This window comes from Thauera sp. (genome assembly GCF_034003485.1).
In the GTDB taxonomy this organism is placed as follows: Bacteria; Pseudomonadota; Gammaproteobacteria; order Burkholderiales; family Rhodocyclaceae; genus Thauera.
Map to the genome: position 1 here is coordinate 1 of NZ_JAVEYL010000010.1, position 56,178 is coordinate 56,178.

53 protein-coding genes and 1 other RNA gene (1 of these 54 only partly in view) are annotated in these 56,178 nt (G+C 68.1%); 30 read left to right on the forward strand and 24 right to left on the reverse strand.

Annotated features, from left to right (window positions below):
- From RBT54_RS07135 to RBT54_RS07175, 9 genes are all read right to left on the reverse strand, one after another.
- On the reverse strand, nt 1-1,296 hold a 1,296-nt coding region (locus tag RBT54_RS07135; RefSeq protein WP_320365593.1), incomplete at its 3' end, for a retention module-containing protein.
- A gap of 159 nt (nt 1,297-1,455) precedes the next feature.
- On the reverse strand, nt 1,456-1,806 hold the full coding sequence (locus RBT54_RS07140; protein WP_320365595.1) for a hypothetical protein: 351 nt from the start codon (nt 1,804-1,806) through the stop codon (nt 1,456-1,458).
- A complete protein-coding gene (locus RBT54_RS07145) occupies nt 1,803-2,420 on the reverse strand; it encodes a response regulator transcription factor (protein ID WP_320365597.1) in 618 nt (205 codons plus the stop codon). Before RBT54_RS07145 ends, RBT54_RS07140 begins: the two co-directional genes overlap by 4 nt.
- Nucleotides 2,417-3,757: an HlyD family type I secretion periplasmic adaptor subunit gene (locus RBT54_RS07150; RefSeq protein ID WP_320365599.1), complete on the reverse strand. Its 1,341-nt coding sequence runs from the start codon at nt 3,755-3,757 to the stop codon at nt 2,417-2,419. Before RBT54_RS07150 ends, RBT54_RS07145 begins: the two co-directional genes overlap by 4 nt.
- Nucleotides 3,758-3,786: 29 nt before the next feature.
- Nucleotides 3,787-5,970, reverse strand: a complete 2,184-nt coding sequence (locus RBT54_RS07155; protein ID WP_413788429.1) for a type I secretion system permease/ATPase — start codon at nt 5,968-5,970, stop codon at nt 3,787-3,789.
- 154 nt (nt 5,971-6,124) lie between these two features.
- Nucleotides 6,125-6,745: a DUF3299 domain-containing protein gene (locus tag RBT54_RS07160; protein ID WP_320365601.1), complete on the reverse strand. Its 621-nt coding sequence runs from the start codon at nt 6,743-6,745 to the stop codon at nt 6,125-6,127.
- A 41-nt stretch (nt 6,746-6,786) separates the two neighbouring features.
- Nucleotides 6,787-8,103: an ABC transporter permease gene (locus tag RBT54_RS07165; protein ID WP_320365603.1), complete on the reverse strand. Its 1,317-nt coding sequence runs from the start codon at nt 8,101-8,103 to the stop codon at nt 6,787-6,789.
- Entirely contained in the window at nt 8,100-8,813 is a 714-nt protein-coding gene (locus RBT54_RS07170) for an ABC transporter ATP-binding protein (RefSeq protein WP_320365605.1), read from the reverse strand. Before RBT54_RS07170 ends, RBT54_RS07165 begins: the two co-directional genes overlap by 4 nt.
- Before the next feature lie 32 nt (nt 8,814-8,845).
- Nucleotides 8,846-9,448 (reverse strand): DUF2796 domain-containing protein, encoded by a 603-nt coding sequence (locus RBT54_RS07175; RefSeq protein WP_320365607.1) that lies wholly within the window; start codon nt 9,446-9,448, stop codon nt 8,846-8,848.
- A 170-nt stretch (nt 9,449-9,618) separates the two neighbouring features.
- Between RBT54_RS07175 and RBT54_RS07180 the strand changes: the two genes are divergently transcribed.
- The 5 genes from RBT54_RS07180 (at nt 9,619) to RBT54_RS07200 (ending at nt 13,160) form a co-directional block, all read left to right on the forward strand.
- Nucleotides 9,619-10,083 (forward strand): Fur family transcriptional regulator, encoded by a 465-nt coding sequence (locus RBT54_RS07180; RefSeq protein ID WP_320365609.1) that lies wholly within the window; start codon nt 9,619-9,621, stop codon nt 10,081-10,083.
- Nucleotides 10,080-10,277 (forward strand): hypothetical protein, encoded by a 198-nt coding sequence (locus tag RBT54_RS07185; protein WP_320365611.1) that lies wholly within the window; start codon nt 10,080-10,082, stop codon nt 10,275-10,277. Before RBT54_RS07180 ends, RBT54_RS07185 begins: the two co-directional genes overlap by 4 nt.
- A 1-nt stretch (nt 10,278) precedes the next feature.
- A complete protein-coding gene (locus tag RBT54_RS07190; protein ID WP_320365613.1) occupies nt 10,279-11,139 on the forward strand; it encodes an ABC transporter ATP-binding protein in 861 nt (286 codons plus the stop codon).
- A gap of 160 nt (nt 11,140-11,299) precedes the next feature.
- Nucleotides 11,300-12,124 carry a metal ABC transporter permease gene (locus tag RBT54_RS07195; RefSeq protein WP_413788430.1) on the forward strand — a complete coding sequence of 275 codons (825 nt, stop codon included), beginning with the start codon at nt 11,300-11,302 and terminating at the stop codon, nt 12,122-12,124.
- A gap of 76 nt (nt 12,125-12,200) precedes the next feature.
- Complete coding sequence (locus tag RBT54_RS07200; RefSeq protein WP_320365617.1) at nt 12,201-13,160, forward strand: metal ABC transporter solute-binding protein, Zn/Mn family; 960 nt, start codon at nt 12,201-12,203, stop codon at nt 13,158-13,160.
- Between the two features lie 47 nt (nt 13,161-13,207).
- On the opposite strand, the gene RBT54_RS07205 is transcribed toward RBT54_RS07200, so the two are convergent.
- Nucleotides 13,208-14,014: a sulfite exporter TauE/SafE family protein gene (locus tag RBT54_RS07205; protein WP_320365618.1), complete on the reverse strand. Its 807-nt coding sequence runs from the start codon at nt 14,012-14,014 to the stop codon at nt 13,208-13,210.
- Nucleotides 14,015-14,273: 259 nt separating this feature from the next.
- On the opposite strand from RBT54_RS07205, the gene RBT54_RS07210 reads away from it, so the two are divergent.
- Genes RBT54_RS07210 through RBT54_RS07225 form a run of 4 tightly spaced genes read left to right on the forward strand, consistent with a single transcriptional unit; the run spans nt 14,274 to nt 17,652 of the window.
- On the forward strand, nt 14,274-14,669 hold the full coding sequence (locus tag RBT54_RS07210; RefSeq protein ID WP_320365620.1) for a PA2779 family protein: 396 nt from the start codon (nt 14,274-14,276) through the stop codon (nt 14,667-14,669).
- 6 nt (nt 14,670-14,675) lie between these two features.
- Nucleotides 14,676-15,692, forward strand: a complete 1,017-nt coding sequence (locus tag RBT54_RS07215; RefSeq protein ID WP_320365621.1) for a PA2778 family cysteine peptidase — start codon at nt 14,676-14,678, stop codon at nt 15,690-15,692.
- Nucleotides 15,693-15,703: 11 nt separating this feature from the next.
- Complete coding sequence (locus RBT54_RS07220; RefSeq protein WP_320365623.1) at nt 15,704-16,909, forward strand: DUF4118 domain-containing protein; 1,206 nt, start codon at nt 15,704-15,706, stop codon at nt 16,907-16,909.
- Nucleotides 16,906-17,652 (forward strand): response regulator, encoded by a 747-nt coding sequence (locus RBT54_RS07225; RefSeq protein ID WP_320365625.1) that lies wholly within the window; start codon nt 16,906-16,908, stop codon nt 17,650-17,652. The genes RBT54_RS07220 and RBT54_RS07225 overlap by 4 nt, the downstream gene beginning before the upstream one ends.
- Here RBT54_RS07225 and RBT54_RS07230 read toward each other — a convergent pair.
- The 5 genes from RBT54_RS07230 to ilvD form a co-directional block, all read right to left on the reverse strand.
- Entirely contained in the window at nt 17,609-19,066 is a 1,458-nt protein-coding gene (locus tag RBT54_RS07230; protein ID WP_320365627.1) for a TrkH family potassium uptake protein, read from the reverse strand. The genes RBT54_RS07225 and RBT54_RS07230 overlap by 44 nt on opposite strands.
- A 173-nt stretch (nt 19,067-19,239) precedes the next feature.
- Nucleotides 19,240-19,423, reverse strand: a non-coding RNA gene (gene ssrS / locus RBT54_RS07235) — 6S RNA.
- 33 nt (nt 19,424-19,456) lie between these two features.
- Nucleotides 19,457-19,759 carry a cell division protein ZapA gene (locus tag RBT54_RS07240; protein ID WP_320365629.1) on the reverse strand — a complete coding sequence of 101 codons (303 nt, stop codon included), beginning with the start codon at nt 19,757-19,759 and terminating at the stop codon, nt 19,457-19,459.
- Nucleotides 19,760-19,763: 4 nt separating this feature from the next.
- Nucleotides 19,764-19,958 (reverse strand): hypothetical protein, encoded by a 195-nt coding sequence (locus RBT54_RS07245; protein WP_320365631.1) that lies wholly within the window; start codon nt 19,956-19,958, stop codon nt 19,764-19,766.
- A 64-nt stretch (nt 19,959-20,022) separates the two neighbouring features.
- A complete protein-coding gene (ilvD, locus tag RBT54_RS07250; protein WP_320365633.1) occupies nt 20,023-21,873 on the reverse strand; it encodes a dihydroxy-acid dehydratase in 1,851 nt (616 codons plus the stop codon).
- 98 nt (nt 21,874-21,971) lie between these two features.
- On the opposite strand from ilvD, the gene RBT54_RS07255 reads away from it, so the two are divergent.
- Together RBT54_RS07255 and lgt are read left to right on the forward strand one after the other, a co-directional pair.
- A complete protein-coding gene (locus RBT54_RS07255) occupies nt 21,972-22,664 on the forward strand; it encodes a YceH family protein (protein WP_320365635.1) in 693 nt (230 codons plus the stop codon).
- Nucleotides 22,665-22,700: 36 nt separating this feature from the next.
- Nucleotides 22,701-23,495 carry a prolipoprotein diacylglyceryl transferase gene (lgt, locus tag RBT54_RS07260; protein WP_320365637.1) on the forward strand — a complete coding sequence of 265 codons (795 nt, stop codon included), beginning with the start codon at nt 22,701-22,703 and terminating at the stop codon, nt 23,493-23,495.
- Between the two features lie 13 nt (nt 23,496-23,508).
- Here the strand turns inward: lgt and RBT54_RS07265 are convergent, their stop codons facing one another.
- Nucleotides 23,509-23,898, reverse strand: coding sequence for a two-component system response regulator (locus tag RBT54_RS07265; RefSeq protein ID WP_320365640.1), 390 nt, complete (start codon nt 23,896-23,898; stop codon nt 23,509-23,511).
- A gap of 199 nt (nt 23,899-24,097) precedes the next feature.
- Between RBT54_RS07265 and RBT54_RS07270 the strand changes: the two genes are divergently transcribed.
- The 10 genes from RBT54_RS07270 (at nt 24,098) to RBT54_RS07315 (ending at nt 32,821) form a co-directional block, all read left to right on the forward strand.
- Nucleotides 24,098-25,480 (forward strand): malonyl-CoA decarboxylase, encoded by a 1,383-nt coding sequence (locus RBT54_RS07270; protein WP_320365643.1) that lies wholly within the window; start codon nt 24,098-24,100, stop codon nt 25,478-25,480.
- A 35-nt stretch (nt 25,481-25,515) separates the two neighbouring features.
- Nucleotides 25,516-27,966: an EAL domain-containing protein gene (locus RBT54_RS07275; RefSeq protein WP_320365645.1), complete on the forward strand. Its 2,451-nt coding sequence runs from the start codon at nt 25,516-25,518 to the stop codon at nt 27,964-27,966.
- Nucleotides 27,963-29,150 carry a hypothetical protein gene (locus RBT54_RS07280; RefSeq protein WP_320365647.1) on the forward strand — a complete coding sequence of 396 codons (1,188 nt, stop codon included), beginning with the start codon at nt 27,963-27,965 and terminating at the stop codon, nt 29,148-29,150. The genes RBT54_RS07275 and RBT54_RS07280 overlap by 4 nt, the downstream gene beginning before the upstream one ends.
- Nucleotides 29,137-29,613: a hypothetical protein gene (locus RBT54_RS07285; protein ID WP_320365649.1), complete on the forward strand. Its 477-nt coding sequence runs from the start codon at nt 29,137-29,139 to the stop codon at nt 29,611-29,613. The genes RBT54_RS07280 and RBT54_RS07285 overlap by 14 nt, the downstream gene beginning before the upstream one ends.
- An 80-nt stretch (nt 29,614-29,693) precedes the next feature.
- A complete protein-coding gene (locus tag RBT54_RS07290) occupies nt 29,694-29,900 on the forward strand; it encodes a hemin uptake protein HemP (protein ID WP_320365652.1) in 207 nt (68 codons plus the stop codon).
- 47 nt (nt 29,901-29,947) lie between these two features.
- Nucleotides 29,948-30,187: a (2Fe-2S)-binding protein gene (locus RBT54_RS07295; protein ID WP_320365654.1), complete on the forward strand. Its 240-nt coding sequence runs from the start codon at nt 29,948-29,950 to the stop codon at nt 30,185-30,187.
- Nucleotides 30,184-30,663 carry a bacterioferritin gene (gene bfr / locus RBT54_RS07300; protein ID WP_320365656.1) on the forward strand — a complete coding sequence of 160 codons (480 nt, stop codon included), beginning with the start codon at nt 30,184-30,186 and terminating at the stop codon, nt 30,661-30,663. Before RBT54_RS07295 ends, bfr begins: the two co-directional genes overlap by 4 nt.
- Nucleotides 30,664-30,921: 258 nt before the next feature.
- Nucleotides 30,922-31,623 carry an energy transducer TonB gene (locus RBT54_RS07305; RefSeq protein WP_320365848.1) on the forward strand — a complete coding sequence of 234 codons (702 nt, stop codon included), beginning with the start codon at nt 30,922-30,924 and terminating at the stop codon, nt 31,621-31,623.
- Nucleotides 31,624-31,625: 2 nt separating this feature from the next.
- On the forward strand, nt 31,626-32,399 hold the full coding sequence (locus tag RBT54_RS07310; protein ID WP_320365658.1) for a MotA/TolQ/ExbB proton channel family protein: 774 nt from the start codon (nt 31,626-31,628) through the stop codon (nt 32,397-32,399).
- Nucleotides 32,399-32,821, forward strand: a complete 423-nt coding sequence (locus tag RBT54_RS07315; protein ID WP_320365660.1) for a biopolymer transporter ExbD — start codon at nt 32,399-32,401, stop codon at nt 32,819-32,821. Before RBT54_RS07310 ends, RBT54_RS07315 begins: the two co-directional genes overlap by 1 nt.
- 100 nt (nt 32,822-32,921) lie before the next feature.
- On the opposite strand, the gene RBT54_RS07320 is transcribed toward RBT54_RS07315, so the two are convergent.
- The gene (locus RBT54_RS07320) at nt 32,922-33,380 is read right to left on the reverse strand and encodes a Fur family transcriptional regulator (RefSeq protein ID WP_320365849.1); all 459 of its coding nucleotides are present in this window, start codon (nt 33,378-33,380) and stop codon (nt 32,922-32,924) included.
- Nucleotides 33,381-33,517: 137 nt separating this feature from the next.
- Nucleotides 33,518-34,516: a cytochrome-c peroxidase gene (locus RBT54_RS07325; protein ID WP_320365662.1), complete on the reverse strand. Its 999-nt coding sequence runs from the start codon at nt 34,514-34,516 to the stop codon at nt 33,518-33,520.
- A gap of 307 nt (nt 34,517-34,823) precedes the next feature.
- Between RBT54_RS07325 and RBT54_RS07330 the strand changes: the two genes are divergently transcribed.
- The 7 genes from RBT54_RS07330 to RBT54_RS07360 all read left to right on the forward strand — a co-directional run bounded on the left by RBT54_RS07330 (nt 34,824) and on the right by RBT54_RS07360 (nt 45,540).
- Complete coding sequence (locus RBT54_RS07330) at nt 34,824-36,116, forward strand: efflux RND transporter periplasmic adaptor subunit (protein WP_320365664.1); 1,293 nt, start codon at nt 34,824-34,826, stop codon at nt 36,114-36,116.
- Nucleotides 36,113-38,164 carry a MacB family efflux pump subunit gene (locus tag RBT54_RS07335; RefSeq protein WP_320365666.1) on the forward strand — a complete coding sequence of 684 codons (2,052 nt, stop codon included), beginning with the start codon at nt 36,113-36,115 and terminating at the stop codon, nt 38,162-38,164. The genes RBT54_RS07330 and RBT54_RS07335 overlap by 4 nt, the downstream gene beginning before the upstream one ends.
- Before the next feature lie 8 nt (nt 38,165-38,172).
- Complete coding sequence (locus tag RBT54_RS07340; RefSeq protein WP_320365668.1) at nt 38,173-39,561, forward strand: efflux transporter outer membrane subunit; 1,389 nt, start codon at nt 38,173-38,175, stop codon at nt 39,559-39,561.
- A 139-nt stretch (nt 39,562-39,700) separates the two neighbouring features.
- Nucleotides 39,701-41,875 (forward strand): TonB-dependent siderophore receptor, encoded by a 2,175-nt coding sequence (locus RBT54_RS07345; protein ID WP_320365671.1) that lies wholly within the window; start codon nt 39,701-39,703, stop codon nt 41,873-41,875.
- A 59-nt stretch (nt 41,876-41,934) separates the two neighbouring features.
- Complete coding sequence (locus RBT54_RS07350; protein WP_320365673.1) at nt 41,935-43,116, forward strand: DUF1513 domain-containing protein; 1,182 nt, start codon at nt 41,935-41,937, stop codon at nt 43,114-43,116.
- Nucleotides 43,117-43,309: 193 nt separating this feature from the next.
- Nucleotides 43,310-45,271: a ferrous iron transport protein B gene (gene feoB / locus RBT54_RS07355; RefSeq protein ID WP_320365675.1), complete on the forward strand. Its 1,962-nt coding sequence runs from the start codon at nt 43,310-43,312 to the stop codon at nt 45,269-45,271.
- 14 nt (nt 45,272-45,285) lie between these two features.
- Complete coding sequence (locus tag RBT54_RS07360; protein WP_320365677.1) at nt 45,286-45,540, forward strand: ferrous iron transport protein A; 255 nt, start codon at nt 45,286-45,288, stop codon at nt 45,538-45,540.
- 116 nt (nt 45,541-45,656) lie between these two features.
- Here RBT54_RS07360 and RBT54_RS07365 read toward each other — a convergent pair whose 3' ends face one another.
- Nucleotides 45,657-46,370: a response regulator transcription factor gene (locus RBT54_RS07365; protein WP_320365679.1), complete on the reverse strand. Its 714-nt coding sequence runs from the start codon at nt 46,368-46,370 to the stop codon at nt 45,657-45,659.
- 45 nt (nt 46,371-46,415) lie between these two features.
- Nucleotides 46,416-47,981: an ATP-binding protein gene (locus RBT54_RS07370; RefSeq protein ID WP_320365681.1), complete on the reverse strand. Its 1,566-nt coding sequence runs from the start codon at nt 47,979-47,981 to the stop codon at nt 46,416-46,418.
- 274 nt (nt 47,982-48,255) lie between these two features.
- On the opposite strand from RBT54_RS07370, the gene RBT54_RS07375 reads away from it, so the two are divergent.
- Entirely contained in the window at nt 48,256-49,896 is a 1,641-nt protein-coding gene (locus RBT54_RS07375) for an acyl-CoA synthetase (RefSeq protein WP_320365683.1), read from the forward strand.
- 105 nt (nt 49,897-50,001) lie between these two features.
- Complete coding sequence (locus tag RBT54_RS07380) at nt 50,002-51,420, forward strand: xanthine/uracil/vitamin C permease (RefSeq protein WP_320365685.1); 1,419 nt, start codon at nt 50,002-50,004, stop codon at nt 51,418-51,420.
- Nucleotides 51,421-51,498: 78 nt separating this feature from the next.
- Here the strand turns inward: RBT54_RS07380 and RBT54_RS07385 are convergent, their stop codons facing one another.
- The 4 genes from RBT54_RS07385 to RBT54_RS07400 form a co-directional block, all read right to left on the reverse strand.
- Entirely contained in the window at nt 51,499-51,825 is a 327-nt protein-coding gene (locus RBT54_RS07385; protein ID WP_320365686.1) for an AzlD domain-containing protein, read from the reverse strand.
- On the reverse strand, nt 51,822-52,526 hold the full coding sequence (locus tag RBT54_RS07390; protein ID WP_320365687.1) for an AzlC family ABC transporter permease: 705 nt from the start codon (nt 52,524-52,526) through the stop codon (nt 51,822-51,824). Before RBT54_RS07390 ends, RBT54_RS07385 begins: the two co-directional genes overlap by 4 nt.
- Nucleotides 52,527-52,592: 66 nt before the next feature.
- The gene (locus RBT54_RS07395; RefSeq protein ID WP_320365688.1) at nt 52,593-53,168 is read right to left on the reverse strand and encodes a TMEM165/GDT1 family protein; all 576 of its coding nucleotides are present in this window, start codon (nt 53,166-53,168) and stop codon (nt 52,593-52,595) included.
- Between the two features lie 78 nt (nt 53,169-53,246).
- Nucleotides 53,247-56,178: the 3' portion of an efflux RND transporter permease subunit gene (locus RBT54_RS07400; protein WP_320365690.1), read on the reverse strand. 146 nt of this gene lie beyond the right edge of the window; 2,932 of the gene's 3,078 nt are visible here — the last part of the coding sequence; its start codon lies off the right edge, out of view — the gene reads right to left on this strand; it ends in the stop codon at nt 53,247-53,249.

Here is a 56,178-nt window from a genome sequence, read left to right on the forward strand (position 1 = left end):
GTCGGCAACTGCCTCGGCATCTGCCTCGGCATCCGCATCCGCATCGGCATCCGCATCGGCCTCGGCATCGGCATCCGCATCCGCATCGGCGTCGGCATCGGCATCCGCGTCGGCATCCGCATCGGCATCTGCATCTGCATCTGCATCTGCATCTGCATCTGCATCTGCGTCGGCGTCGGCGTCGGCGTCGGCATCCGCATCGGCATCCGCATCTGCGTCGGCATCGGCGTCGGCATCGGCGTCGGCGTCGGCATCGGCATCGGCATCGGCGTCGGCGTCGGCGTCGGCGTCGGCGTCGGCATCGGCATCGGCGTCGGCATCCGCGTCGGCATCGGCATCGGCATCCGCATCGGCATCGCCGTCCGCGTCCGCATCGGCGTCCGCGTCCGCATCGGCGTCCGCATCGGCATCCGCATCTGCATCGGCGTCCGCGTCGGCGTCCGCGTCGGCGTCCGCGTCGGCGTCCGCGTCGGCGTCCGCGTCGGCGTCCGCGTCGGCGTCCGCGTCGGCGTCCGCGTCGGCGTCCGCGTCGGCGTCCGCGTCGGCGTCCGCATCGGCGTCCGCATCGGCGTCCGCATCGGCGTCCGCATCGGCGTCGGCGTCGGCATCTGCATCGGCGTCCGCGTCCGCGTCGGCATCGGCGTCGGCATCCGCATCGGCGTCGGCATCTGCGTCGGCATCCGCGTCGGCATCGGCATCCGCGTCAGCGTCGGCGTCGGCATCTGCGTCGGCGTCGGCATCGGCATCGGCGTCCGCATCCGCATCGCCGTCCGCGTCGGCGTCGGCATCAGCGTCGGAATCGGCATCTGCGTCGGTGTCATCAGCCGTCAGACCGTCCCCTGAGAAATCGCCAGGAGCAGTGGGCGAAGTCTCGAACGCGATCGCGTCCGACGTGGTTTCTTCACTGATACGAAGCAGGCGGACGAAGTTGCTGCCTTCGCCACCGCCGCCACCCGCGAGACCCGCGGCCGGGGCTTCGAGGACGTCGTCCAGGTTTTCACCCTCGTTGAGGGCCTGGATGACTTGCTCGATCGCGCCTTGCGCAACTTGGGCGTCCGTCTGATCGGGACGAGCGGCCTCGGACAGGTCCTGGGTGAGCTTGATCGCCTGCTCCGGGCCAATCTCGAGGCTTTCGCCACCGGTCATGAGCAGCTCTGCCCGCCCACCGGCAGGGGTGACGAGCGACTCGCCCTCGAACAGGGCGTCACCCGCCTTGAGTGATCGAAGATTGCCCTCGGCGTCACGTGCAAGCACGTCGCCAGTGATGGAGACAACCGTCGCGATGATGTCAGGCATTTTCTTGCTCCCGATTCAGGCTGCGCTTCAATGGCGCGCGCCGAGCCGCCCGCAGACGCGGGCTTCACATGTTATGGAGGGAGGCTACGCCTGCAGCGTCGGCGTTTGAATTGGACCTAGGTACAACCGGCGTGACGCAGATCACGGCGCCGGGGACATTCAGATCAGGCCTTCGTCGCGCTCGTCGTCAAGAAGACCGAGGTTGTGCATGCCGGCGCGGGCCTTGCGGCGCGCGAGGAGTTTTTCCTGCGCGGCGGGCGGCAGGTCGGTGAACATGATCACCGAGCGCGCGAGCAGCAGATCGATCAGGTCTTCGAGCACGCGGATGAAGCCGAGGTCCGACTGGCTGAGAAGGCTGTCGGCACCGACCAGGCCCACACCAAAGCGCCTGACCTCCTCGGCGTCGGCGCTGACCTCGATCCAGGCGCTCTTTTCTTCGGCCAGTGCCTCAGGCGCTTCGTGGCTGATGGCGACAATCTGTCCGTCGGCGTTCTGCTTGGCAAACATCATTTGCCTCCCCCGTGCTGCGGGGCGTCGTCGTCAGCCAGCAGCAGGGCGAGTTGCAGCCGGTCGCGCACGTCGAGCTTCTCGAAGATCGAGCCCAGGTGAGCCTTGACCGTGCGCTCGGAGATGCCGAGCTGCGCGGCGATCTCCTTGTTGGAGCGCCCCGCGGCGACTGCCTTGCCCACCTCACGCTCGCGCTGCGACAGCAGGCCGCCCAAGTCCCTCGGCGCAGCGGGCAGGCGCGGTCGCAAGGCGGCGATGAAACGTTCGAGCAAACCCGGGCCAATCCACAGACCACCGCGCTCGACGACCTGCGCCACCTCGCGCAACAGGGCAGGCACGGCGTAGGCATGGCAGTATCCACGCGCGCCGCGCTCCAGGCCGCGCAAGGCCTCTTCGTCGTCCGGCGCGCTGGACACGAGGACGACGGCGCACGACAAGGGCGCGCCGGCAAGGTGCTGCAGCGTGCGCTCCCAGCTCTCGTCTGCAGTGTCGATCCAGACGAGATCGGTCGCCTGCACTGCACCGACCCCATCGACGCACGCGCCGTCCGGGAACGCCTCCTGCCAACGCGAGGAAGGCTTGCTTGAGTTACTGGCGAAAAAAAGGTGTCGGCTCATCGTTCACTCAATGCCATGGCTTTTGCCCGCAGGACGGGCTTGATCAGGTAGCTGAGAATGGTCTTCTTGCCGGTGAGGATGTCGACCTCGACCATCATGCCCGGGATGACGGGAAGGCCTTCGCCGAGACTGGCCTCGACCGTCCTCACCCTGACGACATAGTTGGCATTGCCTTGTTCATCGACGACGGTGTCAGGGCTGATCTGCTCGAGGACCGCCTGCAGTCCGCCGTAAGTGGAAAAGTCATAGGCAGAGAACTTGACCATGGCCTCCTGACCGGGGAGCAGGAAGGCGATGTCGCGCGGCTTGATCTGGACCTCGACCAGGAGCGTATCGTCGAGCGGCACCACCTCGACCACCTCCCTGCCCGGCTGCACGACGCCCCCGACGGTGGTGACCAGAAGGCGCTGCACCGTGCCACGCATCGGTGCGCGGATCTCGGCGTGCTTGACCTTGTCGGCAAGCGAGTCGCTGCCGGCCGACAGACTGCTGATGCGCGACAAGGTGGCGGAGAGCTCGTTGCGCATCTGGTTGCGTACATTGAGCTCGACCTCCTGAATCTTGCCCATCGCCTCGGAGATGGCGGCCTGGACGCGCGAGATCTGCGCGGAGGCCTGATCGCGCTCGCCGCGCAGGCGGGCCACCTCGCGTTCCAGGCGCAGCAGGTCGACCTCGGAGACGGCCCCCGACTCCTTGAGCGGGCGGGTGACGCTGAGCTCCTGCTGCACGAGCGCAAAGCCGCGCGCGGCCTGGTCGCGCCGCGCGATGGTCTCGTTGAGCTCCTGGCGGCGCTGAGTCAACTGCTCGCTGGCGATCGACAGCTGCGCGTTCATCTCGTCGAGGCTCGACTCGTAAAGGCGACGTTCATGGGCGACGATGTCCGGCGCATCCCTCACCACATCGGCCGGAGGCTCGAAGGGCCTGCCCCGGGTGAGAGCCTCAAGACGCGCTGCCTTCGCACGCAGCGACAGGTGTTCGGCCTGGTTCTCGCGCAAGGACGACACGAAACGGGTGGGATCGATCCGCATCAGCAGTTGCCCCGCGTCGACGATCTGACCCTCACGCACGGCAACCTCCTCGACCACGCCGCCATCGACGGACTGGATGATCTGCAGCTGGCTGGAGGGCACCACCTTGCCCTCGCCCCGCGTCACCTCATCCAACTCGGCAAAAGCGGCCCACACCAGCAGCACGACGAACACCAGCCCCCCCAATCGCAACAGGGTGCGCGCGCGTACCGGCTCCTGCTGCAGGCGGGCCCAGTCCGCATCACCGGCCCAGTCGAGATTGTCCGGCGCGGCGGGCAAGCGGACGCGCTGCACCAGCCGCATGAGCATTCCGTCGGCTTTCCTGCGCCTGGCCTGCATCAGGCAGCCCTCCCGATACGCCCTTGACGCAGGGCCTCGATCACTTGTGCCTTGGGGCCGTCGGCAACGACCTTGCCACCATCGACAACGATGATCCGGTCCACCAGATCGAGCAGCGAGGTGCGGTGGGTCACGATCAGCACCGTGCGCCCGGCACAGAACTCGCCCAGGCTGCGTTTGGCCGCATCCTCGCTCGAGTGGTCCATCGATGCGGTGGGCTCGTCGAGCAGCAGGATGGGCGGGCTGCCGATCACCGCGCGGGCGATGGCAACGCCCTGGCGCTGGCCGCCCGAGAGGGATTCGCCGCGCTCGCCAACCACCATGTCGAAGCCGGCAGGGTGGGCGTTGGCGAACTCGAGCACACCGCCGATGCGCGCCGCATTGACCACATCGGCGTCGTCGGCCAGGGGCGCGCCCAGAACGATGTTGTCGCGCAGGCTGCCGTAGAAAAGGGTGACGTCCTGCTGGACGTAGCCGATATTTCGCCTCAGCTCGGCGGGGTCGAGCTGGCGCACGTCGATTCCGTCGACCAGGACCGCCCCCGAGCTGGGCCGATAGAGCCCGAGGATCAGCTTCTCCAGCGTGCTCTTGCCCGAGCCGATGCGGCCCAGGATGCCGACTCGCTCGCCGCTGCGGATGTGCAGGGACACGTTGCGCAGCACCGGGCCCTGGAGCCCCGGATAAGCGAAGGAGACGTCGCGGAACTCGATGTCACCCTGCAGACGGCCACGACTGATGAAGCGTTTGTCATCCGGGCGCTCGACCTCGGTGTGCATGACCTTGTCGATGACCTCGAGCGCGGTCGACGCGCGGTGGTATCGCATCAGCAGCCCTGCCGCCTGCCCCAGGGGCCCCATGGCCCGCGAGGACAGGATGTAGCAGGCGATCAGGCCGCCCATCGAGAGCTGACCATCAGAGATCAGATACACCCCGACCACGATCATCGACATGCTGACCAGATGCTGCGCCAGCGTCGTGCCGTTGGTGACCGTCGCCGAGAGCAGGCGCAGCTGCGAGCCCACGCGCGACAGTTGCGCCGCGCTCTGCTCCCAGCGCCTCTGGAAGCGCGCCTCGGCGACGTGGGCCTTGAGCGTCTCCAGCCCGACCAGGCCCTCGACCAGCGCGGCGTTGCGCTGCGCGCTGGCGCGGTGCGAGGTCTCGGCGAGCGCACGCATCGTCCCCTGCACATACCAGGCGTAGGCGAGCAGCAAGGGCACGGCGACCAGGAAAGGCAGCACCATCGGCAAGGCAATCCAGCCGATGACAGCCATGAACAGCAAGGCGAAGGGCAGATCGACCAGCGTCACCACCGTGGCCGAGCTGATGAAGTCGCGCACCGTCTCGAAGGCGCGCAAGTTGGCCGCGAACGAGCCCGCAGACGCCGGCCGCGCCTCCATGCGCAAGTCGAGCACCCTGGCCATGATGTCGGCCGAAATGCGCATGTCCGCACGGCTACCCGCGAGATCGACAAAGTGCCCTCGCATCACCCGCAGCGCAAACTCGCCCACCAGCACCAGCACCAGCCCCAGGGTCAGCACCCACAAGGTTTCGATCGCATGATTGGGCACGACGCGGTCATAGACATTCATGACGTACAGCGGCATCGCAACGGCAAACACGTTGATCAGCGCGGCCGCCACCAGAACATCGCGATAGAGCGCGCGATTTTCCTTGATCACGCTCCAGAACCAGTGCCCGCCCCGCTTCCGACCCAGTTCGGGCGAACGGGCGTCGAACTCGACCTGGGGCCGGGCGTAGATCGCACGACCGAGGTAGCGGGCATCCAATTCCGCGGCCGGCAACTCGACCACGGCATGGCCGAGCTCGGGGAAGATCACCTGCGCGGCCGTCTCGCCCCGGCCTGGCGCCACCAGCACGCAGGCACGGTCGCCTTCGAGCATCAGCACCGCCGGCAGCAGGGCCGCATTGATATCGTCCAGCTCGCAGGTCACCAGCCGGCTCGACAGGCCCGCACGCCGCGCCGCACGCCCGAACAGCGACGGCGTCAGCCCGCTGCCCGCATCCAGCGGTAATCCGGCCAGTGCTGCCTCGGGTGTGATCGCCCGGTCATGAATACGCGCAAGAATGAGCAGGCAGCCCAACAAATCGTCTGCCGGGGGGCGCTCGCGCGTGGAGACATCGGACACCTCTTTTTCGACCAGCGCAAACTCATCATCAGTCACGGCTCATCCATACGCTTGGTGGTGACACTGGCAGATCTTCCCGAGAATGCATCCGCGAGGAAAGCGTATTCCCGCGTAACGACACCACTAGTTCACGACTGCGCACAATTAAGCTCAAGGACGCGGCAAGCGGATTCGCCTGGCCGGCCAGCATTCACTCCGGCAGCGGCTCCTGATACTCCTCCACCTTCACCCCGCGCAACTGATAGCCCGCCACCCCCATGTCGGAATCGACGCGGCCCACCGCCATCACCCCCTCGACCCACACCGGCAGCATGTTCCAGCCCGCGGGCACCGGCTTGTCCGGGATCACGTGGATGAGCTGGTTTGCGGGCGGCGGGGGCACATGCACACAGGCACCGAAATACGGCACGAGCAGGAATTCGCGAATCTGCTCGCCGTCGGTCTCGAGCGGCACGAGGAACCCGGGGATGCGCACGCGCGCACCGCCCAGGCGCTCGACCACCGGCGCGCGGTCCCACTCCTCCCGCATGCGCTGCATCGCCTCGCTCGCGCGCGGGTCGGCGTCCTGGAGTTCGTCGAGCTTGAGGTCGGCGAGGAAGGCTTTCGGTTTCCAGTCCGTGGGGATGAGGTCGTCCCAGCTGATCTCGCGGAACGCGCCAGTATCGGTCGCGGCCGGCGCTGCCAGGCGGTCGCCGACCTGATACTCGACACCACCCGCAGCAGAGCCCTGAGCGAAGGCCGACGACGGCAACGCCCACAGCAACAGACACGATGCGCCGACTGCGGCACGCAACAAGTTTGCATTCATCATTCAACAGTCCGTCTCGATTCGTTAGACACCTGCATGCCCGCTCACACACGTATGCTCATGCCATCAGCGAGCGAATACCGGTAAGCACGTAGTGCAGGCACCAGGCTTGCGGCCAGGCTCGCGACGAGCACGGCGGCCAGCAGCCGCCACTCCCCCGCGCTCGGCCAACCCAGGCTCAGTTGCAGGCCGTGCTCGCTGGCGAGCCACGGCGCCAGCACGGCGCCGGCACCATACAGCAGCGCCAGTCCGACGGCGACCCCTGCCAGCGCGAGGAGCAGGCTCTCCACCGCCAGCAACGCGAACACCTGGCGCGGACTCGCACCCAACGCACGCAGGATGGCAAGCTCGCGCCGGCGCTCGCCCAGGCTCGCCACCACCACGGCGATCATGCCGGCCAGCCCTACCGCCACCACCAGCGCGGACACCGCCAGCAGCGCCTGCTCCGCGATGCCGACCAGACCCCACAGCTCCTGCAGCGTGGCGCCGGGCAGTATCGCGCTCAGCGCCTCGCCCGCATGCGTGTTGATCTGACGCTGCACGCGAAACACCGCGGTGCGGCTGTGCAGGCCGACCAGCGCGGCGGTGACCGACTTCGGCCGCAGGTCGAACTTGCGCACATGCTCGGGCGCGATGCTCACCCCCGGCATCGGCGCTCCGCCCATCCAGTCGATATGGATCGCCTCGATGCCCTCCAGGCTCACCAGCAGCGCGCGATCGAGCGGCGTGCCACTGCGCGCGAGGATGCCGACGATGGTGAAGGGCTTGTCGGCGTGCTCGGCGAAGCGCGGCCCGCCCGCGTTTCCAGCGCCGCCGATTCCGCTGCCGACGCTGCCGTGGCTGAGCACGATGCGCTGGCCGATCCGATAGCCATGGCGCGCCGCCACCTCGGCGCCGATCACCACCTCGAAGATGTCCTCGGCGCGCGCCGGCGCCTCGGCGAAGGGTCGGCCCGCGGCAAAGGCGAGCGCGCGCGCCTCGCCATGGCGGTAATGGGTGAAGAAGGCCGCGCTCGTGCCGACGACGCGGTGGCCGCGGTGCGAGTCGCCGAGCGCGATCGGCACCAGCCACTTCACCTGCGGCAGCCCGGCGACGTGCTCGATGCTCGCCCACGACACGTTGTTGGTCGCATTGCCGAGATGGAAGACCGAATACAGCAGCAGTTGCACCGGGCCGCTGCGCGCGCCCACCACCAGGTCGGTGCCCGACAGGGTCTGCGCGAAGCCTGCACGCGCATCGTTGCGCAGGCGCTCGACACCCAGCAACAGCGCGACCGCCAGCGCCACCGCGACCACGGTCAGCGCCACCGAAAGACGGCGGTTGGCGATGCTGCGCAGGGACAGCGCGAACACCGGGCTCATCGCGCATCCTCCCCGGCCCCGTGCGCACGATTGAGCGTGGCGAGATCGAGCACGCGGTCGAAATGGACGGCCAGGCGCTGGTCGTGGCTGACGAAGAGCAGCGCCGCACCGGCCGCGGTACATTCCTCGAGCAACAGGTCGATGAAGGTCTGCTGGCGATCGGCGTCAAGCGCCGAGGTTGGCTCGTCCGCCACCACCAGCCCGGGGCGGCCGATCAGCGCGCGCGCCGTCGCCACACGCTGCTGCTGGCCGACCGACAACTGCGCCGCGGGACGCTCGAGCAGGTCGGCAGACAGGTCGAGGCGTGCCGCCAGGCGCACCGCCTCGGCCGCCGGCGTGGAGCCCGCCGCCGCTACGCGCGCCCGGCGCTGCGGCGAAAAGCGGCAGGCGAGCAGGATGTTGTCGCGCGCCGACAGCCAGGGCAGCAGGTTGAAGAGCTGGAACACGAAGCCGACATGGTCGGCGCGGAAGCGGTCGCGCGCGCCGGACGTCAGTGCGCCGAGCGCCTGGCCGGCGACCTCGACCGTTCCCGCCTGCGGCAGGATCACCCCGCCCACCAGCGACAGCAGCGTGGTCTTGCCGCTACCGCTCGGCCCGCGCAGAAACACGCGCTCGCCGGCGCCAATCGTCAGCGCGTCGATGGCGAGGCAGTCGGACGCAGCGCCCGGCCAACGGTAGCGCAGCCCGGCGAGGTGCACGGCCGGGGTCATCTCCGTGCGCTCGGCGGACTGCGTGACAGTCGTCACAGCGCGAGCGTCGCCGCGCCCGACACCAGCACCGCAGCGCCCTGACCGCGTTCAGTCGCGTGCTCGACGCGGAGTTCGCGCAACCGCGGAAACTGCACGAAGGCGCGCACTTCGAGCTGATTCAGCGCCTCCGGCTGCGCGCAGCTAAAGCGGTACGTGACCACGACGTCTTCGTGGCCACCCAGATCGGACTGTGCATGTCCGTGTCCAGCATGAGCGTGCCCCCCCTGCCCGGGCGCAGGCGCCGTGCCGGCCATCGGCCACGGCGATTCGATCTCGGCATGTTCCAGCTTGCAAGCGGCCGCGGCCGGCAGCGCGAACATCGCGCCCGCGTCGCGCAGGCGGCGCCCGGCCTCGGCGAGCGCAGCGCGCTGGGCGTCGCTGGCCGGGGCGTGCTCGAAGCCGACCAGATTATCGAGCGGCGAGATCAGTTCGACGATCAGCGCCCGCCCCTCGAGCGCGACGGTGAGCTCGGCCGCACCGTGCTCGTGGGCGCCGTGCGTGTGCTGGGCTCGGGCGACGGACGGCAGGCCGACAGCGACGAGCAGGGCAACAAGGGACGCGAAGCGGGCGAACGTAATCCGGGTGGAAGGGTGCATGGTGTCAAAGGCGTCGTGAAAGGATGAGCGTCGTGGATCAAGGTCCGTCGGCCGCGGCGGAGTGGTTTGGCAAGCTGCTGCAGCCGTCTTATCTAATGCTACAATGTTGCATCAAAACGCCACCCGATGCCAGCCCGCGCCACACTGACCTACGCCTCACGACCCCGAACATGCCCCATCCCGCCCCTGCCGCCGCGGCCATCGCATCCGCTCGTGACCTCATCGCCGCCCACGGCGGGCGGGTGACGCGCACGCGCGTGGCGGTGATCGAGGCATTGCAAACCTCTTCGCATCCGCTCTCCCACGACGAGATTGGCGCCGCGCTCGCTGCCGACGGTATTGCCCACGACCGCGTCACCCTCTATCGGGCGCTCGACTGGCTGGTCGAACAGGGCATCGCGCAGCGTATCGCCGGCGGCGAGCGCGCCTGGCGCTTCGAGATCCGCCGCAGCGACGAGCATCGCCATGCGCACTTCCACTGCGACCGCTGCGGACAGATCCTCTGCCTCGACGACGTCCCCACCGCCGCCAGCCCTGCGCTGCCGGCCGGCTTCGAACTCGACCGCGCCGAACTCGTCCTGCACGGCGCCTGTGCCGACTGCGGGCGCGCCGGCGTGAAGGGGCATGCCCAATGAACCCGCAAAGCCCCATCGCGCCGAAGCATACCGGCTCGCCCGCGCATCCACACACACATCCTCGCCCCGCCATCGCCCGCCTGCGCCCGTCCCCGGCGCGCAGCCTGCTCGGCGCCGGCGTGCTCGGCCGCCTCGGGCTGGCCGCCGCCGCACTGGTGCTGCTGTGGACCACGATCCTGTGGGCCTTGCGCTGACATGCAGGCCACCATGCTGCCGATGATCCGGCTCGAGAACCTCACCCTCGGCTATGACCGCCACCCGGCGGTGCACCACCTGTCGGGCGAGATTCCGGCCGGCGCCCTGGTCGCCGTGGTCGGCCCCAACGGCGCCGGAAAATCCACCCTGCTCAAGGGCCTGGCCGGCGAACTGCGTCCGATCGGCGGGCGCATCGTGCTGTCCGACCTGCCCTCCGGCGGAGTGGCCTACATGCCCCAGCGCGGCGAGATCGACCACAGCTTTCCGATATCGGTGTTCGAAGTGGTGGCCATGGGCCTGTGGCACGAGATCGGCGCCTTCGGCGGCCTGGCGCGCAGCCAGCGCGAGCGCGTGCGTGCGGCGCTCGCCGCCGTCGGCATGTCCGGCTTCGAGTCGCGCCCGATCGGCTCGCTGTCGGGCGGCCAGTTGCAGCGCGCGCGCTTTGCCCGGCTGATGCTGCAGGATGCACCGCTGATCCTGCTCGACGAACCCTTCGCCGCCATCGACAGCCGCACGGTGGACGACCTGGTTGCCCTGATCCTGGGCTGGCATGGCGAAGGCCGCACGATCCTCACCGTGGTGCATGACCTCGAGCAGGTGCGCCGCCATTTCCCCACTGCGCTGCTGCTGTCGCGCGAACCGGTTGCGTTCGGCCCGACGGCGCAGGTGCTCACGCCCGAATTGCTGGCACGCGCGCGTCGCCTTTCGGAGGCCTTCGACGAGGATGCGCCGGAATGCCAGATCCAGGATATGACCGTGCAGCCGCTGCCGGCCGAGACTGTGCAGACTCGCGGTGACGGTGACGGTGACGCGCATGCGCACGCACACGGGGTGGCGCACTCGCACGACCACCGCCACTGATCGCGGCGCACCCTGCGCCGCAACCTGCCCGGACACCATCGAGTCAGATCCAGCCCCATCGGCCCCCAGACCCTCACAACCTCGCCCCGCCCAGCGCCACGCCCCTGTGACCGAATTCCTCTTCGACCCCCTCATCGCGCCCTTCACCGAGTTCGCCTTCATGCGCCGCGCGCTCGCGGGTTGTCTGGCGCTCGCGCTCGGCGCCACGCCAGTGGGCGTGTTCCTGCTGCTGCGCCGCATGAGCCTGATGGGCGACGCAATGAGCCACGCCATCCTCCCTGGCGCTGCGCTCGGCTACCTCGCCTTCGGCCTGTCGCTCGGCGCGATGACGGTGGGCGGCATCGTCGCCGGTCTGGTGGTGGTGCTGGCGGCGGGCATTGTCACGCGCGCATCCATCCTCAAGGAGGACGCCAGCCTTGCCGCCTTCTACCTGCTGTCGCTGGCGGCCGGGGTGATGATCGTGTCGCTGCGCGGCAAGAACCTCGACCTGCTGCACGTGCTGTTCGGCTCGGTGCTCGCACTCGATGACGCCTCGCTGCTGCTGATCGGCAGCATCGCCAGCGTCACCGTGGTCTGCCTCGCCCTCCTGTTCCGCCCGCTGGTCATGGAGTGCTTCGACCCCGCCTTCCTGCGCGGCGTCAGCCGCTGGTCGCCGGTGGCGCACTACGGCTTCCTGATGCTGGTGGTGATCAACCTGGTGAGCGGCTTCCACGCCCTCGGCACGCTGATGGCGGTGGGCATCATGATCCTGCCCTCAGCCGCCGCCCGCCTGTGGGCGAAGGGGCTGCCGATGCTGCTGTTGCTCGCGGTGCTGTTCGCCTTCGGCAGCGGCGCGGCCGGGCTGCTGCTGTCTTTTCATGCCGACGTGCCCGCCGGCCCGGCGATCGTGCTGGTGTGCGGCGTGGTGTATTTCGTCTCGCTGATCGCCGCGCCAGGGGGATTGCTCGCCGGGCGGCTGCCGGTGCGCCACCACCTCGAATCCTGAACCTGCCGCGCCTCGCGCGCACCGCCGCAAAGTCAGCATTTTTTCAGTTATCAACCCAGCCTCGGAACCGGAACCGATGACGATCAAGCCCCCCTCCTCCGAATTGCGCCATGGCCTGCGCGCCCTCGCGACCGCCTGCGCCGCCCTGCTCATCGGCAGCACCGCCCACGCTCAGAACCTGGACGTGACGACGAGCTTCAGCATCCTCGGCGACCTCGTCACCCAGGTCGGCGGCGAGCGAGTGAAGGTGCACACCCTGGTAGGTGCCGATGAGGACGCCCACGCCTTCCAGCCCCGCCCCTCCGACGCGCGCAGTGTCGGCGGCGCGACCCTGGTGGTGGTGAACGGACTCGGCTTCGACGACTGGATGGTGCGCCTGGCACGCTCGGGGGGTTACAAGGGCGAGGTGGTGGTCGCGAGCGCGGGCATCGACACGCTGGGGATGACGAAGGACGACCATGGACACGATCATGGCCACCACCACGAGGAGGCCAATGGCAAGGCGGTGGACCCGCATGCCTGGCAGGACGTCGGCAACGTGCGCCGCTACATCGCCAACATCGCCGACGCGCTCGCCAAGGCCGACCCGGCAGGCGCTACCGCCTATCGGGCCAACGCCGAGCGCTACGACGGCGAATTGCAGGCCCTCGACGCAGAGATCCGCGCCACCTTCGAAGCCCTGCCCGCCGAGCGGCGCAAGGTGGTGAGCTCGCACGCCGCCTTCGGCTATTTCGGCCGCGCGTACGGCGTCCGCTTCCTGTCCCCGGTCGGCGTGTCTAACAACGCGGAGCCGACCGCACAGGGCGTCGCCCGCCTGATCCGTCAGCTCAAGGCCGAGAATGTACCGGCCGTGTTCATCGAGAACGTCGCAGACCCGCGCCTGATCGAACGCATCCGCAGCGAGAGTGGCGCTCGGGTCGGCGGCACGCTGTATTCGGACGCGCTATCGAAGGCCGACGGCCCGGCGCCGAATTACCTGCAGATGATGCGCGCCAACCTCGACACGCTGCGCAATGCCCTGAGCGGTGGCAGCTGAGAGGTCTGCGAAGCGCGGCGCCGACGCCCGAGCGCCGCCCGAGCTCCTCAACCAAACAGGCTGTGCAGCATCTTCGCGCACAGCAGCATCAACACCCCGGCGAACACCTTCTTCAGCGTCGCCACCGGCAGGCGGTGCGCGAGCCTCGCACCCAGCGGCGCGAAGAACATGCTCACCCCCGACACCAGCACCAGCGCCGGCAGATAGATGTAGCCCAGGGTCAGTGGTGGCGTATCGGGGGCGCCCCAGCCATTGACCAGATAGCCCACGGTGCCGGCGATCGCGATCGGGAGGCCGATCGCCGCCGAGGTGCCGATCGCGTTCTGCACCTTGACGTTGCACCAGGTCATGAACGGCACCGACAGCGAGCCGCCCCCGATCGCCACCAGCGCCGAGATGCCGCCGATGCCCAGCCCCGCCGCCGTCATCCCCACCGCGCCCGGCAGTTCGCGCGCGGGCTTGGGCTTGATGTTGAGCAGCATCTGCACCGACACGTAGGCCATGAAGGCCGCGAAGAAGATCGCCAGCGGCACGGTGTCGACGCGCGCAGCGATGAAGGTGGCGCCGAAAGTGCCGACCAGGATGCCGGGCGTGATCATGCGCACCACATCCCAGCGCACCGCGCCGTGCGCATGGTGGGCGCGCAGGCTGGACACCGAGGTCAGCACGATCGCTGCCATCGAGGTGCCGAGCGCCATGTGCACCACCTGGTCGTGCGGAAAATCCTGCGCCAGGAAGAAGGTGGTGAGCATCGGCACCATGATGCCGCCACCGCCCACGCCGAGCAGGCCGGCGAAAAAGCCCACGACCACCCCGAGCACGGGGTAGGCGAGCCACCAGATATCGACATCCATGAAGTTCTCTCTTGTTCTGGCCTGCGCCGCCGGCGGGCCTGTGCCGGACGGCGAAACCCCGAACTATCAACCAGGCCACCTGCTGGCGGCAAGCCTGGCGGCAACAAGCGCGCATGCACCACAGGTGCAACGGAAGCAACTCGATGCAATCTCCCCCACCCTGCCGGCGCCACGTGCCGAGCCGGATCCCCTATAGTCGACCGGCTCGCCGCCAGAGAAACGGCGTGCGCGCGTCCCGCCACCGATCGAGGAGAAAAAAATGAAACGCATCCAGCGCCTGCTCGCCGTCGTGCTCAGCGCCAGCATCCTCAACGTCAGCGCCATCCACAGCGCCCAGGCCGCGCTCGTCCCCACCGAGGAGGCGGCGCGGCTGGCCGGCGTGACTCAGGCCGAATCGGGGCATGCCCGCCTCACCGCCGCACTCGCACGCGACGACGTGCGCGCCGAGATGCTGCGCCAGGGAGTCGACCCGACTCTCGCCCAGGAACGCATCGCCGCCCTCACCGACGACGAGGCCACGCGCCTCGCGGACCAGATCGACAGCGCGCCCGCCGGCGGCATCATCGGCGCCATCCTGCTGGTGTTCTTCGTGCTGCTGATCACCGACATCCTGGGTCTGACCAAGGTCTTCCCCTTCACCCGTTCGATTCGCTGACGGCGCATGGCCATCGGCCTTGATGAGGCGATCGCGGCAGGGGACGGGCGTGTCGCCGTCCGCACACCGCGATCGTACGCATCCGTGCTGGCCATGCTCGCGCTGGTGCTGATGGCGCTGCTGGCGAGCGGCTGCGCCATCCAGACGCCCGCATTACTGGCCCAGACGCCGGCCGGGCTGCCCGGCCGCGTCGAGCTCGCCGACACGCCCTTCTTCCCCGACGACAGCCACTTCTGCGGGCCGGCGGCGCTCGCCACCGCGCTGTCCGCCGCCGGCCTGCCCACGCGACCGGAAGATCTCGTCGGCCGCGTCTTCCTGCCCGGCCGCGAAGGCTCGCTGCAGATCGAGATGCTGGCCGGCGCCCGCCGCAGCGGTGCGGTCGCGACCCTGATCCCGGGCACGCTCGAGGCCTTGCTGCGCGAGCTCGCCGCCGGAAATCCGGTGGTCGTGCTGCAGAACCTCGGCCTGTCGTGGGCGCCGTCCTGGCACTATGCGGTGGCCGTCGGCTACGACCTCGACGCCGGCACGATGCTGCTCCGATCCGGGCCGATGCAGCGCCAGGCGCTCGCGCTGCGCACCTTCGAACACACCTGGCAGCGCGGCGGACACTGGGCCTTCGTCACCCTGCCTCCCGGCACGCTCGCCGCGACCGCAAGCGAGGCCGAGGCCACCTCGGCCCTGGTCGCCTTCGAGCGCTCGGCACCCCCCGCCGCCTCGGCCACGGCCTATCGTGCCGGACTGCAGCGCTGGCCGCACAGCTACACCCTGGAGATGGGCCTGGGCAACGCGTCTCATGCCGCGGGCGACCTGCCCGGCGCGGAGGCCGCCTTCGGCCGCGCCGCCGACACGCACGACCAGGCGGCGGCGCACAACAATCGCGCCCGTGTGCTGCTGGAGCTCGACCGCCCCGCCGCGGCACGGCAGGCGGCGCAACGCGGGCTGGCCGTCGCCGGCCCGCTGCGCGCCACCCTGCTCGACACGCTGCAGGCGATCGACGCGCGCGGACCCGCGCCTGCGCACTGAAACCGGTCCACATGCCCGCCGCCCCGATGCGCCGGCCCTGCTGGCTCGACTACGCAAAGGCCGCACTCGCGGTGGTCGCGATCGCGCTACTCGGTGCGCCGCTGCTCGGTCAGTTCGACCTCGCCAACATCGCGATGCTGTTTCCGCTCGCGGTGCTGTTCGCCGCGATCCGGCTCGGGCGCGGGCCGGCGGTGTTCGCGGCCTTCCTGTCGGTGGCGCTGTTCGACTTCTTCTTCGTGCATCCGCACTTCACGCTCGCGGTGTCCGACCTGCAGTACCTGCTCACCTTCGCCGTGCTGCTGGCGGTGGCGCTCACCACCGCGGAGCTCGCGGCCCGCCTGCGCCGCGAGCGCGACAGCGCCGAGGCGCGTGGCGAGGAGGCGGCGCGGGCGCGGCTGGCGGTGGAGTCCGAGCGCTTGCGCAACACGCTGCTCGCCTCGCTGTCGCACGACCTGCGCACGCCGCTCACCGCGCTCGCCGGGCTGGCCGAATCACTACCGCTCGCCGGCCCGCCGCTACCGCCCGCCCAGGCCGAGCTGGCCGAGGCGATCCGCGCCGAGGCCTTGCGTACGCATGCACTGGCGCGCGACCTGCTCGACCTCGCCCGCCTGCAATCGGACGCGCCGCACCTCGCGCTCGACTGGATTGCCGCGGACGAGCTCATCGGCAGTGCCGTACATTCGCGCACACACCCGCTGCGCGCGCACACGCTCACGCTGGATCTGCCCGACGACCTGCCCCTCCTGCACGCCGACGCCGTGCTGATGCAACGCGTTCTGTGCAACCTGCTCGACAACGCGGTCGCGCATACGCCAGCCGGAGGGTGCATCACGATCAGCGCCCGCAACACGGCGGCCGGCGCCGCGTCCGATGCGGCGCCCCCCTGGCTGGAGATCCAGGTCTGCGACGACGGTTGCGGGCTGCCGCCGGGCCGGGAGCAGGCGATCTTCGAGCGCTTCGTCCGCGGCGCCGCCCCAAGGTCCGCGGGCGCCGCAGACCACCGCCACGAACCCGCTCGTGCGCCGACCACCGGGGACGAAGGCACCGGCCTCGGGCTTGCACTCGTGCGAGCCATCATCGAGGCCCACGGCGGCAGCGTCGCCGCGCACAATCGATCTACCGGCGGTGCCTGCGTCAACCTGCGCATGCCGCTGCCGCCACAGCCCGAGCCACCACCGCCGGAGGCCTGCGCCCTCACCGCAGGTCGCAACACATGAAAGCACCCCACCCACCCGCGCCCGTTGTGCTGCTGGTCGAGGACGAGGCCGGCATCCGCCGCTTCGTGCGTGCCGCGCTCGAAGCAGACGGGTGCGCGGTCCACGAGGCGGCCTCGCTCGAACGCGGGCGCATCGAACTGGCGAACCGGCGCCCGGACCTGCTGGTGCTCGACCTCGGCCTGCCCGACGGCGACGGCCTCGTCCTGCTCGCCGAGTTACGCCAGTGGAGCGGCATGCCGGTGCTGGTGCTGTCGGCGCGCAGCAACGAGGCCGACAAGGTCGGCGCCCTCGATGCCGGCGCCGACGACTACCTCGCCAAGCCCTTCGGGGTGGCAGAACTCCTCGCCCGCGTGCGTGCCCTGCTGCGGCGTTCCATGCGTCCGCCGCAGGCTGCCTCGCGCATCGTGTTCGGCGAGGTCGTGGCCGACCTGGACCAGCGCACGGTCACACGCGCGGGCCAGCCGGTGCATCTGACCCCGATCGAATACCGGCTGCTCAGCCTGCTGATCGCCGGCGGCGGACGGCTGGTGACCCAACGCCAGTTGCTCGCCGGCGCCTGGGGGCCGAATCACGTCGAGCATGCGCACTACCTGCGGGTGTACATGACGGGTCTGCGCCGCAAGCTCGAGCGCGATCCGCGCCTGCCCACCCACATCCTGACCGAACCGGGCGTCGGCTACCGGCTCGTGCTCGAGACGCTCAGCGACGCCAGAACGCCGGCGTCAGCACCACCAGCAGGGTGAAGATCTCCAGCCGGCCGAGGATCATCGCGAAGCTCAGCACCCAGGTCTGGAAATCGCTCAGGCCCTGGTAGTTGCCCGCAGGCCCGACCGCCGCCAGACCCGGCCCAGTGTTGTTGATGCAGGCGACCACGCCCGAGAACGCGGTGACGAGGTCCAGCCCGGAAGCGGCGAGGACCAAGGTCAAGCTGACGATGCTGACCATGTACATGAAGCTGAACGCGAGCACCGCATGCAGCACATTGTCGGAGACGCGCTGGCTGCCGAGCCGCAGCGGCACCACCGCGCTCGGATGCAGCGAGCGCACGATCTCGCGATGCACCTGCTTGTAAAGGATGATGGCGCGCATCATCTTGATGCCACCGCCGGTCGAGCCCGAACACGCCGCAAAACTGCCCAGGAACAGGATCCAGATCTGGGCGAACATCGGCCACACGGTGTAATCGTAGGTCGCCAGCCCGAGCGAGGTGGCGAGCGACACGGCATGAAAGGACACGTGGCGGAACGCGAGCGCGCCATCCCGATAGGTGCCGCCCTCGAGCAGATACACGGTGAGAAAGACCACGGTCACCGAGAGTACGCCGAAGAACCAGCGCAGTTCGGGGTCCTGGCCATAGGGGCGCGGCGTGCGGTGCACCAGGGCGAGATAGTGGGTTGCATAGTTGATCCCCGAGAGCAGCGCGAAGACGATGGTCACCGTCTCGATCGGCACGCTCTCGAAGGCGCCGAGGCTGGCGTCACGAGTGGAAAAGCCGCCCAGCCCCATGATCGAGAAGGCGTGGATGACAGCCTCCCAGGTCGGCATGCCGACCGCCCACAGGGCCACTCCGCACGCCACGGTCAGCAGCACATAGACGGTCCACAGACCCTTTGCGGTCTCGGCGATGCGCGGGGTCAGGCTGGACTCCTTCATCGGCCCGGGCGTCTCCGCGCGAAAGATCTGCCTCCCGCCAATACCCAGCAACGGGAGCACCGCGACCATCAGCACGATGACCCCCATGCCGCCGATCCAGTGCATGAAGGTGCGCCACAGGTTGATCGACACCGGCAGCGCATCGAGCCCGGTGAGCACCGTGGCGCCGGTGGTGGTGAGGCCGGAGGCAGCTTCGAAGTAGGCGTCGGTGAAGGACAGCGCGGGCAGATAAAGCATCAGCGGCAAGGCGCCGAATATCGGCGTGAGCAGCCAGGTCGCCGCCACCAGCAGAAATCCGTCGGAAACACGAAGACTACGTTGAACGCCGCGCGTGCCCGCCCACATCAACAGGCCGCTCGCAAAGGTGGCCAGGATGGCGAGGTCGTAGGCTGCGGTTGCACCATCTTCGAGCGCGAATGACACCGCGAGCGGAAAGCCCATGACCAGCCCGAACAGCATCAGCATCATGCCGAGCACACTCAGGACAGGAAAATAGGTTTGCATTGCAACAACCGCGGCGCAGACGCCTGAAGGCGGAAAACCTCGTGGATGCTAGGCCGTCGCGCGTAAAGATGGCGTTAAGAGTTTGCAGTGCACCATCCCAGGACGCGGATGCGCGCCGAAAACGCGCGAAGACGCAAAGAGGGCGCGGTGATCGCTCACCGCGCCCTCTTGTCTGGCCCCCCGCCTGTGCCGTCTAGGCCGAGCATCCTGAACCTAGGGTTCAGGGAGGTCACGTCCCTACCGCTTCAGGATCACCCGGCGAGGGGCGTTCACACCAGCGGAATAAATGGTCGGCAACCGAGTCTCTCGACTATTGGTTCAAGGAATCTACGACTTCAACGAACACTGCAGGGGATTGATCGGTCCTGCTCGTACTGCAATTTCAGCCATTCAGAAGAGTTTGTCCTGCTGAGCCAGCACCCCATCCAAACGTGCTTTCATGAGTCCGATTCTACGCTTCATCCCTGGCATGTCAAACCCGTTGCCGCGCTGGTACTGGAGGAATTCGTGGGCGATGTTGAGCGCGGTCATGACCGCGAGCTTTTCGCCGGAAGAGTTCGTTTTTGCCCCCAGTTCGCGGAATTTGTCGTCCAGAAAGGCGACCGTTGCCAGCAGTTCGTCACGATTTTCGGGCGTACACGAAATGCGATATTCCTTTCCCAGCAGCGTCATGTCGAGGTGTTCGGCGGACATCGCTTCAGGCCTCCGGCAGTGTGTCGAGCAGGCCCTCGAGGCGGTCCGCGGCGAGGCGGACCTTGTCGGCGAGCTTGCGGTTTTCGGCTTCCAGCCGGACGATGCGACCGCGCAACGCGCCGTTGTCGGCCCTCAGGCGATCGTGCTGGCTGATCAGTTGCTCGAGCTGGGCTTCGAGCTGTGCGAGTTCGGTATCCATGGCGTCGATGGTAGTGAGCGACCGATGAGGGGTCAATGAACCGGGGTGAATGAACCCTGGTGCATCAACGCTGGACCTGGGTCACGTCACGCACCGCGCCGGTGTCGGCCGAGGTGGTGAGCGCAGCGTAGGCCTGCAGCGCGGCCGAGACCACGCGCTCGCGCTTGACCGGCTTCCAGGCTGCGGCTCCCCTCGCCTCCATCGCGGCGCGGCGGCGAGCAAGCTCGTCATCAGCGATCGCCAGGCGGATGCTGCGGCTGGGGATGTCGATCTCGATCGTGTCACCCTCCTCGACCAGCGCGATCGCGCCGCCGCAAGCCGCCTCGGGCGAGGCATGGCCAATCGACAGGCCGGAGGTGCCGCCCGAGAAACGCCCATCGGTGAGCAGCGCACACTGCGCGCCCAGGCCGCGGCTCTTGAGGTAGGAGGTCGGGTAGAGCATCTCCTGCATGCCGGGGCCGCCCTTGGGGCCTTCGTAGCGGATCACCACCACGTCGCCAGCCTGGACCCGCTCGCCGAGGATGCCCTCGACCGCGTCTTCCTGGCTCTCGAACACGCGGGCCTTGCCGGTGAATTTCCAGATGGACTCATCCACCCCGGCGGTCTTCACGATGCAGCCCTTCTCGGCGATATTGCCGTAAAGCACCGCAAGGCCACCGTCGGCGGTGAAGGCGTGTTCCTTGTTGCGGATGATGCCGTGCTCGCGGTCAGCGTCGAGTTCCCTCCAGCGCCGGTCCTGGCTGAAGGCAACCTGGGTGGGCACGCCGCCCGGCGCGGCGCGGTAGAAGGTATGCACCGCCTCGTCGGTGGTGCGCTTGATGTCCCATTTGTCCAGCGCATCGGCCATCGAGGCGCTGTGCACGGTGGGCACATCGGTGTGCAGCAGGCCGGCGCGATCGAGCTCGCCAAGGATGGACATGATGCCGCCGGCACGATGCACGTCCTCGATGTGCACGTCGGCGATCGCGGGCGCCACCTTGCACAGGCAGGGCACGCGGCGGCTGATGCGGTCGATGTCCTTCATGGTGAAGTCGACGCCGCCCTCGCTCGCCGCGGCGAGCAGGTGCAGCACGGTGTTGGTCGAGCCGCCCATGGCGACGTCGAGGCTGATCGCGTTCTCGAAGGCCTTGAAGCTGGCGATCGAGCGCGGCAGCGCCGAGGTGTCGTCCTTTTCGTAGTACCGACGCGCCAGATCGACGATGCGGCGCCCGGCCTCCTTGAATAGGCGCTCACGGTCGGCATGGGTGGCGAGCGTGGTGCCGTTGCCCGGCAGGGACAGGCCGAGCGCCTCGGTGAGGCAGTTCATCGAGTTGGCGGTGAACATGCCCGAGCACGAGCCGCAGGTCGGGCAGGCCGAGCGCTCGATGGCGTCGACTTCCTCATCCGAGCAGTTCTTGTCCGCGGCCTTGACCATCGCATCGACCAGGTCGAGCGAGATCACCTTGGACTCCCACTTGACCTTGCCGGCCTCCATCGGCCCGCCGGAGACGAAGATCGCCGGGATGTTCAGGCGCAGCGCAGCCATCAGCATGCCCGGGGTGATCTTGTCGCAGTTCGAGATGCACACCAGCGCGTCCGCCGTGTGGGCGTTGCACATGTATTCGACGCTGTCGGCGATGAGCTCGCGCGAGGGCAGCGAGTACAACATGCCGCCGTGGCCCATGGCGATGCCGTCATCGACCGCGATGGTGTTGAATTCCTTGGCGACGCCGCCGGCGGCCTCGATCTCGCGTGCAACGAGCTGGCCGAGGTCCTTCAGGTGCACGTGGCCGGGCACGAACTGGGTGAAGCTGTTGGCGATCGCGATGATCGGCTTTTCGAAGTCGCCGTCCTTCATGCCGGTGGCGCGCCACAGGGCGCGGGCGCCCGCCATGTTGCGGCCGGCGGTCGAGGTGCGGGAACGATACTGGGGCATGAAGGCGCTCCGGAAAATCTGCAGGAAAGGTTGCGATTCTAACGCGCGCCACGAAGCATGCGTATCATCCCGGTTCTCGTCACCCGCCAGGAGCGCCCATGCAAGATCCGAACCCCGCTGTCGACAACGCCAGCGCACCCGGTTTCGACCTGGATACCGCCGAACTCCGCGTGCTGGGCGTGCTGATCGAGAAAGCCTTCATCACCCCCGACGCCTACCCGCTATCGATCAACGCCATCACCACCGGCAGCAACCAGCTCACCGCGCGCGAGCCGGTGATGAGCCTGAGCGAGGCCGAAGTGCAGGCCGCGGTGGATAGCCTGATCGCGCGCCGCCTGGTGTCCAAGCGCGACCAGCAGAGCGCGCGCGTGCCCAAGTACGAGCACCTGGTGCGCCTGCGCCACTCGCTGCCGCCGGCCGAGCAGGCGGTGCTGGCGATCCTGCTGCTGCGCGGCGCCCAGACCGCCGGCGAGCTGCGTCAGCGCTGCGAACGTCTGTACCGCTTCGACGACGTCGCCGCGGTGGAGACGGTGCTCGAGCACCTGGCCGAGAAGTACCCGCCGCTGGTCGCCGCCCTGCCGCGCGCGCCTGGCACCAAGGAGACGCGCCACGTGCATCTGCTCGGTGGCGATGCGCTGGTGCAGGAAATGGCCGAGGCTCAGGCCGGTGGCGCCAACGCGGGCGGCGGACGCGGGCGGATCGCGGACCTCGAGGACGAGGTGCGCCGCCTGCGCGAGGAGTTCGAGACGCTGCGCGACGAGTTCGCCACGTTCCGCAAACAGTTCGACTGACGCGCCGAGCGTCCAGCTTCCCACACCAAGACTCCAATGCTGATCCACCCCCAGTTCGACCCCATCGCCTTCTCGCTCGGCCCGCTCTCGGTGCGCTGGTACGGCCTGATGTACCTGATCGCCTTCGTGCTCTTCGTCGTCCTCGGCCGTCTGCATGCGCGCCGCCGCCCGGAGCTGGGCTGGAACGCGCAGATGATCGACGACCTGCTGCTGTACGGCGTGATCGGGGTGATCGTGGGCGGGCGACTGGGCGAAGTGCTGTTCTTCCAGCCCGGCTACTACCTGCAGCACCCGGGCGAGATCCTCGCGGTGTGGAAGGGCGGCATGAGTTTCCACGGCGGCTTCCTGGGCGTGCTGGTGGCGATGTGGGTGTACGGCCGCAAGCGCGGCAAGGGCTTCTGGCAGGTCACCGACTTCATCGCGCCGCTGGTGCCGACCGGGCTCGCGGCGGGTCGCGTCGGTAACTTCATCAATGGCGAACTGTGGGGCCGGCCGGTCGATGGCGAGTTGCCGTGGGCGATGGTGTTCCCGTGGGTGGATGCGGTGCCACGCCATCCGTCGCAGCTCTACCAGGCGGCAGGCGAGGGGCTGCTGCTGTTCGTGATCCTTTGGTTTTACGCCGCCAGCCCGCGCCCGTTACGTGCGGTGTCGGCGATGTTCCTGATCGGCTACGGCAGCCTGCGCTTCATCGCCGAGTTTTTCCGCACGCCCGACCCGGGCATCTTCGGCACGCTGTCGCTCGGCCTATCCACCGCACAATGGCTGTGTGTGCCGATGGTGGTGGTCGGCGGACTGATGCTGGTGGGCGCCTCGCGGGGCACGCAGCGCTGAAGCGGTCCCGCGGCTAGACCGCGTCGGCGGCCGTCAGGCCATGAAGCAGCGCTGGCAGATCAGCGAGTACGCCGATCGCGTCGGCGCCGAGGGCACGCGCAGCCGAGCCCGCCATCGAATCCGCGGCGGGCACCAGCGCGATGATGCAGCTCCCCGGCGCCATGCGCTTGAGCAGACCGACCAGGCGTGCCGGCTCCTCGGGCATGATCTGACAGTCGAGGACGACGATGTCGGGCGCGCACTGGAAGTAGCGCGCAAGCGCCTGGCTCTCGGTGTGCGCGCGGCCGACCACCTCGACTCCGCGCAACGTCGCCTGGACCAGCTGCCGCTCGACCACACCCTCGCCTTCCTGTTCGGGAATCACGATCAGCAACCGTATCGGCGCCCCTTCGTCGGACCTCATCGCCTGTGCCTGCACAATGTCATTGCCCTTCAAGATGGCATATCAATACGCCATGCGCAATCACAGCAAAGCCCGGCGCAGTTTTGCGCGCCGGACCGTGAAATACGCACGCGAGGGAGAAAAGCATCCCACAATGCCCTACCCAAAGCGGGCTATGATCGTATCAGAATATTTAACCTGAATCGGGCAGGAGGGCACGATGGCGGGAACAGGTCTGGTATCCCGCGGGCTGACCAAGGTACGTGAGCTGGTGGCCAGCGCCACCCATTTCGGCAAGCCGCCGGAGGCCGACGACCTTGAGCGGATCCGCACCCAGTTGCAGGAATGCGCGGAAGGCCGCGGCGGCGAGGTCTCGACGCGACAGCGCGCAGCGCGCCTTGCGGAGACCTATCTGCGCCTCGACGACGCCGGTCGCCACGCCTTCCTCAAGCTGATCGCACATGAGTTCGGCCCCGACCCGCGCCAGGTCGCAAGTGCCCACGAGGCCTACCAGGCGGCAATCGGCACCCCCGGACAATGGGACGCAGAGGCCCGGCTGCGCGCCGCGATGCGCTCGCGCCGGCTGCGCATCCTGACCCAGTTCAACGCCATTCCGCAGGGCGTCAAGTTCCTGGTCGACCTGCGCGCGGATCTGCTGCGCTTCGTCACCGAAGACCCGCTGCTCAAGCCGCTCGATCGCGAGTTGGAGACTCGCCTGTCGGCCTGGTTCGATGTCGGCTTTCTCGAGCTGCAGCGCATCACCTGGACCTCGCCCGCGGCGCTGCTCGAGAAGCTGGTCGAATACGAGGCGGTGCACGAGATCCGCTCCTGGGAAGACCTCAAGAACCGCCTCGACTCCGATCGTCGCTGCTACGCCTTCTTTCATCCGCGCATGCCGCTCGAGCCGCTGATCTTCGTGCAGGTCGCACTGCTCGAGGAAGTCGCCGACAACGTGCAGCGCCTGCTCGACATCGAGGCGCCGCTCGCCGACGCCAGCCGCGCGAACACGGCGATCTTCTATTCGATCAGCGCCACCCAGGCTGGCCTGCGCGGCGTGAGCTTCGGCAACTTCCTGCTCAAGCGCGTGATCGACGACCTCAAGCGCGACTTCCCGCGCCTGAAGACCTTCGCCACGCTGTCGCCCATTCCCGGCCTCGTCCGCTGGGTGCAGCGCAACCCCGAGGAGTTCGCCAGCGCGATCACACCGGCAGACTGGAAGCGCCTCGCCGCGCTCGGCGTCACCGGCGCAGAAGCCCCCGTGCTCGCCACGATGCTCGAGGGTGACCGCGCATGGTCGCAAGACGAGGCCCTGCAGCAGGCGCTGCGCGAGCCGCTGCAGCGTCTGGCGGCACGCTACCTGCTCGACGCACGGCGCGGCGACAAGCTGGTCGACACCGTCGCCCGCTTCCACCTCGGCAACGGCGCCCGCGTCGAGCGCCTGAACTGGCTGGCAGACAGGTCCGACAAGGGCCTGAAGCAGTCCTGGGGGATGATGGTCAACTATCTGTACGACCCCGACCACATCGAAGCCAACCTCGAGAACTTCGCCACCGAGGGCAGGATCGCCGCCTCCTCTGGAGTTCGCCGCCTGGCGCGGCGCTGATTCCAGCGCCTCCGACAAGCCGCCAGACCCGATCCATGCTGCTGCCCTTTCGCCACTCCTCCATCCGCGTCCGCCTGCTGCTCGCCAGCACGGTCGTGCAGGTCGTGCTGTTGAGCCTGTTGCTCGCCAACAGCATGCGGCTGATGAACAACGCGGTATCGGCAAGCCTGGACACCACCATCACCCAGAACGCAAGCATGCTGCACGCCATGGCCACGGCCTATGGCGAGCAGCAGCGCTTCGACGCCCTCCAGGACGTCCTCGGCGAGCTGCTCGCGGAGGCCGATGAAGGGCTCGTTTACGTCCGTATTGCCGGCACCGGCGACCAGGTGCTGGTTTCGGCCGGCTTGCCCTACATGACGCACCTGCCCGAGCCGAGCGAGCATCGCCAGAGCTTCCTCGCAGGGGTGGTCAGCACCGGGGAAGTGGTTCACGTGCGCAGGCCCCTGCTGCTGGCGAAGAACGAGGTCGGCGCCCTGCAGTTCGGCGTCTCCGTCTCGGTGCTGGCCGCAGCGCGGCGGGCAATCATGGAACAGGGGCTCGCAATCGCCATCGCCGAGATTGCGCTCACCTTCTTCCTGCTGTCGACCATCGGCTACTTCCTGACCCGCAACCTGCGCCGCCTGCTCGAGGGCAGCAAGGCGATCGCCGACGGCAGGCTCGACTATCGCGTCAGCGCGCAAGGCGAAGACGAGCTGGCCGTGATCGCGCGCCATTTCAACATCATGGCCGCCACCCTGCAGCAACGCGTGGACGAATTGCAGCACACCGCCGAATGCCTGCAGGCGAGCGAGGAGCGCCATGCAATGGCCTTGCGCGGGGCCAACGACGGACTATGGGACTGGGATCTGCGCGCCGGCACCGTGTATTACTCCGACCGCTTCTGCCAGATCCTCGGCGTGCCGCCCGGCTCGCTGCCGATCGCGGCGGAGGCCTTTCTGGACTTCATCCATCCGCATGAAGTCGAGGCTTTCCGGCAGCGCATGATCAGCCACCTGAAAGGCGACAGCTCGCAGTTCATGATGGAGTTCCGCGTCGGACTACCCGACAGCCCGCCCCGCTGGGTACTGATGCGCGGCGTCGCCAGCCGCGACGAGGACCTCCACGCCTTCCGCATGGCCGGCTCGCTGGGCGACATCAACCTGCGCAAACGCGCCGAGCAGCAACTCATGCACGACGCGCTGCATGACGGCCTCACCGGCCTGCCCAACCGCGCGATGTTCATCGAGCACGCCAACCGGGCCCTGGCCCAGCGCCGCCGCGGCGACCTCCGCGAGCTCGCGGTGCTCGCGATCAACCTCGAACGCTTCAGCCTGGTCAACGACAGCTACGGCCACGCCGTGGGCGATGAGCTCCTGCGCCGGGTCGCGGCACACATCTCCTCGTTCATGCGTCATGGCGACGTGTGCGCGCGAGTGGGCGGCGACCAGTTCGCCGTGCTGCTGAACGGCGTCGAGGGCTCCATCGAAGCGCTGCGCATGTGTGAAGACCTCGTTGCGCTCCCCGCCTTTGCGCCCAGCAGCACCGAGCAGGTGCTGCATCCACGCTGCCGCGTGGGGGTCGCACTGAGCGACAACGACCGCGAAGATGCAGAATCCCTTCTGCGCGACGCCGACAACGCCCTGCACAAGGCGCGCCGCAGCGAGACGGCGTCGATCGAGTTCTTCCATGCCGAGATGCACGCTCAGGCGGTGCGGGTGCTGCAGATCGAAGCCGAACTGCGCGCTGCGCTGAAGAGCGGCGACCTGACAGTGTTCTACCAACCCATCGTCGATCTCGGCAGTCAGGTAACGATGAGCTTCGAAGCCCTGGTGCGCTGGCCCCACCCGACGCTCGGCCTGCTGCCGCCTTCTGAATTCATCCCGCTTGCCGAGACCCTGGACCTGATCCACAACGTCGGCATGAGCGTGCTCGCCGAGGTCTGCGCCGACCTGTGCGGCTGGGCGCAGCAGCTTCCCGAGGGCACGCCGCTGCGGGTGAGCGTCAACCTGTCCGCACGCCAGCTCGCCCGGCCCCAGCTTGCCGAGGAGTTGCTGGCCACCATCGATGCGCGCGGTCTCGCCCACAGCGCCATTCGCTTCGAAGTCACCGAAAGCGTGCTCGCACGCCAGGACGGCCCTGCCATCAGTACCCTTCACGCGCTGCGTGCCGCCGGTATCGATATCCTCATCGACGACTTCGGGACCGGCTATTCCACGCTGAGCTACCTGCACACGATGCCGTGCAACCAGGTGAAGCTCGATGGCTCCTTCGTGCGCTCCATCACCCATGACGAACGCCTTCGTGCCATCGTGCGCCGCAGCATCGAGCTGGCCCACGACCTCGGCATGACGGTGGTGGCCGAATGCATCGAGGATGACGCCCAGTTGCAGATCCTGCGCGAAATGGGCTGCGACTTCGGCCAGGGCTACCTGTTCTCGCGACCGGTCGACCGCAACGCCACCCTTGCCCATCTGCAGCAGGTTCGCAAAGGAGCCCGTTCATGAAGCTGCCCCAAGTCGCCCTGCTCACGCTGGCGGCCTTCTCCACCCTGCCGCTGCAGGCTGTGGCCGCGGCAAGCGGCCCCTGGCAGTTCTCGGGGTTCGCCACCGCTGGTGCCGTCTTCACCAAGGCCGACGAGCTTCAGTTCGCGCGCGTCGGCATCGACGCGCCGGGCGGCAGCAGGGTCGACACGGGACCGGACTCGGTCCTGGGCCTGCAGGCCGGACTGAAGTTCGGCGAGCGCAGCGCCGCCGTCGTGCAGCTCGTCACCCGCGAGACGCAGCGTGGCGACTACGACCCCCGCGCCGCCCTGGCCTTTGTCAGCCACGCTCTGACGCCGGAGCTGACGGTGCGGGCCGGCCGCCTGCGCAGCCCCTTTTTCATGCTGTCCGACACGGCCGACATCAACTACAACCAGACCTGGGTTCGGCCACCGGTCGAGGTCTATGGCCTCAACCCGTTCTCCGACCTCGACGGCATAGATCTGCTGCATCGGAGCAGGATCGGCGAAGCCTTCGTCGAACTGCACCCTTACGCGGGACGCAGCCGGGTGCCGGTGATCGGCGGCGGCAGCGCCCGGCTCAGCAACCTGGTCGGCATGCGGGTGACCGTCGAGGTTGGCCACCTGAACCTGAGCGCGGGTTACGCCAAAGCCGACCTCGCCGTGCGCCGCACAACGGTTGCATCGCTCGATCTGTCGCCTGCGCTGGCGAGCCGTCTGAGTGGCTCAGGTGCCGACGCAAGCTTCAGCTCCCTTGGCCTGCAGTGGGACGACGGACGCTGGCTGTTCAGCACGGAACTGGCGCGCACCACCACCAGCGCCTTTTCCAACAGCTCGACTGGCGCGTATCTATCGGTCGGGCGGCGTGTCGGCAAGCTCACGCCCTACGTGAGCCTCGCCCGCCAACGGGAAGACGACCCCCTGGCACACGTAGGTGTCGGGAGTAACGAAACCGAGCGCCAACTCATCGCCGGCTTCAACCGTACGCGCAACCAGGCGCAACGCAGCCTCACCGCAGGCCTGCGTTGGGACGTCCTGCACAACACGGCGCTGAAGGCGGAGTTCGCCCACGTGCGTACCGGCACCGGCGCACACGGCAGCTTCATCGCGCGCGAAGCACCGTTCGCATCAAAGGTGGACCACCAGTCGATCAACCTGATGAGCATCTCGGTCGATGTCGTTTTCTGAGCGCACCCTTCGTCGCCAGGCGCTGGCTGTGCTTGTCGCACTTGCCGCGCTGCCGCTGTCGTATGCCGGGGGCGTCTGGGCGCAGACGCCCTTGCCGTCCCCGACGATGGCTGTCGTCTCGGCGCGCCAGAGCGACCTCACCGAACTCGATCGCGAGAGTGCCGAACAGCTCTACCTCGGACGCGGCACGACGCTGCCGAACGGACGGACTGTCACCCTGGTCGATCTTCCCGCCGGCCCGACGCGCGACCAGTTCTACCTCCAGCTCACCCGCAAGAACCCCAGCCAGATCCGCGCCTACTGGTCGCGGCTGGTATTTACCGGCCGCGCGCAACCCCCGCGCGAGGCCGCCGACGCGGACGACGTTCGCCGCATCCTGCAGTCGACGCCCGGCGCCATCGCCTACCTTCCGCTCGACGCCGCGCAGGATCCCAGCCTGATCATCCTGCTCACGCTCGACTGAGCGTGAGCTTCGGCGCCGTTGTGCAGCGCCTCGAATCATGTTTTAATGCGAATCATTCTTGTTTTGAACCGCTTTAGAAAATGATCGAGATCGAGCCCAGCCACGACGTCCGCCCTGCCCCCGCCCGAACGATCGGCGCGAGCGACAGCGACCGGGATCGCGTCCCGACGCCCGCCTTGACCAGCGACCAACTGCTCGGTGGACTGCGAGCCGTAACGATCGAGCATGAGGGCACGCATTACGTCCTGCGCGCGACGCGCAACGGCAAACTGATCCTGACCAAGTAGATTCCCACCCGGACCACGGGGCCAAATTCCGGCAAGAGGGCTAGACTATGTACGTGTGCGTGTGCAGCGCCGTCACCGAAAAGCAGATCCACAAGGCGATCGACGACGGTATCGGCACCCTTCGCGAATTGCGGCAGACTCTCGGCGTAACCGCCGAGTGTGGCCGCTGCGCGCGATGCGCAAGGGATTGTCTGCGTTCCCGCGCGGAACCAGCACCGGATGCGAGGCCTGCCCTGCAGCCTGCTCGCGCGACGCCTGCTTACTCACCCGCCCTGGAGGCAACATGAAAGGCGACAAGAAGGTCATCCAGTTCCTGAACAAGCAACTGACCATCGAGCTGACTGCAATCAACCAGTACTTCCTGCATGCACGCATGTACAAGAACTGGGGCTTCGATCGACTGGGCAAGCACGAGTACGACGAGTCGATCGAAGAGATGAAACATGCCGACATGCTGATCGAGCGCGTCCTGTTCCTCGAAGGCCTCCCCAACCTGCAGAACCTGAACAAGCTGCTGATCGGCGAGAACGTGCCCGAGTGCATGCAGGGCGACCTCAAGGTCGAGCTCGGCGGGCGCGAGAATCTGATCGAGGCGATCGCCTACTGCGAATCCTGCAAGGACTACGTGTCGCGCGAGCTGTTCGAGCACATCCTCGAAGACACCGAAGAGCACATCGACTATCTGGAAACGCAGCTCGGCCTGGTCGAGAGCGTCGGCCTGCAGAACTACCTGCAGTCGCAGATGGGCTCGAGCGCGTCCTGATTTCCAGCCCCTCGCCCTGCCACCTTCCCCCAACCACTCGCTGCCTCTGCGGAGGCAGTCCCCCCAGCCTCCGCACCGATGCACTCTGCAGTCCAGGCCTTGCCATCCGTTTCGACCGAACGCACACCGTCGCAGCCGCTTCCGGGCAGTTATCCCTTTGCGCGCTCTGACCCCGGTGATCTCGCCAACGGCGCAGCCGCAAGCCCGCGGACACTGGTGAGCCTGCGGGGCTCGCCAGCGCGTCGGACCTTGCTCGCCGTGCTCGTGGCCGGTGTTCATGTGGCCGGCCTGGCGACCCTCGCCCACCTCGGCATGCAGCAGCCCACGCCGCCCCGGATCGTTCCGATCCAGGTCGCGCTGATCGAAGCCGAGCCGGTCGCAAAGCCCGCTCCAGAACCGGTGACACAACCCGTACCAGTGCCCGAGCCCACGCCCGCGCCACCACCACCGACACCCGAACCCCCGCCGCCCGAGGTCCGCCGCCCGGAGCCGCCTCCACCCAAGCCCGTGCCCAGGAAGCCGACGCCGAAACCCGTCGTCAACAAGCCTGCGCCGGTCACCGAGTCACCGACCGCGCTCAGCGCGCCTGCTGACGCCGCGCCCGAGCCCGCACCGCCCGCCCCGGCGCCTCCCTCAGCGCCGGCGGCGCCTGTGGCCCCAGCCGCTGCTGCGGTCACCGCCGCACGCTTCGATGCCGCTTACCTGAATAACCCACGCCCGGCCTACCCGATGTTGTCACGCCGACTGCGCGAGGAAGGCCAGGTGATGCTGCGCGTGCTCGTGTCGCCGGAAGGCCAGCCGGCCCGCGTCGAGTTGCGCACCAGCTCGGGTTCCGAGCGCCTCGACCGCGCCGCCCAGGAGGCCGTCGCGCGCTGGCGCTTCGTCCCCGCGCGCCAGGGCGATGTCGCCGTCGAGGCCTGGGTGCTCGTTCCCATCGTCTTCAAACTCCAAGGAAACTGAACATGGACAGTTCACAGGCCTTCGGCCTTGCCCATCTGTGGGCGCAATCCGACACCATCATCCGCAGCGTTGGCGTGATCCTGCTCGTGATGTCGATCACCAGCTGGTATCTCATCCTCACCCGCGCGCTACGCCAGCTGCGCGCGCGCCGTCACGGCGAGGCGATCGAGCGCTTCTGGCACGCAGCCGACCTCGACGCCGGCCTCAAGCTGCTCAACGAAGCGGCGCCGGATTCGCCCTTCGAAGCGCTCGCCCAGCAAGGCGCCGCCGCCGCGCAGCATGTTCGCCGCCATACGCACGACGACACCCTCGGCAGCACGCTCGACGCGGACGAGGTCATCACCCGCGCGCTGCGAAAGTCGATCGCGCTGTCCACCGCCGCGCTCGAATCCGGCCTCACCGTGCTCGCCTCGATCGGCTCCACGGCGCCCTTCGTCGGCCTGTTCGGCACGGTCTGGGGCATCTACCACGCTCTGGTGAACATCAGCGTCTCCGGCATGGCCACGCTCGACAAGGTCGCCGGACCAGTCGGCGAGGCCCTGATCATGACCGCGTTTGGCCTCTTCGTGGCCATTCCGGCCGTGCTCGCCTACAACGCGATCACGCGCGCCAACCGCCTCGAACTGTCCGAGCTCGACGCCTTCGCGCATGACCTGCATGCGTGGTTCTCCACCGGCGCGCGCATCGCCGCCGTTACCCCACGCGCCGCCAGCCAGCAAGATGCTGCCCTGCGGATCACCAGCGCCAGCCCGGCAAGCAGTCACGGAGCCGCGTGATGGCATTCGGCGGATTCAGTCAGGGCGACACACGCCCATTGCAGAGCGACATCAACATGGTGCCGCTGATCGACGTCATGCTGGTGCTGCTGATCGTGTTCATGATCACCGCCCCGCTGCTGACGCACTCGGTCAAGATCGACCTGCCGCAGGCCTCGAGCAATCCCACCCAGGAGAAGCCCGAGACAGTGTCGGTGTCCATCGACGGCGAGGGGCGCATCTTCTGGAACAACGAGGGCCTCGACGCAGTGGCGCTCCCCGCGCGCCTGGCTGCGGCCGCAGCGCAGACGCCGCAGCCCGAGCTGCACCTGCGCGCGGATCGCAACACGCGCTACGAGGTCATCGCCGACGTGATGTCGAAGGCTCGTGCTGCCGGCGTTGAGAAGATGGGCTTCGTCACCGTGCCCGAAAGCGCGCAGTAGCCGACGAGGCGCTCACCAGAAGCGACGAGGGCGCTGCAAGCTTGCAGCGCCCTCGTCCTTCGTGGCCCAGGCCTCGGAGCCCGTCATCCCTGCCCGGATGTCAATCGTGGCGATTACGCACGCGCACGATCACGTCGATTTCCTGTAGCACCGTACCGACCGGAAGGCGGGGGGTGCCGATGACCTGTAGTTCATCGTCGCCCAAGTCGCGGACCTCGCCGGTATCCATGTTGTAGAGGTGAAAATGCGGCGCCGTGGTGGAGTCGAACACAACACGCTGCGGATCGACGAAGAGTTCGCGGACCAGTTGCTTCTCGCTGAACAGGCGCAGCGTGTTGTACACCGTCGCACGCGACACATCCGGAGCGGACTCGCGCACATTCGCCCAGATCTGGTCAGCGGAGAGATGAACCGGCGCAGAAAAAAGCGCACGCGCAATCTCGATGCGCTGCTGGGTAACAGGCACACCCGCCCGCCGCAGACAGGCGATCGCGTCAGTAGAGGAATAAGCATTCGTGGCAGCCGGCACAGCGGCGGCGACACGAAACGAGGTTTTCATCTGGTCCATGCACGAATCTTGGACCCGGTCCAGGCCCTGGGTCAAGAGACTCGAAGCACTCGCCCTCAAAGCACTCGCTCGAGCCGCAGGACGCACCACCCACTGGCGGAGCGTCCCGACGTGGCCCCTGAGAGCGCTTACTTGAACGGATCCGGACGTGGGGTCTCGTTGCTCGAGGGAGGCAGGATCGGCATGGCGATTTGCGGCAGCTCACCGGTCAGCGTCTTCAGGAAGGCGACAATACTGCCGATTTCGCCTTCGCTGTAGGTACGGCCAAGTTGCAGGCGACCCATGATGTCCACCGCCTCCTCGAGCGTCCTGGCTTCACCGTCATGGAAGTACGGATAGGTCAGCTCGACGTTGCGCAATGTCGGCACCTTGAAGTTGAAACGGTCGGCATCGACACCGGTGACTGCCGAGCGCCCTTCAGCCGGCGACGAACTCTTGTACGGCTCGACCACGCCCATGCGCTGGAAGGAGGTGCCGCCCGCCGCCGGACCGTTGTGGCAGGCCACGCAGCCACTTTCCTTGAACAGCGTGTAACCGGCGAGTTCCTTCTCGCTCAACGCCTTGTCGTCGCCCACGAGCCACTTGTCGAAGCGGGAGTTCGGGGTCACCAGCGTCTTCTCGAATTCGGCGATCGAGTCGGTGATCATGTCGATGTCGATCTTGTCCTTGCCGTAGACGCGCTTGAATTCGTCCACATAGCCCGGGATCGACTGCAGGATGCCGACAGCGAGGGTGTGCGGCATGTTCATCTCGACATCGGCCTGGATCGGGCCGCCGGCCTGCTCCTTGAGGTCGGCCGCGCGGCCGTCCCAGAACTGGGCGATCGCCAGGCTGGAGTTGAACACGGTCGGCGAGTTCACCGGGCCGGCCTTCCAGCCGTGCCCGATGGAGGTCTTGAGATTGTCGGTGCCACCCATCGACAGGTTATGGCAGGTGTTGCAGGAAATGATCCCCGACATCGACAGGCGCGGCTCGAACCACAGCTTCTTGCCCAACTCGACCTTGCCCGGATCGGACACCTTCGCCGCCTCGATCGGCTTGATCGGTTCGTCGCGCACCGTGGCCGCCCACGCACCACCCGCGACAGCCAACGCAACGGCAACGCCCAGCACCTTCATCTTCGTCATGACACTTCTCCTTGCTTGCTCAGCGAAATATGTCTGGCGGCCTGGCAGTCCTGGCGCTGCTGCCGGCCTTGTGTTTCTCCTCGCCTCTGGCCCGAATTAGACGTTGTCTAATCTTCTCCAATCTTGACTCAGGTCAACCTTTTGACCGATTGCAACTGAACAAAGCAAGCCCAGCGCAGTCTTCCAAGGGGCAGCCGGCCAGACCGGATGCAGCATTCCGATACAACGCGACACGGGTCGAAGCCGCTATTCTTGACTCCGTAGATCAATCGGCCGCGCCACACCGGCGAGCGCCATCAGGAAGCCCATGAACACCACCCCCCCTTCACGCAGACCAACACGACCGAGCTGGGGTCGTCGTGCATTGCTGATCCTCGTTCCCGCCCTGCTCGCCGGCGCCTGGTACGCCTGGCCACAGGTGTTCGGCAAGCGCGATCCGCTCACCGGATATCAGTTCTCCACCGTTCAGCGCGGCGACATCGAGGACGTGGTCACCGCCACCGGCACCCTGCAGCCGCGCGACTATGTGGACGTGGGCGCGCAGGTGTCCGGACAGCTGCGCAAGATCCACGTCGAGGTCGGCGATACGGTGAACGCGGGCGACCTGCTCGCCGAGATCGACCCCACGGTTTACCGCGCTCGCGTGGATGCCTCGCGCGCGCAGCTCAAGAACCTGCGCGCCCAGCTCAAGGACCGCGAGGCACAGCTCGCGCTCGCCCAGATCCAGCTCCGCCGCCAGCGTGCGCTGATGGCCGAGGACGCCACCACCAAGGAGAGCCTGCAGACGGCCGAGGCCTCGGCGAAGTCGGCCGAGGCCCAGCTCGAGGCGGTACGTGCGCAGATCGAACAGATCGAATCCACCCTGCGCGGCGACGAGGCCAGCCTTCAGTACGCACGCATCCTGTCGCCGATGGCGGGCACGGTGGTGTCGATCACCGCGCGTCAGGGCCAGACGCTGAACACCAACCAGCAGGCGCCGGTGGTGATGCGCATCGCCGACCTGTCGACGATGACCGTGCAGACCCAGGTCTCCGAGGCCGACGTGAGCCGGCTCGAGCTCGGCATGGAAGCCTACTTCACCACCCTGGGCGGCAGCGGCAAGCGCTGGCAGGGCAAGCTCGAGAAGATCGAGCCCACGCCCACGGTGACCAACAACGTGGTGCTCTACAACGCGCTGTTCGACGTGCTCAACCCGGACGGCCTGCTGATGACGCAGATGACGGCACAGGTGTTCTTCATCGTCTCGCAGGCGAAGGACGTGCTGCTGGTGCCGATGGCCGCGCTGACCCAGGGCGCGCCGCGCGCACCGCAACTGAGCCCGCCGGCCTCCCCGGGCAACGCCAACGGCACCGGCCGCGGCATGGGAGCAGGCGCCGGCCAGGGTCGCAACGGCGCCGCGGCAGCGAGTGCCGGGCCGCGCCAGGGTACGGTCAAGGTGGCCGACGAGCGCGGCGGCGTGCAGGAGCGCAAGGTCGAACTCGGCGTATCCAACCGCGTCCAGACGCAGGTGCTGTCCGGCCTGGCCGAGGGCGAGCGCGTGGTGTCCGGCCTGGTCGTCGGCGCCGGCAGCAGCCGCCCGCCGATGACACCGCGGCTATGAAGTTCGACCAGCTTCCACCCCCGTTCGACGAGGCGCCCGACGTGCGCCGGCCCGATGCGCCGCAGGCAGCGAGCGCGCCCTCACCTGGCCAGGCGCTGAGCCGGGACACCGCGCACGCGCCGCTCACGCCGCTGATCGAGCTCTCCGCCATCACCCGCAGCTTCGTCACCGGCGAAGTCGAGACCCGGGTGCTGCACGGCATCGACCTCGAGATCTACCCCGGCGAGTTCGTCGCCATCATGGGCGCCTCGGGTTCGGGCAAGTCGACGCTGATGAACATCCTCGGCTGCCTCGACCGCGCGAGCAGCGGCACCTACCGCTTCATGGGCGAGGACGTGGCCAACTTCGACCGCGACGAGCTCGCCCGCCTGCGCCGCGAGGCCTTCGGCTTCGTGTTCCAGAGCTACAACCTGATCGGCGGCGCCACCGCGCGCGACAACGTCGAGGTGCCCGCGGTGTACTCCGGCATGCCGCGCGACGAGCGCCATCACCGCGCCGAGGAACTGCTCGCCAAGCTCGGCCTGGCCGAGCGCATTCACCACCGCCCCAACCAGCTCTCCGGCGGCCAGCAGCAGCGTGTGTCGATCGCGCGCGCGCTGATGAACGGCGGGCGCATCATCTTCGCCGACGAACCCACCGGCGCGCTCGACACCAAGAGCGGCGCCGAAGTCATGAAGCTGCTGCGCGAGCTCTCGGCCACCGGGCACACCATCATCCTGATCACCCACGAGCGCGACGTCGCCGAGCAGGCGCAGCGCATCATCGAGATCCGCGACGGCCGCATCGTGTCCGACCCCGGCCCGCGCCCGCCGCAGGGGCCCGAGCCCGACTTCGCCCCCCACGTCGATCGCACCTCCTCGCTGTCGGACGTGCTCGAGGCCACCCGCACCGCGCTGCGTGCGCTGCGCGCCAACCTGTTCCGCGCCATCCTTACCCTGCTCGGCATCGTCATCGGCGTGGCCTCGGTGATCGCGATGCTGGCGATCGGCGACGGCGCCAAGCAGAAGGTGATCGACCAGGTGAGCGCGATGGGCACCAACCTGCTCACCGTGCGCCCGGGCGCGCCCAACACCCGCGGCCGCGACGCCCCGGCCACGCTCGTGGTGGAGGACGTGCAGGCCATCGCCGGCCTGCCCAACGTGCTCGCCTCGGTCCCGGAACAGGGCGCCACGATCACCCTGCGCGCCGGCAACCTCGATCACCGCAGCAGCGTCAATGGCACCTCGGCCGACTACGTCGTTGCCCGCAACTGGGCGCCGGCCAGCGGCACCTTCTTCGCCGCCGAGGACGAGGCGCGCTACGCCACCGTGGCGGTGCTGGGCCAGACCGTGGCCAACGCGCTGTTCCCGGGACGCGATGCGGTGGGCGAGTTCATCCTGGTCAACAACATCCCCTTCCAGGTGATGGGGGTGATGACACCCAAGGGCGCCACGCCCTGGGGGCAGGACCAGGACGACATCGTGTTCATGCCCTTCAGCACCGCCAGCCTGCGCATCACCGGCCAGCGCTTCCTGCGCAACGTGACGGTGGCGGTCGAGGACGTCGGCCAGATCGACGACACCCAGGCCGCGGTGCAGAGCCTGCTGCTCGCCCGCCACGGTGTGGAGGACTTCCAGATCCGCAACATGGCCTCGGTGATCGACACGGTGTCGGAGACGCAGAACACGCTCACCGTGCTGCTCGGCACGGTGGCGGCGATCTCGCTGCTGGTGGGCGGCATCGGCGTGATGAACATCATGCTGGTGTCGGTGACCGAGCGCACCCGCGAGATCGGCATCCGCATGGCCACCGGCGCACGCACCAAGAACATCCTGCAGCAGTTCCTGATCGAGGCGCTGGTGGTGTCGGCGGTCGGCGGACTCATCGGCGTTGCCGTCGGCCTGGGCAGCGCGGCGATCATCGAGGCCTTCGGCACCGCGGTGCAATACTCGCTGACGCCGGTGGTGCTCGCCTTCAGTTGTGCCTTCCTCACCGGGCTGGTGTTCGGCTACCTGCCCGCGCGCAAGGCCGCCCGCCTCGACCCGGTGGTCGCCCTCGCCTCGGAATAGGTTTGTACATGCACCTTCAGTCAATAACCCGCGTGCTCCCCGGCGTCCTGCTCCTCGCCTTCACCGCCGGCTGCGCGCTCACCGAACCGATCGTTCGCCCCGACCTCGACCTGCCCGCACAGTGGGCCGAAGCTGGCGGCGCGTCCGCTGCGACCGCCCCCGTCCACGACACCTGGTGGCAGGACTTCGGCTCGGCGCCGCTCGATGCCCTCGTCGCCGAGGCGCTGGCCGCCGCGCCCGACCTGCGCATTCAGGCCGAACGCGTGGTGCAGGCCGAGCTCGCGCTGCGCCAGGCTGGGGCGTCGCTGTTCCCGGCGCTCGACCTCAGCGCTGGCAGCGGCGCGCGCAATGTCGACAGCAACGAGACGAACTCCACCAGCCTCAACCTCGGCGCCAGCTACGAGCTCGACCTCTGGGGCCGCATCGCCGCCGGCGTCGACGCCAGTCGCGCCGGCCTCGCCGCCACCCGCTTCGACCACGACGCCGCACGCCTGTCGATGAGCGCCAGCGTGGCGAGCACCTGGTTCCAGGCCCTGGCGCTGCAGGAGCGCCTGGACATCGCCCGCCAGAACCTCGCCATCGCCGAGCGCGTGCTGCGCGTGGTGCAGGCGCGCTACGACAACGGCGCCGCCTCGGCGCTCGAGCTGAGCCAGCAGCGCGCCACGGTGCTCAACCAGCGCAAGGCGATCGAGCCGCTCGAAGTGCAACTGCGCCAGACGCGCAGCGCGCTCGCCATCCTGCTCGGGCGCAACCCGCAGGCCGGCTTCCCGACCGACGAGCGCCTGGCCGCGCTGCAGGTGCCGATGGTCGACGCCGGCCTGCCCGCCGAGCTGCTGCTGCGCCGCCCCGACCTCGCCGCCAGCGAGGCCCGCCTCGCCGCCGCCGCGGCCAACATCGCCGCCGCACGCGCCGCGCTGCTGCCCGGCATCAGCCTGTCGGCCGGCGCCGGCGTGGGCAGCGCCGCGCTGCTGGCGCTCGCCGACACCACGCGCACGCTGTCGATCTCGGCCAGCGTGGTGCAGAAGATCTTCGACGGCGGCCGCCTGCGCGCCGACGTGGACATCCAGCGCTCACGCCAGCGCGAACTGCTCGAAACCCACCGCCGCGCCATCCTCGTCGCCCTCAAGGAAGTCGAGGACGCGCTCGCCAACGCCACCCGCGACGCCAACCAGGAAGCCGCCCAGCGCGAGATCCTCACCGAAGCCCAGCGCAGCCTGCGCCTGGCCGAACTGCGCTACCGCGAAGGCGCCGACAGCCTGCTCACCGTGCTCGACGCCCAGCGCACCTTGTTTGCAGCGCAGGACCAGCTCGCGCAGTTGCGCCTGGCGCGGCTCAGCGACGCGGTGAATCTGTACAGGGCCTTGGGAGGCGGATGGTCACGCCGAGAGCCAATCTAAAAGTTATTGCGAATTGTTCGCATTTCGTTAATACTTGCGCGCTCGATCAGCCAGCCACCTGAAGCGCGCGCATCAAGGCGCACCCCGCACGCAGGAAGCCAGCCACACATGACTTCCCAAACCGCGGAGATTCGCCCCGATGAAAACCCTCCACGCGCAGCGCCCCGGCGCTGACCGCCCGTTCGCCGCCCGCCCCCCTGCGCGCCCGTTGCTGCCATTCGGCGCGCTGATGCTTGCCGGCATGTCGCTCGGCGCCCACGCCCAGACCGCCCCGGCGACCACCCTTCCTGCCGTCACCGTGCAAGCAACCGAAGACGCCCCCCAGGACGGGCACCGCGCCACCGCGACCCGCGTCGGCAAGGTCCTGCAGGACCCGCACGACATCCCGCAGGCGGTCACCACCGTCACCAACACGCTGATGGAAGAGCAGCAGGTCGGCAGCCTCAAGGAAGCGCTGCGCAACGTCTCCGGCCTGTCGTTCAATGCCGCCGAGGGCGGCCGCTCGGGCGACAACATGAACCTGCGCGGCTTCTACACCTTCGGCGACATGTACCTCGACGGCATCCGCGACACCGCCCAGTACAACCGCGAGACCTTCAACCTCGAGCAGATCGACGTGCTGCGCGGCTCGGCCGCGATGCTCTTCGGCCGCGGCCAGGCCGGCGGCGTGATCAACCAGGTCACCAAGACCCCGCTGCTCGGCAACCGCGGCAAGATCACCGGCAGCGTCGGCATCGATGACTACCGGGAAGTCACCGGCGACTTCAACAAGGAACTCGGCGACACCACCGCGCTGCGCCTGAACGTGATGAAGCGCGACGAAGGAAGCTGGCGCAGCAACCCGGCCGACGGCGCCGAGCCCGAGATCCACCGCGAAGGCCTGGGCCTGAGCCTGGTCACCGGGCTGTACACCGACAACGAATTCACCTTCAACCATTACACCCTGAAGACGCGCGACAACCCGGACTACGGCATCTCCTTCGATCCGGCGACCAAGCGCCCGACCACGAACTTCGCCGCCGACACCTTCTGGGGCACGAACAATACCTTCGACGACAGCGACACCGCGATGAGCTCGCTGGTGCACCAGTACAAGCTGTCCTCGCAGGCCGAGATTCGCACCCAGTTGCGCCACGCGAGCTACGAGCGCGTGTATTGGGCGCAGGCGCCGAATCGAACCGACGCCCCGAGCTTCGACGGCAGCACCGGCGGCCCGAAGGTGCGCCAGACAGACACCGAGAACCTGACCCTGCAGTCGGACCTCACCGCGCGCACCAACCTGTTCGGCATGAAGCACGAACTGCTCGCCGGCATCGAGTACCTGAAGGAAGATTCCAGCCGCCGCAGCCTGCAGGACCTCGACCCGGGCGCGGGCCGCTTCTATCGTCCGGGCGCCTTCACCTCCGCGCCGGCGATCACCTACCAGGGTGACACCCTCGCCTTCTACGCCCAGGACACGATCGAGTTCGTGCCGAACTGGAAGCTGACCCTGGGCGCACGGCACGATTCGCTCGACGCCGAATATTCCAGCCTGAACTCGCCGCAGCTCGATTTCAGCGAGACCAGCATCCGCACCGGCCTGTCCTGGCATCCGACCGAGACCACCCACTACTACATCAGCTACAGCGACTCCTTCAGCCCGACCGCCGACCTCTACCAGCTCTCCGGCGGCAGCTACCCCGCCGAGCGCAGCAAGGTCACCGAACTCGGCGCCAAGTGGATGCTGATGGACGGCGATCTCGCCCTGCGCGCCGCGCTGTACCGCGCCGACAAGGCGTGGGAGCGCAATACCGACCTCGAGTCCACCGCCGCGATCCTGACCAGGAAGCGCCGCACCGACGGCCTGGAGCTCGAAGTGGCCGGACGCGTGACGCCGAACTGGGAGGTGTTCAGCGGCTTCTCGCTGATGGACGCGGAGATCCTGGAGATCGCGCCGGGCGCGGACGCCCGCCTCGAAGGCCAGCGCCCGCGCAATACGCCCAAGCTCACCTTCAACCTGTGGTCGACCTACGCGCTCGGCGGCGGATGGAAGATCGGCGGCGGCGTCGAAGCCAAGAGCGATCGCTACGCCTACGTGCCGACCGCCATCGACGCGAGCAGCAACTTCATCGACGGCAAGTTCTCGCCCAACACCGCGCCCGGCTACGCGCGCTGGGACGCGATGCTGGCCTACGAGCAGAAAAGCTGGGCCGCGCGCCTCAACGTCAAGAACATCTTCGACCGGGTGTACTACGACGCCGTGTACGACCAGGGCGGCTTCGCCATCCCCGGCACCGGCCGCGCGATCATCCTGACCGGCGAATACAAGTTCTGATTCGAGCGTATCGACCGACGGGCCCCGGCGGGGTCCGTCGTTTCCACTGGAACACCCCGATGAACAAACGCGACTTCCTGCGCACGCTGGGCGGCGGCCTCTCGCTCGCCCTGCTGCCCCGCACCCTGTTCGCCGCCACGCCCACAGCCGGCGAGCTCCCCGAAATCCGCCTGATCGCCGCCTGGCGCAGCCTGCACGACCTCGGCCGCGACGGCGCCTCACGAGGCGCAAAGACCGAAGGCGCCACCGACTACGTCGGCATCCTCGCACCCGACTGGCAGCAAGGCCTCGCACGCATCGAGACCGCGGTCGCCGTCCCGAATCGCGTCCACGGCCTGCTGGCCGACCGCGACGGCGGTTTCCTGGTGTGTGCCAACCGTCCCGGGCCCTGGCTGATGCGCTGCGCCGCCGACGGCGAAGTCCTCGCCCGCCAGGCGCTCGATGACGAGCAGAGCGGGCGCACGCTCAACGGCCACGCGGTCTTCGACCCCGCGGGCGAGTGGCTGTACACCACCGAATCCGAGACCGGCTCCACCCAGGGCTGGGTCGCCGTGCGCCGGCGCGACAGCCTGCGCAAGGAGGCCGAGTTCCCCACCCGCGGCGTCGAGCCGCACGAACTCGTGTTCGACGCCGATGGCAAGCTGGTGGTGGCCAACGGCGGCATCCTGCGCGCCGCCGGCGACCGCAAGCGCGACCTCGACCGCATGGACTCCTCGCTGGTGCGGCTCGATCCACGCAATGGCGAGCGCCTCGGCCAGTGGTGGCTGAAGGACAAGCGCCTGAGCCTGCGCCACCTGGCGCTCGGTGCCGCACCGGTGGCCAATGGCCGCACGCTGGTGGGCGTCGCGCTGCAGGCCGAGCACGACGACGCGGCCGATCGCGCCGGCGCCCCCATCCTCGCAGTGTGGAACGGCGACAGCCTGGAGATCCCCAGCCGCGAGACGGTGGGCGCGGGCTATTGCGGCGACATCGCCACCGGCATGGACGGCGGCTTCTATCTGTCCGCCGAGCGCAGCCACCGCGTGACGCGCTGGCACCCAGCCGCGCCCGAGCGCCTGGAGGTGATCGCCGAGCTGAACAAGGCGGGCGCGCTCGCCGAACTCCCGCTCGACGGCACCCACGCCAGCCTGATCGGCTCGCCCCGCGGCCTCGGCTTCTGGCACCCGCAGCGCGATCCCGTGCTGCTGCGCTGGCCGGTCGAGATCGCGCCCGACAACCACTGGGTCGCCGTGAGCGCCTGAGCGCACGCGCCCGCCGCTTCACTGCGCGCTCAAGCAGTGCACGTCGGCCCACCGCTGCTGGAGCGGCGCTGGGCCAAGCCTCGATCCGGGCAACAACACGCATGGGTCTTGAGCTTTATCAGGAAAAGGATTAACGCGACCTATTATCATTAACCGACTTTCACCTTCACTCGTCCCTGGAATTCCCCCCTCGATGGACTGCGCCGCCCCTCTGCCGTCGCCCGCCGCTGCATTGCGCACCCTCGCCCTCGTCGGCCACCCCAACGTCGGCAAATCGGTGCTGTTCCACCGCCTCACCGGCACCTACGTCACGGTGTCGAACTACCCCGGCACCACGGTCGAGGTGTCGCGCGCCACGCCGCGCTTCGACCGCGAGGCCTCGCTGCTCGACACCCCGGGCGTGCTCGCCCTGCCCTCGCGCAGCGACGACGAGCGCGCCACCATGCGTGCGCTGCTCAATGAGGACATGCGCACGCTGATCCAGGTCGGTGACGCCAAGAACCTGCGCCGCACGCTCAACCTCACCGCGCTGTTGGCCGAGCTCGGCGTGCCGATGGTGATGGCGCTCAACATGACCGACGAGGCCAAGGCGCGCGGCGTGACGGTGGATGCCGGCGCGCTGGCCGAGGCCTTGGGCGTACCGGTGGTGGCCACGGTGGCGACCGGCGGCGAAGGCGTCGCCGCGCTCACCGACGCCCTGGCGCGCGCTGCCGTGCCGGCGCCGCTGCTGCGCTACGACCCGGTGCTCGAGCACGACATCGCCCGCGTCGAGCAGCTCATCGTCGCCAACTGCCCGCATCCACGGCTGTCGGCGCGCGGCCTGGCCATTCTCGCCATCGGCCGCGACGCCGAGGTTGCCGAATGGCTCGCTGCCCAACCCGGCAGCGCCGAGGTGTGCGCCGCGCTCGCCGAACTCACCGCCCCGATCGGCCGCGACACCCTGCCCGCACGCCTCGCCCGCGAACGCAGCGGCGCGGCCGAAGCGCTCGCGCGCACCGTCACCCAGCAGGCCGCGGGCAAGGACCGCACGCTGTCGATGCTGCTCGGGCGCATCGCGGTGCACCGTCTGTGGGGCTGGCCGATGCTGCTCGGCGTGCTGTATCTGGTGTATCTGTTCGTCGGCGACTTCGGCGCCAGCACGCTGGTCGGCTTGCTGGAAGAAGACTTCTTCGGCGAGGTGCTCAACCCGGCGGTCACCGAGTTCGTCACGCGCCACATCTCCACGCCCTGGCTGGCCGATCTCATCGTCGGCGATTACGGCCTGTGGACCATGGGCATGACCTACGCGCTGGCGCTGATCCTGCCGATCGTCACCACCTTCTTCCTCGCCTTCGGCGTGCTCGAAGACTCCGGCTATTTCTCGCGCCTGTCGGTGATCGCCAACCGCATGTTCGCCGCCATCGGGCTGAACGGCCGCGCGGTGCTGCCGATGGTGCTGGGGCTAGGGTGCGTGACCATGGCCACGCTCACCACCCGCATCCTGCACACCCCGCGCGAGCGCCTGATCACCATCTACCTGATGGCGGTGGCGATCCCGTGCTCGGCGCAGCTCGGCGTGGTGCTCGGCCTGCTGGGCGGCATCTCGTTTGCGGCGACGGTGATCTGGGTCGCGTGCATCGTCGGCGTGCTGCTGTTCACCGGCTGGCTGGCGAGCAAGGTCGTCCCCGGCCGACGCGTACCCCTGATCACCGAGCTGCCGCCGATGCGCATGCCGGTGCTCGGCAATGTGCTCAAGAAGACCGGCGGACGCCTCAAGTGGTACCTGATCGAAGTGATCCCGCTGTTCCTGATCGGCACGCTGATCATGTTCACGCTCGATCGCAGCGGCGCGCTGCCGTGGATCATCGAGGCCGGCAAGCCGCTGGTGGTGGGCTGGCTCGGGCTTCCGCCGGAGGCGAGCGCCGCCTTCGTGATGGGTTTCCTGCGCCGCGACTTCGGTGCCAGCGGTCTCTTTGCGCTGCAGGCCGAGCTGTCGATGGTGCAGGCGGTGGTCGGCATGGTCACGATCACGCTCTTCGTGCCCTGCATCGCCAGCCTGATGATGATCATCAAGGAACAGGGCATGAAGGTCGCCGCGCTGATGCTGGCGATGATCGTCCCCACCGCCTTCTTCGTCGGCGGTGTCCTCAACCACGGCCTGCGCCTGATCTTCTGAGGAATCCACCGTTCATGAACGCGACCCACGCCCAGGCGCACGAACGCATCCGTCTCACCGGCACGCCGGTGGGGCGCATGGTGCGCATCACCGATTTCGGCGACGAGATCGACCCGCTGCAGCGCGAACAACTCCACGCCTATGGGCTGTCGGCCGCGCATGCGGTGAAGGTGCTGCAGCAGACGCCGATGACGGTGCTGCTGTGCGAGCATGTCGAGCTTGCCATCGAGCATGCCGTCGCGCGCCACATCTGGGCCGAGCCGGCCTGAGGGGAGTACCCGGCATTCGCGGGCAAGCCCGCTCCCACAGACAGTTGCTCCCACGGCAGTCTCCGCTTATGCCCCCCAACGCAGCCTGCATGTGCACCCCCGCAGCAGCCTGCGCTTCAGCTCCAGCTCACCGTCGCCGCCAGCAGATAGCCGGCGCCGTACACGGTCTTGATGAACTTGCCGCTGTACCCGCCCTGCTCGAAGCGCTTGCGCAGGCGGGACACGCGCAGGTCGATGCTGCGGTCGAGCGCGCACACGTCGCGGCCGGCGAGCAGCTGTTCGCGCGACAGGATCTGGTTGGGGCGCTCGAGGAAGGCGATCAGCAGTTGCGACTCCGCCAGGCTCAGCGTGTCCTCCACGCCGTCGGGCGAGATCAGCCGATGGGTGGCACGCTCGAAGCGCCAGCCTGCGAAGTGGGCGGAGCCGGGCGGCGGCGCATCGAGCGCGGGTTCGGGCTGGTAACGGCGCAGGATGCTGCGCACACGGGCGATGAGTTCGCGCGGTTCGAAAGGCTTCACCACGTAGTCGTCGGCGCCCAGTTCCAGCCCCATCACACGGTCGTGGGTGTCGTCACGCCCGGTGGCGATCAAGAGGCCGAAGCGGTAGCGGCTGCGCAGTTGCTGCAGCACCTCCATGCCGTCCATGTCGGGCAGGCCGAGGTCGAGGATGGCCACGTCGGGCACCTGCACGCGCAACTGGCGCAAGAAGTCGCCACCGGTCGAGAATGCCGCATGGCGGTAGCCGAAACGCTCGAGCGTGGCGGTGATCAGCCGCGACACCGCGGCATCGTCCTCGACGACGTGAATCAGTGTCTGGGGCTTGTCGCTCAAATCCCTGTCTCCACGCAATGGGTACGGCCACGGGACGGCCAGCCTTCAAGCGATTGCGGCGTTCAACACTTCGACCAGGCGCTCCTGGGTGAAGGGCTTGCCGAGCACGGGCATGTCGGCATCCTCGCGGCCCGCCATGGTCTTGTCGGCGTAGCCGCTCATCAACACCACCGGCAGTTCGGGGCGGAAGCGGCGCACGAAGCGCGCCAGCGCGCGCCCATCCATTCCGCCCGGCATCACGATGTCCGACAGCACGAGCGCAATCGCAGGGATATTTTCGACCATGTCGGCCGCTTCGTGGCCACTTTCGGCCTCGAGCACCGCGCAGCCGAGTGCAGACAGCTGCTTGCGCACCACATCGCGCACCTTGTCGTCGTCTTCGACGAGCAGCACGAGCCTGCCTGCGAGCGGACGATCCGGGGCAGCGGCGCCCCCACATTCATCCGCTGACACACCACCCTCGGCGTGCAGGACAACGATTTCGCGCGGCGCCTGCGGCAGCAGCAGCGACACCGTGGTGCCCACCGCCTGCCGGCTGCGGATGCGCACGCCGCCGCCCGACTGCTTGATGAAACCGTACACCATCGCCATACCCAGCCCGCTACCGAGGCCGAATTTCTTGGTGGTGAAAAAAGGCTCGAACACCCGTGTGAGCGTTGCGCTGTCCATGCCGGTGCCGTTGTCGGCCACGGTGATCTGCACGTAGCAGCCCGGCGGCAGCTCGAGATCGGCCGCAGCCGCGCCGTCGATGCATTCGAGCGAGCACTCGATGCGCAGCTCGCCGCCATTGGGCATCGCGTCGCGCGCGTTGAGCGCGAGGTTGAGCAGCGCGCTCTCGAGCTGATTGGGGTCGACCAGCGCACGCAGGTCCACATCGCGCGAGGCGGTCGACACGGTGATCGTGCTCGGCAGTGAGCGCCGGATCATGCGCGCCATGTCGAGCACCAGTTCATTGACCTCGACCACCACCGGCACGATCGGCTGCTGGCGCGAGAACGCGAGCAGGCGGCGGATCAGCCCCGCACCGCCCTCGGCTGCCGCCAGCGCAGGCTCGACGTATTCCGCCACCGCCGGGTGCTCGCCGAGCGCCTCGACCAACCCCTGCAGGTTGCCCATCACCACGGTCAGCATGTTGTTGAAGTCGTGTGCCAGCCCGCCAGTGAGCTGACCGATCGCTTCCATCTTCTGGGCCTGCGCGAGCGCGCTCTGCGTGCGCCGCTGTTCGGTCACATCGACCGCGTGCACGTAGCAGCCGATGACCTCGCCGCCGGGGCCGAAGTCGGGAACGAGGGTGCTGCGGGTGTATAGGGTCTCGCCGCCCGGTCCGGGCATGCTGTACTCGTAGCTCACCTCCTCGCCCGCGAGCGCGCGCCGCACCTTGTCCTCGACCTGCGCAAACACATGCGGGCCGATCACCTCGAGGATCGGGCGGTCCTTCATGCCCTCGCTGGTGGTCCCGAACCAATGCGCATAGCGCCGGTTGCCATAGCGGAACACCCAGTCGTGGTCGAAATAGCCAATGTGGGCGGGAATGGTATCGGTGATCTGGCGAAGGCGCAGTTCGCTGTGGCTAAGCGCCCCGAGGCCCGACGATGACTGGTCCTGACTCATTTCCGTGCTCGTCGCTCCACTGCAGTCCTGATTCCGTCAGCCCCGTCCGCGGACACCCCTCGCGCCCATGGCTCTGGCGCTGCAGACTGGAGCAACCCGGCATTCTAGAGTTCGCCCCACGACCAGAAAATGGCGGACAAGATTCAGTACATTCTCACGAAATTGCCGACAAGATTTTTTGCCATTCTCCATACCCGACGGTATGGATGCCCGGACTGTGCCCGGCCATCCCTGACCCATCGCTAACCTGTTGCAAGACCGGGAGTGGAGAAGGATGTCGAAAATCGCATACGAACAAGGACTGGACAAGAATCCGGCCAACTATGTACCGCTGTCGCCGCTCAGCTTCATCGAGCGTACCGCGATGGTCTATCCCACGCGCACCAGCGTCGTGCATGGCGCACAAAGCTACACCTGGAGCGAGACCTACGCCCGCTGCCGCCGCCTGGCGAGCGCCCTGGTCGCCCACGGCATCGGCAAGGGCGACACGGTCGCCGTGATGCTGCCCAACGTGCCGTCGATGTTCGAGGCGCACTTCGGTGTGCCGATGACCGGCGCGGTGCTCAACACGCTCAACACCCGCCTCGACGCCGAAGCCATCGCCTTCATGCTCAAGCATGGCGAGGCCAAGGTGCTGATCACCGACCCCGAATTCGCAGCCGTGGTCCGCCCCGCGCTCGAGCTGCTCGAAGGCGACAAGCCGCTGGTCATCGACGCGCTCGATGACGAATACCCTGGAACCGACCGTGTCGGCACGATCCTGTACGAGGACTTCCTCGCCGGCGGCAACCCCGACTTCCAGTGGAGCCTGCCCGCCGACGAGTGGGACGCGATCGCGCTCAACTACACCTCCGGCACCACCGGCAACCCGAAGGGCGTGGTGTACCACCACCGCGGCGCTTACCTGAATGCCGCCTCCAACATCATCAGCTGGGGCATGCCGCAGCACTCGGCCTATCTGTGGACGCTGCCGATGTTCCACTGCAACGGCTGGTGCTTCCCGTGGACGATGGCTGCCAACGCCGGCGTCAACGTCTGCCTGCGCAAGGTCGACCCGGCGCTGATCTACGAGCTGATCCGCCGCCACAAGGTCACCCACATGTGCGGTGCGCCGATCGTCTATGCCATGCTGATCAACGCCCCCGACGGCCTGCGCGCCGGCATCGAGCACAGCGTTGCCGGCCTCATCGCCGGTGCCGCGCCCCCGGCTGCGATCATCGAGGGTGCCGAGCGCATCGGCTTCGACATCACCCACGTCTATGGCCTGACCGAAACCTACGGCCCGGCCTCGGTGTGCGCCAAGCACCCCGAGTGGAACGAACTCCCCATCGACCGCCGCGCCGAACGCAACGGCCGCCAGGGGGTGCGCTACCACATGCAGGAGGCGATCACCGTGCTCGACCCAATGACGATGGAGCCGGTGCCTGCCGACGGCGAGACCATGGGCGAGATCATGTTCCGCGGCAATCTGGTGATGAAGGGCTACCTGAAGAACGAGAAGGCCACCAACGAGGCTTTCGCCGGCGGCTGGTTCCACACCGGCGACCTCGCGGTGATGCACCCGGACGGCTACGTCAAGATCAAGGATCGCTCCAAGGACGTCATCATCTCCGGCGGCGAGAACATCTCCTCGCTGGAAGTGGAAGACGTGCTTTACCGCCACCCCGCGGTGATGACCGCCGCCGTGGTCGCCCGGCCCGACGAGAAGTGGGGTGAAGTGCCCGCCGCCTACATCGAGGTCAAGGAAGGCGCCGGCGTCACCGCCGACGACATCATCGCCCACTGCCGCGAGCACCTGGCGCGCTACAAGGTGCCCAAGCACATCGAGTTCTGCATCCTGCCCAAGACCTCCACCGGCAAGATCCAGAAGTTCGCGCTGCGCGAGATGGCCAAGTCCGCCTCGGCCATCGAGTAACCCGGCCAATCGGGTCGGACTCGATCGACTCGCTCCAGGGTCGATCGAGTCCGACGCATTGATCCGGCATCAAGCTTTCATAACGACAATCAAGGAAGACAACACATGCTGATCCAGCGCGAGCAAGGCGCCGAGCATCCATACTGGCCGCTCGGCCCATTCAAGATCCGCCTGCCCTTCATCCATTACCGCTGGGAATTCCCGGAGATGATGCAGGGCCTGTTCATGTTCGTCGTCAGCCTGGCGATGATCCCCCTGCTGCAGAAATATCTCGGCATGCCCTATGAAGCGGCACTGGCTGGCTGCGTGATCGCAGGTATCGGCTACTTGTTGCCGGCCCTGCTTGGCGTACCCCTCGTGCCAGGCTGGATCACACCCGCCATCCCGGTCGTGCTGCTGTATCTGCAGAACTTTGAACCCGGACCGGAGGCGGTCAAGGCGATGTTTGCGCTGCAGGTGGAAGTGTTCATCATCTTCCTTTTCCTTGGCCTTACCGGCCTGGGCAACAAGCTCATCACCATCATTCCGAACTCCCTCAAGTCGGGCATCATCATCGGCGCAGGCATTGCCGCGATGATGGGCGAGCTCAAGACCGGCGGGCGCATCGACGCGACCCCGATCTCGTTGCTGATCGGCTCGATCGTGTCGGCTTACATCCTGTTCTCGCTGTCGTTCAAGCACATCGTCGAGACCAGCAAGTTCGCCAAGATGATCTCGAACTTCGGCATGATCCCCGGCATGCTGCTGGCGATGATCGTGGGCTGGGTCGTGGGCGAATACCCCTGGCCGACCATTGAATGGGGCATCACCCAACCCGACTTCGGGCTGCTGGCCAAGCACCTGGTGTTCGAGGCGGGCGCGCCCAGCATGGACATGTTCCTGCTCGCCATTCCGACCGCGATCATCGCTTACGTGATCGCCTTCGGTGACATCCTGGTCGGCTTCACCCTGTGCAAGCGCGTCGACCACCTGCGCCCCGACGAAAAGATCGAGCTCGACGTCACCCGCGTTCACCTCGTGACCGCGCTGCGCAACGGCCTGCACGCGCTGGCTGCACCCTGGCCCGGCCTTGCCGGCCCGCTGTGGACCGCTGCCCATGCCACCGTCGCCGAGCGCTACGCACTCGGGCGCAAGGCGATGGACTCGATCTACTCCGGTGGTGGCACGTTCTGGATCACCGGCATGATCGCGATCTTCATCCTGCCGCTGGTCACGATCTTCAAGCCCGTGCTGCCGATCGCGCTGTCGCTGACCCTGGTGTTGACCGCCTACATCTGCATCATGGTCGGCATGGAAGAGCTCAAGGGCTCGACCGAACGTGGCGTGGCCGGCATCGTGGCGGTGACGCTGGCGATGCCCGACCCGAAGGCCACCGTCTATGCGGTTGTCGTCGGCCTGGTGCTGTACTGGCTGATCGAGCGTCCGAATGCCGCGCAGCGTGCGAAGACCGATCTGTCGATCATCGGCGACAACACCGCCGACATCGAAGCTGGCGACGAGCACGGCGTGGCGAAGAAGAGCTGAGCCTGAAAACATCGGCGGAGAGGCCCTGGGCCTCGCCGCCGCGCACGCTCCCGAGGGGCTGGCGCCGGTAGCCAATCGCTACCAGCCCAGCCCCTTTCTCATCAGCAGCAACACGCTCATGCCCAGGATGAAGGGCAGCCAGGGATTGCGCCAGCGCAGCGCCACCGCCAGCACGACAAGGCCGGCGGCGAACTTGGGATTGAACGGCGTGAATTCACCGCCGTCGAGCAGCAGATCGGGCATCACCAGCGCCGACAGCGCCGCCGCCGGCGCATAGCGCAGCGCGCGCTGCAGGGCCGGTGGCAGGCGGCCCTTCTCGCCGAGCAGGATGAAGCTGCCGCGGGTGCCCACCGTGGTCATCGCCATCAGCGCGAACGCCACCCACAACCACACGCCCTCGGTCACGACCGCCCCCCGCGCTGCTGCCAGTGCTCGGCGGCAAAGCCGGCGGCAATGCCAACCGCGATCCCGGCCACCACACCGAGGCGCAGCGGCAGGTCGCGCAACAGCACCGCGCCCAGCCCGCCGGCAAGTGCCGCGACCAGCATCGGCCGCGTGCGCACCATCGGCAGCACCATCACCATCAGCGCGATCGTCACCATGAACTCCAGCGACCAGTCGCGCGGCATGAACTCGGCACCGAAGATGCCGAGTGCGGTAAAGATCTGCCACACGCACCAGTTGAACGCCGAAGGCGCGATGTAGTAGCCCCAGCGCCAGTGCGGGTCTTCAGCCTGCAGCAGCTTGTCGGCACCGACCGCGAACACGCCATCGACCAGCAGATAGCTCGACGCCAGCCGGCGCGCGACGGAGCTGTCATGGAACACCGGCGCGATCGCCGCGCTGAAGATCACGAAGCGCAGGTTGAGCGCGAGCGCCGTGAGCATGATCAGCCACAGCGGCGCGCCCGCGGCGATCAGCGGCAGCGCGCCGAGCTGTGCGGTACCCGCATAGACGAGCAGGTTCATGCCGAGCGCCTCGATCTCGGACAGGCCGATCGAGCGCATCGCGATGCCGGTGACCATCGCCCACGGCAAGAGGCCCACCGAGATCGGCAGGAAATCGCGCAGGCCCTCGCGGGCACCGCGGCGAAATGCGGATTCCATCAGCGCTCCGGGAAAAAGCGAGCAAGGATAGCAGCCGGCACCGCAGTCCGGGCCGGCGACGCCGCTTCAGAAGCCGAGCGACTCGCCTGCGCCGGCCAGCGTGGCGATGCCCAGGCCGAGAAAGATCGCCGCCGCGATGCCATGCACCAGCTTCACCGGCATGCGCGCCGCGATGCGGTCGCCGAGCAGCACGGCCGGCACATTGGCGATCATCATGCCGAGTGTGGTGCCGGCCACCACCGCCACCAGCGCCTGGTACTGCGCCGCAAGCGCCACGGTGGCGACCTGGGTCTTGTCGCCCATCTCGGCGAGGAAGAAGGCGATCAGCGTCGCGCCGAACACGCCGAAGCGCGGCAGCTTGGCGTCGTCCTCGTCGAGCTTGTCGGGGATCAGCGTCCACACTGCCATCGCGATGAAGGACAGTCCGAGCACCCAGCGCAGGGTCTGCGGCCCCATCAGCGTGGTCAGCCAGGTGCCGACCGCGGCGGCGAAGGCATGGTTGGCCAGCGTCGCGACCAGGATGCCGGCGATGATCGGCCATGGACGGCGGAACTTCGCGGCGAGGACGAACGCGAGCAGTTGCGTCTTGTCGCCGATTTCGGCGAGGGCGACGATGGCGGTGGAGACGAGGAAGGCGTCCATGGCGGGCGGGAGAAGGAAGGGAGGGAGTCGGCACGGCGCCGGCGTAGTGCGCGCGGCATCGTGCCGCGGTGCAGCATTCTATCGGCCGCTGCGCTCCATCGCCATCCGATACACCAGCGGCACCGCGAACAGCGTCAGCACGGTCGAGAAGCCCAGCCCCCACACGATGCTGGCCGCCACCGGCCCCCACATCAGCGACTTTCCGCCCAGCCCGATCGCCAGCGACAGCAGCCCGCCGATGGTCGTGGTCGATGTGATCAGGATCGGCACCAGGCGCCGGCGTGCGGCGTAGATCGCCGCGTGCTGCACGCTCATGCCCGCCGCGCGGCGCTCGTTGGCACCGTCGATCAGCACGATCGCCGAGTTGACCGCGATGCCGGTGAGCGCGATCACGCCATACAGCGTGTAGAGCGACAGCGGATTGCCCGACACCAGCAGCCCAAGCACGACGCCGGTGAACGCCAGCGGCACCGTCACCAGGATGATCAGGGGCTGCCAGTAGCTGCGGAACTGGGTGGCGAGGATCAGGTAGATGAGGCCGATGCCGAGCGCGAACAGCTTGCCCATCGCGTCCAGGCTCTCCTGGATGTCTTCCAGTTCGCCGGAGAAGTCCAGCTCCACGCCCGGGAAGCGCGGCTGCAGCTGCGCCCACGCCGCCTTGAGGCGGTCGTTGGCCTCGACGGTGTCGATCTGCGTGCGGTCGAGCTCGGCCTCGACGGTGATCGCGCGCGTCAGCTGGTAGTGGCGGATGTAGCCCTTGGACAGGCGCAGTTCGTGGTCGACCAGTTCGCCGAGCTGCACGCTGCGGCCGTCGGCAAGCGGCACCACGCGCTGCAGCAGTTCGGTGACGTCGTTGAGGCTCTCCTGGCGCGCGCGCACCACCACCTCGACCTTTTCGCCGCCGTCCCGGGTGGTGGCGACGAGTTCGCCCTCGCCGTAAAGGCGCAGCAGGCGCGACACCTCGGCCGGATTGACGCCGGTGCGGGCGAGCTTCTCGCGGTTGAGCGTGAGGCGCATCTCACTGCGCCCGGACACGTCGTCGTCGGTGAGGTCCTTCACCCCGGGCAGGCGGGCGACCTCGGCCAGCAGCGCGTCGGCGGCAGCACGCAGTTCGGGGTAGTCGTCCGACTTGATCTTCACCGAGATCGGCCTGGCGGTGGGCGGCCCGCCCTTCATCTCCATGAACGAGAACTTCGCCTCGCCGCCGAGCGCCTCGATCCGGGGCCGCACGCTGGCGATGATCTCGGCGGTGTCGCGCATGTCGGCCGCACGCGGCAGCAGCGACACCAGCACCTGCGCGTACTGGTCGCCATAGACCGGCTCGGTATCGGTGAACTTGAGCCCCGCATAGCTCGCGATCGAGCGCAATTCGCTGGCGTCGATCGTCTGCTCGAGCGCCCGTGCCGCGCGCTCGGCCTCGGCCAGCGTGCGCTCGGGGGTCACGCCAGGCGGCATGTCAACGCTGACGTAGAACAGCCGCATCGAGTCGAAGGCGAAGAACTGCACCTTCACCAGCCCGGTCGCCACCGCACCCCCGGCACCAGCGACGAGCAGCACCAGCGCCGTCGCGGTCAGCCACCGCCGGCGCAGCACGACCACCAGCGCACGCGCGTACTTCACCCGCAGCCAGTGCGTCAGGCGTTCGCGCCACACCTGCGCGCGTGTGCGTCGCTGCGACGGTTGCAGGCGCAGCGCGAGGATGTGGGTGGGCAGGATCCAGAACGCCTCCGCCAGGCTCACCAGCAGGCCGACGGTGACCACGAAGGGCACCACGAACATGAACTTGCCGAGAATCCCCGGCAGCAGCATCAGCGGCAGGAAGGCGGCGATCGTGGTCAGCACCGAGGACAGCACCGGCAGCCCGACCTCGGCTACGCCGCCGACCACCGCCGCCCGCGGCTCCTCGCCGCGCTGCAGGCGGTAATAGATGGCCTCGACAATCACCACCGCGTCGTCCACCAGCATGCCGAGCGCGATCACCACGCCGAGCAACACGGTGAGGTTGAGCGTGGATCCGAGCAGATTCACCGCGATGAAGGTGCCGGCAAGCGCGAACGGCACACCCAGCCCCACCAGGAGCGCCAGCCGCGAACCGAGGAAGATCCAGCACATCACCAGCACCGCGAACAGGCCGAAGATCGCGTTCGACTCCATCACCCCGATCGCATGGCGGGTGGCGTGGGTCTGGTCGTCGATCAGCGCGAGCTGCACGCCCTGCCCTGCCAGCAATGGATTGCGCTCACCGGCGAAGGCCTGCAGGCGCTCGACCAGTTGCAGCGTGTTGGCGTCTGCCTGCTTGGTGATCGACAGCATGATCGACGGCCGGCCGTTGTAGCTCACCAACTGGCTCGGGCGCTCGTGGCTGCGCACCACCTGCGCGATCTCGTCGAGCGCCACCCGCCCCTGCGGCGTCACCACCGCAGCCTGCGCCAGGGTCTCCGGGTCGGGCGTCTTGCCCTCCATGCGCACCAGCCACTCGCGGTCCTGCACCCGCACCCGGCCGGCCAGCGTGTTGCGGAACCACGCGGCCACGCCATCGGCCACCTGCACCGGTGACAGCCCGGCCGCTGCGACCCGCGCCGGGTCGAAATCCACATGCAGTTCGGGATCATCCAGCCCCGCGGCGATCACCTGGTCCACGCCGGCGAGCCCCTCGAGCTCCTTCTTCATCAGGAAGCCCGCGCGCCGCAGGTTCTCGCCGCCGCTGCCGTGAAGCACCAGGATCGCGGTCGGGAAGCCGTTGGAGCTGGTGATCTCCATCACCACCGGGTCGGTGGCGTCCGGCGGCAGCTCGGCCGAGGCCTTGTTCTGGATCTCGCGGCGCAGGTCGTTCACGCGCTTGTCGAACTGACGCTCGCTCAGTTCCTCGAAGCGCACCAGGATCGACGACACGCCCTCGCGGCTCGACGACGAGGTGAAGCGGATGTCCTTGACCTGCTTGATCGCGTCCTCGAGCGGGCCGGTGAGCTCGCGCTCCACGTCCTCGGCGGAGGCGCCCGGCAGCGTGGTG

Coding starts and splice junctions, on each gene's coding strand:
- RBT54_RS07140 (WP_320365595.1), bottom strand. CDS start 1,806: ATGATGTTTGCCAAGCAGAACGCCGACGGACAGATTGTCGCCATCAGC.
- RBT54_RS07145 (WP_320365597.1), bottom strand. CDS start 2,420: ATGAGCCGACACCTTTTTTTCGCCAGTAACTCAAGCAAGCCTTCCTCG.
- RBT54_RS07150 (WP_320365599.1), bottom strand. CDS start 3,757: ATGCTCATGCGGCTGGTGCAGCGCGTCCGCTTGCCCGCCGCGCCGGAC.
- RBT54_RS07160 (WP_320365601.1), bottom strand. CDS start 6,745: ATGATGAATGCAAACTTGTTGCGTGCCGCAGTCGGCGCATCGTGTCTG.
- RBT54_RS07165 (WP_320365603.1), bottom strand. CDS start 8,103: ATGAGCCCGGTGTTCGCGCTGTCCCTGCGCAGCATCGCCAACCGCCGT.
- RBT54_RS07170 (WP_320365605.1), bottom strand. CDS start 8,813: ATGACCCCGGCCGTGCACCTCGCCGGGCTGCGCTACCGTTGGCCGGGC.
- RBT54_RS07175 (WP_320365607.1), bottom strand. CDS start 9,448: ATGCACCCTTCCACCCGGATTACGTTCGCCCGCTTCGCGTCCCTTGTT.
- RBT54_RS07180 (WP_320365609.1), top strand. CDS start 9,619: ATGCCCCATCCCGCCCCTGCCGCCGCGGCCATCGCATCCGCTCGTGAC.
- RBT54_RS07185 (WP_320365611.1), top strand. CDS start 10,080: ATGAACCCGCAAAGCCCCATCGCGCCGAAGCATACCGGCTCGCCCGCG.
- RBT54_RS07190 (WP_320365613.1), top strand. CDS start 10,279: ATGCAGGCCACCATGCTGCCGATGATCCGGCTCGAGAACCTCACCCTC.
- RBT54_RS07195 (WP_413788430.1), top strand. CDS start 11,300: ATGCGCCGCGCGCTCGCGGGTTGTCTGGCGCTCGCGCTCGGCGCCACG.
- RBT54_RS07200 (WP_320365617.1), top strand. CDS start 12,201: ATGACGATCAAGCCCCCCTCCTCCGAATTGCGCCATGGCCTGCGCGCC.
- RBT54_RS07205 (WP_320365618.1), bottom strand. CDS start 14,014: ATGGATGTCGATATCTGGTGGCTCGCCTACCCCGTGCTCGGGGTGGTC.
- RBT54_RS07210 (WP_320365620.1), top strand. CDS start 14,274: ATGAAACGCATCCAGCGCCTGCTCGCCGTCGTGCTCAGCGCCAGCATC.
- RBT54_RS07215 (WP_320365621.1), top strand. CDS start 14,676: ATGGCCATCGGCCTTGATGAGGCGATCGCGGCAGGGGACGGGCGTGTC.
- RBT54_RS07220 (WP_320365623.1), top strand. CDS start 15,704: ATGCCCGCCGCCCCGATGCGCCGGCCCTGCTGGCTCGACTACGCAAAG.
- RBT54_RS07225 (WP_320365625.1), top strand. CDS start 16,906: ATGAAAGCACCCCACCCACCCGCGCCCGTTGTGCTGCTGGTCGAGGAC.
- RBT54_RS07230 (WP_320365627.1), bottom strand. CDS start 19,066: ATGCAAACCTATTTTCCTGTCCTGAGTGTGCTCGGCATGATGCTGATG.
- RBT54_RS07240 (WP_320365629.1), bottom strand. CDS start 19,759: ATGTCCGCCGAACACCTCGACATGACGCTGCTGGGAAAGGAATATCGC.
- RBT54_RS07245 (WP_320365631.1), bottom strand. CDS start 19,958: ATGGATACCGAACTCGCACAGCTCGAAGCCCAGCTCGAGCAACTGATC.
- ilvD (WP_320365633.1), bottom strand. CDS start 21,873: ATGCCCCAGTATCGTTCCCGCACCTCGACCGCCGGCCGCAACATGGCG.
- RBT54_RS07255 (WP_320365635.1), top strand. CDS start 21,972: ATGCAAGATCCGAACCCCGCTGTCGACAACGCCAGCGCACCCGGTTTC.
- lgt (WP_320365637.1), top strand. CDS start 22,701: ATGCTGATCCACCCCCAGTTCGACCCCATCGCCTTCTCGCTCGGCCCG.
- RBT54_RS07265 (WP_320365640.1), bottom strand. CDS start 23,898: ATGAGGTCCGACGAAGGGGCGCCGATACGGTTGCTGATCGTGATTCCC.
- RBT54_RS07270 (WP_320365643.1), top strand. CDS start 24,098: ATGGCGGGAACAGGTCTGGTATCCCGCGGGCTGACCAAGGTACGTGAG.
- RBT54_RS07275 (WP_320365645.1), top strand. CDS start 25,516: ATGCTGCTGCCCTTTCGCCACTCCTCCATCCGCGTCCGCCTGCTGCTC.
- RBT54_RS07280 (WP_320365647.1), top strand. CDS start 27,963: ATGAAGCTGCCCCAAGTCGCCCTGCTCACGCTGGCGGCCTTCTCCACC.
- RBT54_RS07285 (WP_320365649.1), top strand. CDS start 29,137: ATGTCGTTTTCTGAGCGCACCCTTCGTCGCCAGGCGCTGGCTGTGCTT.
- RBT54_RS07290 (WP_320365652.1), top strand. CDS start 29,694: ATGATCGAGATCGAGCCCAGCCACGACGTCCGCCCTGCCCCCGCCCGA.
- RBT54_RS07295 (WP_320365654.1), top strand. CDS start 29,948: ATGTACGTGTGCGTGTGCAGCGCCGTCACCGAAAAGCAGATCCACAAG.
- bfr (WP_320365656.1), top strand. CDS start 30,184: ATGAAAGGCGACAAGAAGGTCATCCAGTTCCTGAACAAGCAACTGACC.
- RBT54_RS07310 (WP_320365658.1), top strand. CDS start 31,626: ATGGACAGTTCACAGGCCTTCGGCCTTGCCCATCTGTGGGCGCAATCC.
- RBT54_RS07315 (WP_320365660.1), top strand. CDS start 32,399: ATGGCATTCGGCGGATTCAGTCAGGGCGACACACGCCCATTGCAGAGC.
- RBT54_RS07320 (WP_320365849.1), bottom strand. CDS start 33,380: ATGAAAACCTCGTTTCGTGTCGCCGCCGCTGTGCCGGCTGCCACGAAT.
- RBT54_RS07325 (WP_320365662.1), bottom strand. CDS start 34,516: ATGACGAAGATGAAGGTGCTGGGCGTTGCCGTTGCGTTGGCTGTCGCG.
- RBT54_RS07330 (WP_320365664.1), top strand. CDS start 34,824: ATGAACACCACCCCCCCTTCACGCAGACCAACACGACCGAGCTGGGGT.
- RBT54_RS07335 (WP_320365666.1), top strand. CDS start 36,113: ATGAAGTTCGACCAGCTTCCACCCCCGTTCGACGAGGCGCCCGACGTG.
- RBT54_RS07340 (WP_320365668.1), top strand. CDS start 38,173: ATGCACCTTCAGTCAATAACCCGCGTGCTCCCCGGCGTCCTGCTCCTC.
- RBT54_RS07345 (WP_320365671.1), top strand. CDS start 39,701: ATGAAAACCCTCCACGCGCAGCGCCCCGGCGCTGACCGCCCGTTCGCC.
- RBT54_RS07350 (WP_320365673.1), top strand. CDS start 41,935: ATGAACAAACGCGACTTCCTGCGCACGCTGGGCGGCGGCCTCTCGCTC.
- feoB (WP_320365675.1), top strand. CDS start 43,310: ATGGACTGCGCCGCCCCTCTGCCGTCGCCCGCCGCTGCATTGCGCACC.
- RBT54_RS07360 (WP_320365677.1), top strand. CDS start 45,286: ATGAACGCGACCCACGCCCAGGCGCACGAACGCATCCGTCTCACCGGC.
- RBT54_RS07370 (WP_320365681.1), bottom strand. CDS start 47,981: ATGAGTCAGGACCAGTCATCGTCGGGCCTCGGGGCGCTTAGCCACAGC.
- RBT54_RS07375 (WP_320365683.1), top strand. CDS start 48,256: ATGTCGAAAATCGCATACGAACAAGGACTGGACAAGAATCCGGCCAAC.
- RBT54_RS07380 (WP_320365685.1), top strand. CDS start 50,002: ATGCTGATCCAGCGCGAGCAAGGCGCCGAGCATCCATACTGGCCGCTC.
- RBT54_RS07390 (WP_320365687.1), bottom strand. CDS start 52,526: ATGGAATCCGCATTTCGCCGCGGTGCCCGCGAGGGCCTGCGCGATTTC.
- RBT54_RS07395 (WP_320365688.1), bottom strand. CDS start 53,168: ATGGACGCCTTCCTCGTCTCCACCGCCATCGTCGCCCTCGCCGAAATC.